Source organism: Robertmurraya siralis, assembly GCF_005502275.1.
Lineage (GTDB): Bacteria > Bacillota > Bacilli > Bacillales > Cytobacillaceae > Robertmurraya > Robertmurraya siralis.
Genome location: NZ_SWLZ01000021.1, coordinates 1 through 57,671, shown reverse-complemented (window position 1 = coordinate 57,671; position 57,671 = coordinate 1). Strand labels below are relative to the sequence as shown.

At 39.7% G+C, this 57,671-nt stretch carries 56 protein-coding genes, 11 tRNA genes, 1 pseudogene and 1 riboswitch (1 of these 69 running past the window's edge); of the genes and pseudogenes, 56 read left to right on the top strand and 12 right to left on the bottom strand.

The window, feature by feature from the left end; genetic code table 11:
• Window positions 1–345, top strand: the end of a protein-coding gene (locus tag FCJ93_RS19190; protein WP_095311675.1) for a dimethylarginine dimethylaminohydrolase family protein. 459 nt of this gene lie to the left of the window's left edge; 345 of the gene's 804 nt are visible here — the last part of the coding sequence; the start codon falls outside the window, past its left edge; it ends in the stop codon at window positions 343–345.
• A 40-nt stretch (window positions 346–385) separates the two neighbouring features.
• Window positions 386–871: a hypothetical protein gene (locus tag FCJ93_RS19185; RefSeq protein ID WP_095311707.1), complete on the top strand. Its 486-nt coding sequence runs from the start codon at window positions 386–388 to the stop codon at window positions 869–871.
• A 34-nt stretch (window positions 872–905) separates the two neighbouring features.
• Here the strand turns inward: FCJ93_RS19185 and FCJ93_RS19180 are convergent, their stop codons facing one another.
• Window positions 906–1,922: a DUF1646 family protein gene (locus FCJ93_RS19180; protein ID WP_137744416.1), complete on the bottom strand. Its 1,017-nt coding sequence runs from the start codon at window positions 1,920–1,922 to the stop codon at window positions 906–908.
• A gap of 317 nt (window positions 1,923–2,239) precedes the next feature.
• Between FCJ93_RS19180 and FCJ93_RS19175 the strand changes: the two genes are divergently transcribed.
• The gene (locus FCJ93_RS19175) at window positions 2,240–2,566 is read left to right on the top strand and encodes an antibiotic biosynthesis monooxygenase (protein ID WP_137744415.1); all 327 of its coding nucleotides are present in this window, start codon (window positions 2,240–2,242) and stop codon (window positions 2,564–2,566) included.
• 504 nt (window positions 2,567–3,070) lie between these two features.
• The gene (locus FCJ93_RS19170; RefSeq protein WP_137744414.1) at window positions 3,071–3,769 is read left to right on the top strand and encodes a CPBP family intramembrane glutamic endopeptidase; all 699 of its coding nucleotides are present in this window, start codon (window positions 3,071–3,073) and stop codon (window positions 3,767–3,769) included.
• Between the two features lie 196 nt (window positions 3,770–3,965).
• On the opposite strand, the gene FCJ93_RS19165 is transcribed toward FCJ93_RS19170, so the two are convergent.
• The 4 genes from FCJ93_RS19165 to FCJ93_RS19150 form a co-directional block, all read right to left on the bottom strand.
• The gene (locus FCJ93_RS19165) at window positions 3,966–4,526 is read right to left on the bottom strand and encodes an FAD-dependent oxidoreductase (protein ID WP_137744413.1); all 561 of its coding nucleotides are present in this window, start codon (window positions 4,524–4,526) and stop codon (window positions 3,966–3,968) included.
• A 227-nt stretch (window positions 4,527–4,753) separates the two neighbouring features.
• The gene (adhE, locus tag FCJ93_RS19160; RefSeq protein ID WP_137744412.1) at window positions 4,754–7,348 is read right to left on the bottom strand and encodes a bifunctional acetaldehyde-CoA/alcohol dehydrogenase; all 2,595 of its coding nucleotides are present in this window, start codon (window positions 7,346–7,348) and stop codon (window positions 4,754–4,756) included.
• A gap of 57 nt (window positions 7,349–7,405) precedes the next feature.
• Window positions 7,406–7,639, bottom strand: coding sequence for a hypothetical protein (locus tag FCJ93_RS19155; protein ID WP_137744411.1), 234 nt, complete (start codon window positions 7,637–7,639; stop codon window positions 7,406–7,408).
• A gap of 309 nt (window positions 7,640–7,948) precedes the next feature.
• A complete protein-coding gene (locus tag FCJ93_RS19150) occupies window positions 7,949–8,203 on the bottom strand; it encodes a hypothetical protein (protein WP_137744410.1) in 255 nt (84 codons plus the stop codon).
• A 98-nt stretch (window positions 8,204–8,301) separates the two neighbouring features.
• Between FCJ93_RS19150 and FCJ93_RS19145 the strand changes: the two genes are divergently transcribed.
• Window positions 8,302–9,159, top strand: coding sequence for a VOC family protein (locus FCJ93_RS19145; protein WP_137744409.1), 858 nt, complete (start codon window positions 8,302–8,304; stop codon window positions 9,157–9,159).
• 89 nt (window positions 9,160–9,248) lie between these two features.
• Complete coding sequence (locus FCJ93_RS19140) at window positions 9,249–10,094, top strand: hypothetical protein (RefSeq protein ID WP_137744408.1); 846 nt, start codon at window positions 9,249–9,251, stop codon at window positions 10,092–10,094.
• A 228-nt stretch (window positions 10,095–10,322) separates the two neighbouring features.
• Here the strand turns inward: FCJ93_RS19140 and FCJ93_RS19135 are convergent, their stop codons facing one another.
• The 3 genes from FCJ93_RS19135 to FCJ93_RS19125 form a co-directional block, all read right to left on the bottom strand.
• Window positions 10,323–10,757: a Dps family protein gene (locus tag FCJ93_RS19135; protein ID WP_095311694.1), complete on the bottom strand. Its 435-nt coding sequence runs from the start codon at window positions 10,755–10,757 to the stop codon at window positions 10,323–10,325.
• A gap of 117 nt (window positions 10,758–10,874) precedes the next feature.
• Window positions 10,875–11,465: a YqaA family protein gene (locus tag FCJ93_RS19130; RefSeq protein ID WP_095311696.1), complete on the bottom strand. Its 591-nt coding sequence runs from the start codon at window positions 11,463–11,465 to the stop codon at window positions 10,875–10,877.
• A gap of 87 nt (window positions 11,466–11,552) precedes the next feature.
• Window positions 11,553–12,719, bottom strand: a complete 1,167-nt coding sequence (locus FCJ93_RS19125) for an FtsW/RodA/SpoVE family cell cycle protein (protein WP_095311698.1) — start codon at window positions 12,717–12,719, stop codon at window positions 11,553–11,555.
• 249 nt (window positions 12,720–12,968) lie between these two features.
• On the opposite strand from FCJ93_RS19125, the pseudogene FCJ93_RS19120 reads away from it, so the two are divergent.
• Window positions 12,969–13,304 (top strand): annotated as a pseudogene (locus FCJ93_RS19120) (transposase); the annotation flags it as partial.
• Between the two features lie 379 nt (window positions 13,305–13,683).
• On the opposite strand, the gene mgtE reads toward FCJ93_RS19120, so the two are convergent.
• Window positions 13,684–15,042: a magnesium transporter gene (mgtE, locus tag FCJ93_RS19115; RefSeq protein WP_095311711.1), complete on the bottom strand. Its 1,359-nt coding sequence runs from the start codon at window positions 15,040–15,042 to the stop codon at window positions 13,684–13,686.
• A gap of 567 nt (window positions 15,043–15,609) precedes the next feature.
• Between mgtE and FCJ93_RS19110 the strand changes: the two genes are divergently transcribed.
• The 16 genes from FCJ93_RS19110 to FCJ93_RS19035 all read left to right on the top strand — a co-directional run bounded on the left by FCJ93_RS19110 (window position 15,610) and on the right by FCJ93_RS19035 (window position 29,271).
• Complete coding sequence (locus FCJ93_RS19110) at window positions 15,610–16,386, top strand: hypothetical protein (protein WP_095311713.1); 777 nt, start codon at window positions 15,610–15,612, stop codon at window positions 16,384–16,386.
• Window positions 16,387–16,399: 13 nt separating this feature from the next.
• Entirely contained in the window at window positions 16,400–17,131 is a 732-nt protein-coding gene (sfsA, locus tag FCJ93_RS19105) for a DNA/RNA nuclease SfsA (protein ID WP_095311715.1), read from the top strand.
• Between the two features lie 160 nt (window positions 17,132–17,291).
• A riboswitch (cobalamin riboswitch) is annotated at window positions 17,292–17,473 on the top strand.
• A gap of 145 nt (window positions 17,474–17,618) precedes the next feature.
• Window positions 17,619–18,596 (top strand): ABC transporter substrate-binding protein, encoded by a 978-nt coding sequence (locus FCJ93_RS19100; protein ID WP_137744407.1) that lies wholly within the window; start codon window positions 17,619–17,621, stop codon window positions 18,594–18,596.
• A 24-nt stretch (window positions 18,597–18,620) separates the two neighbouring features.
• Entirely contained in the window at window positions 18,621–19,673 is a 1,053-nt protein-coding gene (locus FCJ93_RS19095; RefSeq protein ID WP_095311720.1) for a FecCD family ABC transporter permease, read from the top strand.
• A complete protein-coding gene (locus tag FCJ93_RS19090) occupies window positions 19,666–21,135 on the top strand; it encodes an adenosylcobinamide amidohydrolase (RefSeq protein ID WP_137744445.1) in 1,470 nt (489 codons plus the stop codon). The genes FCJ93_RS19095 and FCJ93_RS19090 overlap by 8 nt, the downstream gene beginning before the upstream one ends.
• Complete coding sequence (gene cbiB, locus FCJ93_RS19085) at window positions 21,132–22,112, top strand: adenosylcobinamide-phosphate synthase CbiB (protein ID WP_095311724.1); 981 nt, start codon at window positions 21,132–21,134, stop codon at window positions 22,110–22,112. The genes FCJ93_RS19090 and cbiB overlap by 4 nt, the downstream gene beginning before the upstream one ends.
• Window positions 22,069–23,130: a threonine-phosphate decarboxylase CobD gene (gene cobD, locus FCJ93_RS19080; RefSeq protein ID WP_137744406.1), complete on the top strand. Its 1,062-nt coding sequence runs from the start codon at window positions 22,069–22,071 to the stop codon at window positions 23,128–23,130. The genes cbiB and cobD overlap by 44 nt, the downstream gene beginning before the upstream one ends.
• Window positions 23,127–23,672: a bifunctional adenosylcobinamide kinase/adenosylcobinamide-phosphate guanylyltransferase gene (locus FCJ93_RS19075; protein ID WP_235879542.1), complete on the top strand. Its 546-nt coding sequence runs from the start codon at window positions 23,127–23,129 to the stop codon at window positions 23,670–23,672. The genes cobD and FCJ93_RS19075 overlap by 4 nt, the downstream gene beginning before the upstream one ends.
• Window positions 23,669–25,171, top strand: a complete 1,503-nt coding sequence (locus FCJ93_RS19070; RefSeq protein WP_137744405.1) for a cobyric acid synthase — start codon at window positions 23,669–23,671, stop codon at window positions 25,169–25,171. Before FCJ93_RS19075 ends, FCJ93_RS19070 begins: the two co-directional genes overlap by 4 nt.
• Window positions 25,168–25,959 (top strand): adenosylcobinamide-GDP ribazoletransferase, encoded by a 792-nt coding sequence (gene cobS, locus FCJ93_RS19065; RefSeq protein ID WP_095311733.1) that lies wholly within the window; start codon window positions 25,168–25,170, stop codon window positions 25,957–25,959. The genes FCJ93_RS19070 and cobS overlap by 4 nt, the downstream gene beginning before the upstream one ends.
• Before the next feature lie 26 nt (window positions 25,960–25,985).
• Window positions 25,986–26,543, top strand: a complete 558-nt coding sequence (locus FCJ93_RS19060) for a histidine phosphatase family protein (protein ID WP_235879541.1) — start codon at window positions 25,986–25,988, stop codon at window positions 26,541–26,543.
• The gene (locus FCJ93_RS19055) at window positions 26,495–26,905 is read left to right on the top strand and encodes a bifunctional adenosylcobinamide kinase/adenosylcobinamide-phosphate guanylyltransferase (RefSeq protein ID WP_095311737.1); all 411 of its coding nucleotides are present in this window, start codon (window positions 26,495–26,497) and stop codon (window positions 26,903–26,905) included. Before FCJ93_RS19060 ends, FCJ93_RS19055 begins: the two co-directional genes overlap by 49 nt.
• The gene (locus FCJ93_RS19050; protein ID WP_137744404.1) at window positions 26,902–27,495 is read left to right on the top strand and encodes a cob(I)yrinic acid a,c-diamide adenosyltransferase; all 594 of its coding nucleotides are present in this window, start codon (window positions 26,902–26,904) and stop codon (window positions 27,493–27,495) included. The genes FCJ93_RS19055 and FCJ93_RS19050 overlap by 4 nt, the downstream gene beginning before the upstream one ends.
• Window positions 27,476–27,964: an ECF transporter S component gene (locus tag FCJ93_RS19045; RefSeq protein WP_095311741.1), complete on the top strand. Its 489-nt coding sequence runs from the start codon at window positions 27,476–27,478 to the stop codon at window positions 27,962–27,964. The genes FCJ93_RS19050 and FCJ93_RS19045 overlap by 20 nt, the downstream gene beginning before the upstream one ends.
• On the top strand, window positions 27,961–28,638 hold the full coding sequence (locus FCJ93_RS19040) for an AIR synthase related protein (RefSeq protein WP_095311743.1): 678 nt from the start codon (window positions 27,961–27,963) through the stop codon (window positions 28,636–28,638). Before FCJ93_RS19045 ends, FCJ93_RS19040 begins: the two co-directional genes overlap by 4 nt.
• Before the next feature lie 12 nt (window positions 28,639–28,650).
• Window positions 28,651–29,271: a histidine phosphatase family protein gene (locus tag FCJ93_RS19035; protein WP_137744403.1), complete on the top strand. Its 621-nt coding sequence runs from the start codon at window positions 28,651–28,653 to the stop codon at window positions 29,269–29,271.
• A gap of 478 nt (window positions 29,272–29,749) precedes the next feature.
• Here the strand turns inward: FCJ93_RS19035 and FCJ93_RS19030 are convergent, their stop codons facing one another.
• Complete coding sequence (locus FCJ93_RS19030) at window positions 29,750–30,940, bottom strand: dicarboxylate/amino acid:cation symporter (protein WP_095311748.1); 1,191 nt, start codon at window positions 30,938–30,940, stop codon at window positions 29,750–29,752.
• A 367-nt stretch (window positions 30,941–31,307) separates the two neighbouring features.
• Here FCJ93_RS19030 and FCJ93_RS19025 point away from each other — a divergent pair, with 367 nt between their 5' ends.
• The 7 genes from FCJ93_RS19025 to FCJ93_RS18995 all read left to right on the top strand — a co-directional run bounded on the left by FCJ93_RS19025 (window position 31,308) and on the right by FCJ93_RS18995 (window position 41,227).
• On the top strand, window positions 31,308–32,384 hold the full coding sequence (locus tag FCJ93_RS19025) for a D-alanine--D-alanine ligase (protein WP_095311750.1): 1,077 nt from the start codon (window positions 31,308–31,310) through the stop codon (window positions 32,382–32,384).
• 371 nt (window positions 32,385–32,755) lie between these two features.
• On the top strand, window positions 32,756–34,135 hold the full coding sequence (locus tag FCJ93_RS19020; RefSeq protein ID WP_095311752.1) for a UDP-N-acetylmuramoyl-tripeptide--D-alanyl-D-alanine ligase: 1,380 nt from the start codon (window positions 32,756–32,758) through the stop codon (window positions 34,133–34,135).
• 282 nt (window positions 34,136–34,417) lie between these two features.
• A complete protein-coding gene (locus FCJ93_RS19015) occupies window positions 34,418–35,782 on the top strand; it encodes a globin-coupled sensor protein (RefSeq protein ID WP_137744402.1) in 1,365 nt (454 codons plus the stop codon).
• Between the two features lie 98 nt (window positions 35,783–35,880).
• On the top strand, window positions 35,881–36,579 hold the full coding sequence (locus FCJ93_RS19010; protein ID WP_137744401.1) for an alpha/beta hydrolase: 699 nt from the start codon (window positions 35,881–35,883) through the stop codon (window positions 36,577–36,579).
• A gap of 884 nt (window positions 36,580–37,463) precedes the next feature.
• A complete protein-coding gene (locus FCJ93_RS19005; RefSeq protein WP_408014807.1) occupies window positions 37,464–38,903 on the top strand; it encodes a DEAD/DEAH box helicase in 1,440 nt (479 codons plus the stop codon).
• A gap of 397 nt (window positions 38,904–39,300) precedes the next feature.
• Window positions 39,301–39,780 (top strand): PH domain-containing protein, encoded by a 480-nt coding sequence (locus tag FCJ93_RS19000; protein WP_095311762.1) that lies wholly within the window; start codon window positions 39,301–39,303, stop codon window positions 39,778–39,780.
• Window positions 39,773–41,227 carry a PH domain-containing protein gene (locus FCJ93_RS18995; protein WP_137744399.1) on the top strand — a complete coding sequence of 485 codons (1,455 nt, stop codon included), beginning with the start codon at window positions 39,773–39,775 and terminating at the stop codon, window positions 41,225–41,227. The genes FCJ93_RS19000 and FCJ93_RS18995 overlap by 8 nt, the downstream gene beginning before the upstream one ends.
• A gap of 207 nt (window positions 41,228–41,434) precedes the next feature.
• On the opposite strand, the gene FCJ93_RS18990 is transcribed toward FCJ93_RS18995, so the two are convergent.
• Window positions 41,435–42,163 (bottom strand): rhomboid family intramembrane serine protease, encoded by a 729-nt coding sequence (locus tag FCJ93_RS18990; protein WP_095311768.1) that lies wholly within the window; start codon window positions 42,161–42,163, stop codon window positions 41,435–41,437.
• Window positions 42,164–42,333: 170 nt separating this feature from the next.
• Here FCJ93_RS18990 and acpS point away from each other — a divergent pair, with 170 nt between their 5' ends.
• The 14 genes from acpS to FCJ93_RS18920 all read left to right on the top strand — a co-directional run bounded on the left by acpS (window position 42,334) and on the right by FCJ93_RS18920 (window position 54,580).
• On the top strand, window positions 42,334–42,687 hold the full coding sequence (gene acpS, locus FCJ93_RS18985; protein ID WP_095311770.1) for a holo-ACP synthase: 354 nt from the start codon (window positions 42,334–42,336) through the stop codon (window positions 42,685–42,687).
• A 163-nt stretch (window positions 42,688–42,850) separates the two neighbouring features.
• A complete protein-coding gene (locus FCJ93_RS18980) occupies window positions 42,851–43,870 on the top strand; it encodes a LolA family protein (protein WP_095311771.1) in 1,020 nt (339 codons plus the stop codon).
• 290 nt (window positions 43,871–44,160) lie between these two features.
• The gene (gene alr / locus FCJ93_RS18975) at window positions 44,161–45,321 is read left to right on the top strand and encodes an alanine racemase (protein ID WP_137744398.1); all 1,161 of its coding nucleotides are present in this window, start codon (window positions 44,161–44,163) and stop codon (window positions 45,319–45,321) included.
• A 239-nt stretch (window positions 45,322–45,560) separates the two neighbouring features.
• On the top strand, window positions 45,561–45,842 hold the full coding sequence (locus FCJ93_RS18970) for a CopG family ribbon-helix-helix protein (RefSeq protein ID WP_095311795.1): 282 nt from the start codon (window positions 45,561–45,563) through the stop codon (window positions 45,840–45,842).
• 4 nt (window positions 45,843–45,846) lie between these two features.
• Window positions 45,847–46,197 (top strand): type II toxin-antitoxin system endoribonuclease NdoA, encoded by a 351-nt coding sequence (gene ndoA, locus FCJ93_RS18965; protein ID WP_019156408.1) that lies wholly within the window; start codon window positions 45,847–45,849, stop codon window positions 46,195–46,197.
• Window positions 46,198–47,153: 956 nt separating this feature from the next.
• Complete coding sequence (locus tag FCJ93_RS18960) at window positions 47,154–47,987, top strand: RsbT co-antagonist protein RsbRA (RefSeq protein WP_095311775.1); 834 nt, start codon at window positions 47,154–47,156, stop codon at window positions 47,985–47,987.
• A complete protein-coding gene (locus FCJ93_RS18955; protein ID WP_095311777.1) occupies window positions 47,984–48,340 on the top strand; it encodes an STAS domain-containing protein in 357 nt (118 codons plus the stop codon). The genes FCJ93_RS18960 and FCJ93_RS18955 overlap by 4 nt, the downstream gene beginning before the upstream one ends.
• Before the next feature lie 4 nt (window positions 48,341–48,344).
• A complete protein-coding gene (locus FCJ93_RS18950) occupies window positions 48,345–48,746 on the top strand; it encodes an anti-sigma regulatory factor (RefSeq protein WP_095311779.1) in 402 nt (133 codons plus the stop codon).
• 12 nt (window positions 48,747–48,758) lie between these two features.
• Window positions 48,759–49,769, top strand: coding sequence for a PP2C family protein-serine/threonine phosphatase (locus FCJ93_RS18945; protein ID WP_095311781.1), 1,011 nt, complete (start codon window positions 48,759–48,761; stop codon window positions 49,767–49,769).
• 57 nt (window positions 49,770–49,826) lie between these two features.
• Window positions 49,827–50,159, top strand: coding sequence for an anti-sigma factor antagonist (locus FCJ93_RS18940; protein ID WP_095311783.1), 333 nt, complete (start codon window positions 49,827–49,829; stop codon window positions 50,157–50,159).
• Window positions 50,156–50,632, top strand: coding sequence for an anti-sigma B factor RsbW (gene rsbW / locus FCJ93_RS18935; RefSeq protein WP_095311785.1), 477 nt, complete (start codon window positions 50,156–50,158; stop codon window positions 50,630–50,632). Before FCJ93_RS18940 ends, rsbW begins: the two co-directional genes overlap by 4 nt.
• Entirely contained in the window at window positions 50,610–51,404 is a 795-nt protein-coding gene (gene sigB, locus FCJ93_RS18930; RefSeq protein ID WP_095311787.1) for an RNA polymerase sigma factor SigB, read from the top strand. Before rsbW ends, sigB begins: the two co-directional genes overlap by 23 nt.
• Entirely contained in the window at window positions 51,401–51,997 is a 597-nt protein-coding gene (locus tag FCJ93_RS18925) for a PP2C family serine/threonine-protein phosphatase (RefSeq protein WP_095311789.1), read from the top strand. Before sigB ends, FCJ93_RS18925 begins: the two co-directional genes overlap by 4 nt.
• 405 nt (window positions 51,998–52,402) lie before the next feature.
• Window positions 52,403–54,580, top strand: coding sequence for a Tex family protein (locus tag FCJ93_RS18920; protein WP_095311791.1), 2,178 nt, complete (start codon window positions 52,403–52,405; stop codon window positions 54,578–54,580).
• 320 nt (window positions 54,581–54,900) lie between these two features.
• Here the strand turns inward: FCJ93_RS18920 and cmpA are convergent, their stop codons facing one another.
• The gene (gene cmpA, locus FCJ93_RS18915) at window positions 54,901–55,014 is read right to left on the bottom strand and encodes a cortex morphogenetic protein CmpA (RefSeq protein WP_087946650.1); all 114 of its coding nucleotides are present in this window, start codon (window positions 55,012–55,014) and stop codon (window positions 54,901–54,903) included.
• Window positions 55,015–55,108: 94 nt separating this feature from the next.
• Here cmpA and FCJ93_RS18910 point away from each other — a divergent pair, with 94 nt between their 5' ends.
• The 12 genes from FCJ93_RS18910 to FCJ93_RS18855 all read left to right on the top strand — a co-directional run bounded on the left by FCJ93_RS18910 (window position 55,109) and on the right by FCJ93_RS18855 (window position 57,535).
• On the top strand, window positions 55,109–55,570 hold the full coding sequence (locus tag FCJ93_RS18910; protein WP_095311793.1) for a SprT family protein: 462 nt from the start codon (window positions 55,109–55,111) through the stop codon (window positions 55,568–55,570).
• Between the two features lie 288 nt (window positions 55,571–55,858).
• Window positions 55,859–55,933, top strand: a tRNA-Asn gene (locus FCJ93_RS18905).
• A gap of 14 nt (window positions 55,934–55,947) precedes the next feature.
• Window positions 55,948–56,038: transfer RNA gene (locus tag FCJ93_RS18900), tRNA-Ser, on the top strand.
• A gap of 13 nt (window positions 56,039–56,051) precedes the next feature.
• Window positions 56,052–56,126 (top strand) — tRNA-Glu (locus FCJ93_RS18895).
• A 154-nt stretch (window positions 56,127–56,280) separates the two neighbouring features.
• Window positions 56,281–56,357, top strand: a tRNA-Asp gene (locus tag FCJ93_RS18890).
• 14 nt (window positions 56,358–56,371) lie between these two features.
• Window positions 56,372–56,446, top strand: a tRNA-Gln gene (locus tag FCJ93_RS18885).
• Window positions 56,447–56,605: 159 nt separating this feature from the next.
• Window positions 56,606–56,678: transfer RNA gene (locus FCJ93_RS18880), tRNA-Lys, on the top strand.
• Between the two features lie 91 nt (window positions 56,679–56,769).
• Window positions 56,770–56,851, top strand: a tRNA-Leu gene (locus tag FCJ93_RS18875).
• A 69-nt stretch (window positions 56,852–56,920) separates the two neighbouring features.
• A tRNA-Leu gene (locus FCJ93_RS18870) sits at window positions 56,921–57,006 on the top strand.
• 74 nt (window positions 57,007–57,080) lie between these two features.
• Window positions 57,081–57,157: transfer RNA gene (locus FCJ93_RS18865), tRNA-Arg, on the top strand.
• 5 nt (window positions 57,158–57,162) lie between these two features.
• Window positions 57,163–57,239: transfer RNA gene (locus tag FCJ93_RS18860), tRNA-Pro, on the top strand.
• A gap of 222 nt (window positions 57,240–57,461) precedes the next feature.
• A tRNA-Gly gene (locus FCJ93_RS18855) sits at window positions 57,462–57,535 on the top strand.
• Window positions 57,536–57,671 lie beyond the last annotated feature (136 nt).

Below are 57,671 nucleotides of genomic sequence, written 5' to 3'. Positions count from 1 at the left end.
ATCATTGAAGTGCCGTTTTCCGATGCTTATCTCCACTTAGACTGTGTTTTTAATATTCTCTCTTCTAACGAGGCAATCATTTATCCAGAGGAAATACATGGGGAGAAGATAAAAGATTTGAAAAAACGCTATGATTTAATTGCTGTTTCAGAGGAGGAGCAGGCGACGCTTGCAACAAATATTCTTTCATTAGGAAATAAGAAGATCATTAGCCTTCCGATAAATAAAAATATAAACAAAGAACTGAGGCTACGAGGTTATGAAGTTATTGAAGTGGATTTCATGGAAATGATTAAGTTTGGAGGCTCTTTTCGTTGCTGTACTTTGCCAATATTAAGACAGTAAGGATAAGAACTGTAAATAAAGAGTAAAGGTTTTGTTGACCGTGATCGGATTATTGATAGCAATTGTCATTTTTAATTATTTGGGATTTAAGTACAACCGTTTAACTCAAAATCAAACGCTGCATATTTGGAGTTTCACGATTGCCTTTCAAGGATTGTTTGATATGCTGATTGAGTATAAATATCATGGTTACTGGTATTTTTCAAAAGAGGTTGAATGGAGAGGGGTATTGGCGCATACAATCCTGATTCCCCCAGTAAATATGCTCTTTCTTAGCTTTTTTCCTTTTAGGAAGAAACGAGTGGAGCAAGTGCGTTATATCTTTTTATGGACAGTGGCCATTTTATGTTATGAAGCATTGACGCTATTACCTGAGCCATGGGGTTATTTTTACAATGGCTGGTGGACATTGTGGCATTCGGCAGCAGTGGACCCTATCCTTTTTTTCATTTTGTTGGCCTATTTTAAATGGGTATTAAGATTGGAATTACTGTCGGGGCCAGGGAGATTTCCGAACTTGAAATGAAAAATAGGGGGAGAACAACTCCCCCTATTAAGGTTTAAAAATGCTTGTCTCCGAGGAGGGCAAAAAAATAGATCGCCATCGTAATAAGCCCGAAAGGCAAGCCAAATTTTGCCCATTCTGAACTCGTAATCTTAAGCTTCCCAGATGAGATGATATTTGGGATATTACCCGGGATTAGCATCCCACCGCTAATAATGAGACCAAGAAGAATGGCTTTAATCGTTTGATGACTCATTGATGGACTGATTTCTGCTGCGGCTAATGTAGCGTTATCTAAAACAGATGAGATGATGTTGATCCAATACAGAACGTTTTCGTGAAGTCCTAGAATATAGGCATCAATTAAAGGTTGAAACCCTGCACCTAGCAAGGTCAAACCCATGACGAATACGTATATCTTTCCAGTTCGAATGAAAATTTCTCGATACGTTTCCGGATTGTCAGAGACGAGTCGAGTTTTTTTAAATTGTGGATGGACAAAAAGAGCGGCAATTATCCCCATCATGATAATACCGAGAATCACTTCTCTGCCGATTAATTTCGATAGAAAGAACATATCCTCATTTAATTTACTAACAATAATCGTGGATAATGGTTCTCCAATTGGCGTTAGGGCAGCTCCAAGGCCGATTGAAAAGCAGGTAATAATTACTAGTTTCACTTCAGATGTTCTCTGTAAACGGAGCACAGACACGATGATAACAAGTACGAGAGAAGCGATTATGGCTGTAATGATGCTAGAGAGAAGGCCGAGTACAATGACAACAAGAGCAAAAAATAACGGATAGGGCATCGATTCGCTTACTTTTTTAATCATTTTTTCTAATGGATTCTTTAGCCATTTGAACAGGAGTCCAGCAATAAAAACAGCGGTGGTAATTTTTACTGGATCCTTGATTGCTTTCATGATTAACGAAGGCTCCCATATTCCGCTTACCCACACGGCGCTGATTCCCATAAAAAATAAAAAAAACTCAAGATTTTTCTCAATCATTTTTACCGAAAAAGGAAGAAAAAGCACTAATAGTAAAATGAAAATTAACCCTGTCATGGTGACTCCCTTTCCAATTTTTTTGTCCTAAAATGATACATATGCTTGTCTAGCCGAAATATGCCATTGTATTTTTTCTTAAATATATCCAATAAAAATAAGTTAAGAAGAACGCTATTATTGCTTAGCATACAGAATAAAGGCTTTTTTGACTAAAAGAAGGATATAGCTGAAAGCATGGTTTAAAATTTTGATGTTTTCTGTGTCAGGTCTCAATCAATTTTGTAGCTAGTGTTATTAGTTGTAGTTGAAAATGATTATCATTTATAATGGAATTATAGTTTCTAATGTTGGATCGTAGAAAGGAGAGCTTAAATATGTTTGTGCAAATGAGGAAAACAATCGTTACTGAAGGCAATGCGGATAAAGTAGTGGAACGTTTCAGTAAGGAAGGAATTATTGAAAAACAACCAGGTTTTATAGATTTAACGGTAATGGTTAAAAAAGTACGTCGGGGTGATGAAGAGGTCCTTGTGCAAGTTCGCTGGGAGTCAGAAGAAGATTGGAAGAATTGGGAGAAGAGTGACGCTCACATTGCTGGTCATAAAGCAAACCTCGGACAACCGAAACCTGACTATATTGTCGGTACAGAAGGCGGGAAATATGAAGTTGTAACAGTTAAGCAAGCAGTTAGTAGCACGTGATCATAAAGTAGCTAGAAGCTAGCTAACAGAATGATAGCAACGGTTAGCAATAATCTAGCATTTTTCTTGAGAATCTCGAATAATGAGGAGATACAATTTTAATAGTATAGAAAATCGAGTGTGAAATCGCAAAGGTTCCGTACTCGATTTTTTTTATTATGGTTCTGTTATATGTCGGTGTTGATTTTGGCTCATTTTCTCTCTGACCTTTCAGTTATACTGAAAGGCATATTAAACTTTGGTTTCACATGAAATGAGCCCAAAATTATTTTAACAACAATTCTATTAACAAAGCCTATTTTATATAAGGTTAAGTGGGTTTTGGGAGGTTTAAATCGCCCTCCAAATAGCGTGGCACTCAGCAGAGTGATTGTGGGCAAGGTGCAAGTTCATTTTGTGATTTAAGCCTGATAAAAGCAAGCTTAAGAATAAATAGGAAATTTATGCTAAGATATAAAGACATAGAAGGGAGAGCATAAATTAAAGGTCAACAAAAGAGTTTTATTGAAAATAGTTGGTTTAGAATTGCTACTAATCTTGTTTTTCACAGTAAACGGAGCGTTTGTAACCATAACAATGCCCACTAGTCCAGCATTACAGTTTATTGGACTTTTACCTTTGGCGGTAGGTACTTACATTTATTTAGTCATAAAGGGAAAGTGGAATAATTATTTTTCAGTAAAGAAACTAAAACCAATAAAAAAGACGTTTCTTTTCGGTGTTCCATTGCTATTGGTTTTACTGCTTGTTTTTATCGGAAATAAAGGAATAAATACTTCCTCTCTATTGGATGTATTCCTAATATTTATGATACAACTTTTTGTTGTTGCTTTTATCGAAGAAATTTTTTTTAGAGGCTTTATGCTAAACACTCTATTATCGAAAGGGTATAAAAAAGCTGTTATGATTTCAAGTTCCCTGTTCGCTATTACCCATTCTTTACAGCTTCTCGGAGGGCAATCATTAGAAGACACCTTGTTACAAATTATATATGCATTTGTTGTAGGGATGGTCTTATCGTTACTCATTATTAATAATCAATCCATTATCATGGCTATAGCTTTCCACGGCTTAAATAACTCTTTACAATTAATGGGTCAAGACCAAGGTTCTTCAATCTTTAGTTATGTCATCATTGCTATTTTAATTACGTATTCCATTTTCTTATGGATGCGAGCCTCGAACGCTACTATTTTAAAATGAAATGAAATTTGATAAGAGGTTTATTCAACAATAGTAGCTTTAATAGAGTAAAATGACATGTTTAAAAAGCTTAGAGCAAACGTTCTAAGCTTTTTAAACATTTGATATGGTCATTACGAAACTGTAATTTATCCTGCTATTTTTAGCTCCATAGTAACGGAACTACTTCTCTTTTCTGATGTTCTTTTTTATAGATTTACTTCATAATATCGTGGTCTACGTAGCGTTCGCCATTTAATTCACTAACAATATTAATCGCTACTTTAGCTCCGTCACCAGCAGTGATAATCGTATGCATGCTTACCCCTGCGCATGTTCCAGCAGCCCAAATCCCTTCAACGTTTGTTTTTCCCGATGGGTCAACATCAAAGATTGCTTTAATTCTCGGTTCTGTACCAGGTTTTGTTGAAACACCTGATTTTTCGCCAAGATCAACTGCCATGCCTGTAGCTAAAATTACATGCTGTGCTTCGTATTCACCACTTTCTGTAACGACAGTTAGTTGTGAACCATTCTTTTTAATTTCAGTTGCTTCAACCTCGACAAGTTCAGCACCGTGTTTTTTTGCCTGTTCTTTACCCGTTTCGACTAAATCAGGACCAGAAATGGCAGGAGCACCATAGTGATTTTCTAACCACGCACGCTTTGTCACGCTTTTTTCATTATCCAAAATAATTGTTTTCTTGCCGGCTTTTGCTGTGAAAATTCCTGCACTTGCTCCAGCAGGGCCTGCTCCGATAATTACTACATCATACATCTGCGAATTCCTCCTCAGTTTTAGTTAAGCCGAATAACATGCTCTAGCGTTTGCTATCCTCATTTTTGTAATCTTCTTCATCGATCATTTTAACAAATTTTTTGAAAAATAACCCAATATTTGCTTGAAGCAAATAGCATCAAAGAATTAGAAAAAAGAGAGGACTCTTTCCCATGTAATGGGCGTCCTCTCTCAGTCAGTAGAAATCTTGTATGCCTTATTTCGAATTACCAAGCTTTCCTATATATTTCAGCTAATTCAGAGACTAATGGCAGCTTAGGATTAGCAGTTGTACATTGATCCTCGAAAGCTTTTTCTGCAAGAAATTCGACTTTGCTCTCGAACTCCTTCTTATTGACGCCGTTATCTCTTATTTTTAGTGGAATGTACAATTCTTCAGCGAGCTTAATAATTGCTTGAATTAAGCTTTCCACTCCTTCTTCAGTAGTGCGGGCCGGAAGTCCCAGTGCCATCGCAATTTCTGCATAGCGTTTGTCGGCGATAAACTTTTCATATTTAGGGAACGATGCAAATTTCTTCGGCTTTGTCGCATTATAACGAATGACATGCGGCAATAAAATGGCATTAGCTCGACCGTGAGCAATGTGGAATTCACCGCCTAGCTTATGCGCAAGACTGTGATTAATTCCTAGGAAGGCGTTGGCAAATGCCATTCCTGCTATCGTTGACGCATTATGCATTTTTTCACGGGCAAGGGCATCATTGCCATTGCGATATGCTCTCGGTAAATATTCAAAAACTAGTTGAATGGCTTTAATGGCGAGACCGTCAGTGTAATCATTTGCCATAACGGATACGTATGCCTCAATCGCATGGGTTAACACATCCATTCCAGTATCAGCTGTAACATGCTTTGGAACAGTCATGACAAACTGTGGATCGACAATAGCCACATCCGGTGTCAATTCATAATCGGCAAGTGGGTATTTAATATTTGCTCTTTTATCCGTAATAACGGAGAAAGATGTTACTTCAGACCCGGTCCCAGATGTAGTTGGAATGGCAACAAATTGTGCTTTTTCACCGAGCTTTGGATATTTAACAATCCGCTTGCGAATATCAAGAAACTTTTGTTTTAGTCCAAAAAAGTCTGTTTCAGGGTGCTCGTAAAATAGCCACATTCCTTTTGCAGCGTCCATTGCAGATCCACCGCCAAGGGCAATGATGACATCTGGTTGGAAGGAAGCCATCAATTCTGCTCCTTTCATAACCGTTTCAATGGATGGGTCTGGCTCGACATCGGAGAAAATCTCGCAATGAACATAGTCAGGTCGTTTTCTTAAATAATAGAGAATTTTATCCACATATCCCAGTTTCACCATTCCTGGATCTGTAACGATTAAAGCCTTTGAAATATTGGGCATTTTTGCTAAATATTGAATGGAGTTTTTCTCGAAATAAATTTTTGGTGGAACTTTAAACCATTGCATATTGACATTCCTTCTCGCTACTTTTTTAATGTTGATTAAATGCATCGTTCCGACGTTAGTTGATACTGAATTTCCTCCATAAGTACCGCATCCAAGCGTAAGGGAAGGAATGTATGCATTATAAATATCTCCGATTGCTCCCTGTGAAGATGGGGCATTAACGATAATTCGTCCAGCCTTCATTCTTAAACCAAATTTTTTCATGACTTCTTCATTTGTTGAATGGAGAACGGCGGAGTGTCCCAGCCCTCCAAATTCTAGCATTTGTTCGCATCTAGTTAAGCCCTCTTCAAGATTTTGCACTTTATAGCAGGCGAGAATTGGACTTAATTTCTCTCTTGAAAGTGGGTATTGTGGACCGACACCTTCTAACTCGGCAATTAGAATTTTTGTATCGAGCGGAACATTTACCCCAGCCATTTTGGCAATTTTAGCTGCAGGTCTTCCGACAATATCGGGGTTAATCGTTCCGTGTGGCTCGCGAATAACTAATTTTTCAATTTTATTTTTTTCGGCTTCGTTTAAAAAGTAGCAGCCGTGTGCGCGTAGTTCTTCTTTCGCAGCATCGTATATTTCTTGATCAAGAATAACGGCTTGTTCTGAGGCACAAATCATGCCGTTGTCAAATGTCTTCGACAAAATGAGGTCGTTAACAGCTCGATAGACATCGGCCGATTTTTCAATATAGCAAGGAACGTTTCCTGGGCCGACACCAAGGGCTGGCTTTCCGGAACTGTAAGCTGATTTCACCATCCCTGATCCGCCAGTGGCCAAGATCAGCGACACTTCTGAGTGGTTCATTAATAGCTGTGTTGCATCTAAAGATGGCTTCTCAATCCATTGAATACAATGCTCCGGCGCACCGGCAAGAACAGCGGCGTCACGCAAAGCTCTTGCGGCTTCACTGCTGCACTTTTGAGCTGAAGGGTGGAAGGCGAAAATAATTGGATTTCGCGTTTTAATCGCAATAAGCGCTTTGAACATCGTAGTGGATGTCGGGTTTGTAACAGGCGTCACGCCAGCGATGACTCCTACAGGTTCAGCAATCTCCACGATCCCTTCATGGTCGTTTTCATTTATAATTCCAACGGTTTTATCGTATTTAATATTGTGGTAAATGTATTCTGTGGAAAATATATTTTTGATAATTTTGTCCTCATACACGCCACGTCCTGTTTCTTCTACGGCAAGCTTTGCCAGCGGCATATGATGATCTAAACCTGCCAGTGCCATTTGCTTCACAATTTCATCAATCATTTCTTGATCGAAATTTCGAAATTCTTGTAAAGCACGGCGCCCGTTTTGAACTAATTGATCAACCATTTCAGCGACAGTTTGCACTTTTGGTAACTCCTTTTCTTTAACAGCCATTTAAATCTCCTCCTGATATATTGTGAAGTATTTCACAAAGATTTATTAAAAAAAAGATTATGATTTTACACAATCTGGATTTCTTGGAATTTTCTCAAAAGAAATATCAGTTAAAATTTTAGAGTTTTTTCTGATATGAAAGACGTAATTTTTTGTCCAAATATAGGAAGGAATGGGATCGTCATCTTTAAACATCATTGCTTCAAAATCATCACCAACCAGCTTTTCAAAATCTGCTTGAGTATAGGTTTCAGTATCTGTAGAAAAAGCTCTCCACTCACAAATGATCATTGTCTTCACTCCTTATTTGTTTATCTACATGTAGAATACCATACTATTTAAATAATAGTTTGTGAAATATTGAACAAACTTTGAATTTTTATTATGAAAGCGGATACAAATGGTGATATGGGTTTTGGCGATATTTAATCGATTCATTTCCCTCAAGTAGGATGAATAAAACGAGTAAATAATTATTTTGATATAATATTTATTCGGAAGTTAAACTAAGGAAATAAGGGAGATAATCATATTTTGTTTTATTTGTGCGCTGAAATTTATTATGTAGTACAAAAAAGGAATAATAGAGCTTGTTCTATGTTAGTGTTGATTTTTGCTTTCATACGAAATGAGCCAAATACAATTTCTTTTAAAAAGCGAATAATAAAAAGAACCATCATTTTTATCTATAAATGATTGGTTCTTGTGCTTAGTCTTATACAAATGATCCTTCTTTGTTTTTGTTTTTCGTGTACGCATATCGGCAAAGGCAAAAGGGTTCCTATTCCATTCCGGGTTTCTTTGTCCCTCGCGAGCGATTTTATCACGGTATTTGCGGGCTTTTGATTTTGTCAAAGCAGATCACTCCTTACTTTTGTTAGTACCTAGTATACTAAATTTATAAGAACTACAGCAATGGAAGTTAGAGAAAAATGTTAAAGGGGCAAATTAAAATGAATTTTCATCAATCTCCAAATGTGTATGTGGAACAGGTGCATTTAAAGGTAACAAATAAAGATAGGGCTTTATCATTTTATCAGGAAATTTTAGGTTTACAGGTTTTAAAAGAATCTCGAACAATGGTTGTTTTTACTGTAGATGGAAAGACGCCAATATTGACGATTTTGGAACCTGAGCAGGTTACAGCAAAAGAGGCACGGAGAACAGGTCTATACCATTTTGCTCTGTTACTTCCAACGCGAGCAGATTTGGCGGCTTGCTTAAAGCATTTAATGGAAAGTGGTTATCCTCTACAAGGGGCTTCTGACCATTTGGTAAGTGAAGCGATTTATCTTGCAGATCCAGATGGAAATGGAATTGAAGTTTATGCAGACAGACCATCGGAAAAATGGGAATGGTCGGAGGGAATGGTACAGATGGACACTGCTCCTTTAGATGTGGAGGAGTTATTCCAACAGTGGAATGGAGAAGTTTGGCGGGGACTTCCAAAAGAGACGATAATTGGCCACATTCATTTGCATGTAGCAGATTTGCACGCTGCCCAACAGTTTTATTGTGATGGACTAGGGTTTGATATCGTTACTCGCTATGGTGAACAAGCACTGTTTATTTCTAGCGGAAACTATCATCATCATATCGGCTTAAATACATGGAATGGGAGAGGAGCGCAACCACCTTCAGAAAAGAGTGCAGGTCTCGAGTATTTTACATTGATCTATCCAAATAAGGAAGAGATGATGCAAACAATAAAGCGTCTGAACAATCGTCATGATTCAATTCAGGTTGAAGGGGAGGAAATCAAGTTAATTGATCCGTCAGGAACTAGGCTTGTCCTCACAACAAAGGCTTGATCAAAGAAAGCTCGCATAATCTGACATGAATGTTGTATAATGTCCCGTCTTCTTCGAAAAATAAGGAGTACTAAAGAGGAGGGATACGAATGAAACGAAAAAGCAGAAATAAATATCCATTTATTTTTTTATTTGTCATCCATTCATCTCTCCTGCTATATTCGTTTATAAAAAAGAAAGATCGTAAGACGATAAGTGTATTGCTTATGGCGAATATGGGGATGGCCTATATTTTTGAGTATTTTGTGCTTCACCTATTTCGCGCTTATTGCTACAAGCCGAAAATCTTAAAAAATCACTATTTCGATAATTTTCTCGGAGCCATTTTATCACAAGCCATCTATATTCCGTTTACAGGTGTATTTTTAACGGCATTTAAGCTGAATTGGAAAATAAAGTCGGCATTTATTTTCTATTTTCATCTCGTTGAGCGGCTGTTTTTGAAGCTGAAAATTTATAAGACGAGATGGTGGAATCCGTTTCATACGTCTTCTATGCTACCGATCTTTTTTTTTCTAAGCGATAAATGGTATGAACAATTGCAGCGACGAAATCCGCTTATTCTTTTTATATCTTTATTTTTTGCCATTATGGGGACAGGTACAAATATTATTTACCTTGCCGCATTGACGGGGAATTTCCGCTTTGGAAAGGGAAGAGTACATCGGTTGGAGGAGCATTTTATTTATGCCCCATTATACAGTTTCGTACTTTCTATATTTTCAGCCTGGTCGATTCGCAAAGGTGGATGGATGGGAAAATGGAGAATTTTGATGTTTTCACTAACTGTTGATTCCATTCTTTTTCGTTCAGGGGTGGTCAAGAAGAATTTCTCTATTCCATATTTGAATGTCATTATTCATGTCTTTATGGTTCTTATGTCTACAGTTTACGAACGACTGATTTACAATGGGGTGGAAAAGGAAAATCACTAAACATGAAGGCGTGCTAGTTTGTCTTGATGCTTTGGCGCATTTTCTACTTCATGAAGCGATAGAAAAAGTCCATTCATGGAAACAGAGGACCTTTCAGCATAAGTGAAAGGCTTTGGAAATCTTGGCTTTACACGAGATGTGTCCCAAATTTTATCAACAATGTGATTTAACAGAGACAAAAATAAAAGAGTCGGTGATTTAACTCACTGACTCTTTTTCTGTTTTGCGTTATTCTCCTAAGTAAGCGTTTAGCATCCAAATATGTGTGTCAATTTTTTCAATTAATCCAATAGCTAAGTCGTTAGTATTGACGTCATTTTGCGCTTCAGCTAAGGATGCTAATTCGACTAATTGCTCTTTAATTGCTTTGTAATCAGAAACTAGGGCAGCAACCATTTCGCTTGCCTTTTCTTCATTTCCTGTTTCTGATAATGTTGCGGTTTCTAAGTATTCTTTCATTGTTGCAACAGGTCGTCCACCGATAGCAAGTAAGCGCTCAGCAATTTCATCAACAGTTAAGGCAGCTTCGTTGTATAGCTCTTCAAATTTTTCATGTAGTGTAAAGAATAGGGGCCCTTTTACATACCAGTGGTAGCGGTGAAGCTTTGTGTATAAGATGCTCCAGTTAGAGATTTGTACATTTAAAGCGGTTTGTAAATTCATTTTAACATTCCTCCTATTTCTTTTATATACTAATTATAACAAATACTAAATTAAAATCAATACTTAATTATAATAATTTTTTATTTATAATAATTATAAATAAAAACCCTTAAATGTTTACTTAAGGGTTTTTTTATGGTTGTGTTTTTGGAGATAAAGAAAAATGAAATACATGGCTACAATCGCAATCGCTCCTACGATCGTGATCATGGCAAAATTCTCATCGATGAAGGTTTTTGCTTGCGCACCAAGGAACAGGATGAGTAACGCTTCAGCAAAGAAACGGGCGCCTCTCCCAATAATTGACCATACGACGAGTGTGCGGAGACGAATACGAGAGACACCAGCAAAAATGGTAAAGATTTTATAAGGGACAGGCGTTAATGCCGCCATTAGTATTGCCATCGGGCCATACTTTGTAAAGTAATGTTCAACCTTTTGAACTTTATCCTCTTTGAATAGATAAGTTAACACGGGTCTCCCGAGTTTTTTTCCAATATACCATCCTAATAAGGCCCCTATTACAGAAGTAAGTGTGGTAATAAAGGCGTAAAATAGAACGCTGTCTGGTTTTGCAATCCCCATGGGAATGAGCAAGACGTCAGGTGGAATGGGAAAAAAAGAAGAGTCTGCAAATGAAACGAGTGCGAGCCCCCAGATCCCATATTCCATAAGCCATTCTTCAATTGTATGAATCAATTCTGACATTATTAGGCCCCTTAAGAGTGTTGTATGTTGTAATTGCTAATTAAATAACGGTTTAAATTTCCGCTTCTACTTCTGTCATAACGATGTTTATTTTGCTGAGCCAAACATATATGATTTATGATGATACCGTATACTGAAAATGAGTCCCATCGCAAACATGTTTGCCATAAGGGAGCTACCCCCAGAACTTATGAATGGAAGTGGTATCCCGGTAATTGGTAACACTTGAATGGTCATTCCGATGTTTTGGAAAACATGGAAGGCAATCATACTGATCACACCGACACAAATATACGTATTAAATGGATCGTTCGTGTCAAGTGCTGTCTTAGTCAGGTGATAGATGAGAATGAAAAACAATCCGATCACAAGGCTTGCCCCTGCAAAGCCGTATTCTTCACCAATAACGCTAAAAATGAAATCGGTATGACTCTCTGGAATATAAACAACTCTTTCACCAAAGCCCTTCCCGGTAATTAGCCCTGAGCCAATCGCTTGCAGTGATTTATACAAATGGTAGCCTGCTCCACTTTGGTAACTCTCTGGGTCAAGCCAGGAATAAATCCGATTGTATTGATAGGTATCAATATGTTTTTCCAATAGCTCTGGATAATGGATGACAATATAAAAAACTGCTGCCACGAGAGCGGCTCCTGCTGAAAAAACAGGTAAGAGAATTTTCCATGTCATTCCGGAAATAAGAATCATTCCTACGAAAATTGCAATGATTACTAATGCAGTTCCTAAATCTTGTTCTGCAATAAGAGCGAGTGGTGGCAATGTCGCCAACCCAAGTTTAATAAACAGAATAAAATCGGTTTTAGACGTTTTAAGTGGATTTTTTTCATGATGATCAGCAATCAACTTACTTAATGTAAGAATTAAAAAGATTTTCATGAATTCCGAAGGCTGGATTGAGCCCAATCCAGGTATAACAAACCAGCTTTTTGCCCCGTTTCTAATCGGTGTAAAATCTGAAGGGGGTAACAGGTATAGTACAACTAAAAGTAAAATTCCAAATCCGTATAAATACCAGCTTAGCTTGCGATATTGATAACTATCAAAAAACATCACGATTGCGATAATGATGGCCCCGATAACATAATAAGCAATTTGTCGTAAAAAATAATTTTCAATGTATTGTTCCGTTGTTTGAGCGCTATATATGGCTGCGCAGCTAGTAAGAAAGAACAATAGCAAAATAAAGCTTAATGTCCAGTCAAACTTTTCAGCAACCTTATTCTTTTTATCCATTGTTCCAACACCTAGTCTCTTTTATTCTCCTATACTTCTATGTCTATTCTTTAATATTAACAGAGATAACCTCGAAATAGCCACACGTAATAAGACGTATTTACAGGATGAATGGTTTCTAATTTTTCATAAAAAAACACGAAGAACGGGATCTTCGTGATTTTCCCGCAGGAGTCGCCACCCTCCGCTCCAATCCACTTTCTCTTTTTGAATATATGAAGAAAGAAATTTTTGAGGTGACTTACGATATATAAATCAAATACATCGATTTGTGCAGAATGTCCGTTTCTATCCCCGTGTACGGAAAGGAAATACCCTTCAAAGCTTATACAACGTCCTATTGGGGGAGCTTACATAGAAGAGGCAGAACATCTACGTCACAACGATGAAATCAAATAGATCTACGCGAAACGCAAAGAGACGATTGAACGTGTCTTTGCGGATGCGAAGGAAAAGCAGGGGATGTGATGGACAACCTTACGAGGTCTTAATATGCAGGCGATGCTTACGTTTGCTGCCATGAACGTAGAGAACATGGCCCTTTGGACTTGGCCACCTGCTTTTAGGGGGTGCCAAACGAGTTGATGGGAGCGGAAGGCGCTTGACTCCTGGGGGAATAGCGTGACAGCCGAGACCCCGCACGAGCATCCGCGAGGAGGAGGCTCGGCGCACGCCCCCTGGAAAGCAAGCGTCTGGAGAGGAAATCAACGTTTTTAGCGAATTCCAGTCCAAAAATGATAAAATCCATCGATATGGAGCTCTTTCGATGGATTTTGTCGACAGTTTGTCATGAAGAACGGGATCTTCGTGATTTTTATTGGTCATATGTTAGAGCCGTTGTCGACATTTTATAAGCTAACGCTCGTAAGCAGGGAAATAAATATGCACACTAAAAAGGACTTATAGAGTTAAAGCAGTCTTCATAAGCGTTCAATATGAATTTCAGTACCGCTTTAATAAGGATTTATAATAAATAATTGAGAAACATGGTGGCAATGCCAAAATAAGTGATCAAGGAAAAAATATCATTTAAGGTTGTAATAAGTGGACCTGATGCGATTGCAGGGTCAACCTTTAAACGATAAAGAATTAACGGAATAACTGTACCCGCTAATGTTCCAATAATAAGGGTAAGCAACAGTGAACTGCCGACAACGAGACCGAGTATAAAGTTCCCTTGCCATATGAGGGCGATAACTGAAATGAGAATACCACATGTAATTCCGATAATGACTCCAACACTTAATTCCCTTAAAATAAGCTTTATAATGACTCTTTTATCAATATCATTTGATACGAGCCCTCTGACAACAACGGCCAATGACTGCGTTCCTGTATTTCCGGTCATACCTGAAATCATCGGCATAAAAAAGGCGAGGGCAACCACCTTTTCAAGAGTTTCCTCATAGGAACTGATAATGCTTCCTGAAATGAGACCGATAAATAAAAGAAGAATAAGCCATGGCAGACGCCGATAAGCAGCAACAAACGATTTTGTATCAAAATCAATGGATTTACCGGAAGCAGAAAGCTTTTCGATATCTTCATTTGCTTCGCGGATGACGACGTCAATAATATCATCAACTGTAATAATCCCGATAAGGACATGATCCTTGTCAACGACGGGAATGGCGAGGAAATCGTAGCGTTCAATCAGGCGCGCCACTTCTTCCTGATCGGTATCCTCTAATGCATATATAACGCGCTCATACATGATATCGCGGATTTTTTCCTGCATTTCAGCAATTAATAAATCGCGATAAGACACAACCCCGACAAGCTTCCGGTTTTGGTCGATGACATATAAATAGTTAATCGTCTCGGCAAGCTCTGCAAAAGACTTTAGTTTATCTACCGCTTCCCTGACGGTATAGTAATCGCGAATCCAAACAAAGCGATTGGTCATTAATCGGCCGGCTGTTTCCGGCGGGTAATTCATAATATCCTGAACAATTTGCGATTCTTCTTTTTTCATTCCCGATAGCAGTGATGCGATTTTTTCAGGAGATAAATCTTCAAGAAGAGAGGCGAGGTCGTCATTATCCATCATGTCGAGAACCTTACCAGACTTCTCAATCCCAAGACGATTCAGGATGTCAAGCTGTTCTTCGCTGTTTAGTTCTTGGATTAAATCGGCAAGTACATTAATATTTAAGAAAAATAAAAAGCGTGTTCGATGCTTTTCCGGTAAATCCTCATAAATTTGAGCAATATCGTAAGGTTGAAGTTCATCAATGATTGCTTCGAATTCTTTGCGTTTATTCTCTTTTAATGCCTTGATTACATATAGGGTGATTTGATCTTCTGTCATATTTTGAATCATGAGATCACGCTCCTTTACCGGAAAATGCTGTGTGAAGATAGTACAGGCTCCATCTTTTGATGGGAATTTTGTTTGTTATAGATGCTATCAATACAGAGTGTGCCATCAACTCTCGTGATTATTATAGAAAAAGATAAGTATAATTGATACGATAATTATTTTTTTATTGTCAAGTATTGATGTGGAAATTTATATAGAAGGTAATGCTTTGCTTTTATGATTTAACAAAAGGGGTCTCTCTCCTACTTTCGTGCAAACTTACAGGGTATCTGTCAAGTCGAGTTCAATTAAAAGCACATATATCCATTAAAAACAAACATGTAAAGCGGCTGTGTTATTAGTTGTACCACTAATTAAACACTTAAAACCTTCATTCGGACAATTTTTTAATGATAAGAATGAAAAGGGAATATTTTCACTAAATGAGAATTATGTGGATAAAATAAGATTTTATCCGAAAAGTTTGTTAAAATCTAGTTATATAATTCTAAACCATATAAACAGGACTTCATTGTCTGTTTCGTGCATCAATCATCAGTCTTATCAAAAGGTTCGGAGGTTATTCTTTTGAAAAAACATAACGGCAATCAACGGGAACTTGTATATGTTCATTTGAATGAAACAAAGCATTACGTCCTATCGTATGGGATAGAATTTGAAGAGTTTGCCCGCTCGCTTAAAGACTTCATGAACAATGTCCTCCTTTTAAAGCATCATTTTGATGACGGAGAATTCAATCTACATACGTTATTAGAATACGTTCCTCTTGAGCAAATGGAGAAGCTTATAAAGGATGACGTCTACGGGTATGGAGACTTCTGTTGGGTTGATTTTGAGGAAGAAGATGCACTGAACGAATTGTCGGGTCAGGAATTGGCGGAGCTTCTGTTCCTTGGTCATATGAAGGATGCTTTGCGAACTCCTTTTTATCAGCAATTGCGCAATCGCTTTGTTTATTTAGCTCACGATGATGGTTGGTGGAATAAAGTCTATTATCGAAATATGAAAGATTTCTACCACATGCTTGGAGAAGTGTTAGCAGCGAAAATGACCGATAGTAAACTTGCCAAAAACCTCCTTGGCATTAAAAAGAAAAGGCCATTTCCCCCGATTCATATGGAGTTAATCCTGAATATGAAGATTATGATGAAAGAAGGGATTCTGATCTCTATTCACGATAATGTACAAACAAGAACGGTGATAGAGATTCCTATCTGGGTGCTCGGTGATTTTGATAACATGGATGATATGTACGAGGAGTACGAGAAAATGGCAAAAGGAAAGCCGGATGCAAAGCTTGTATTTGATAAAAAAACACGTGAGTGGAAAATGTACGCAAGCTAGGAGGCGCTGAGGAATGAATGAGGAAAAAGAGAGGTTATGGCTGCCATTCCCTAGAGCGCTGACAAAAGCAACGTTTATTGAAAGAGCGAATCGGTTTATTCTCCACTGTCAATTGCCTGAAAAAGGCGAACTGGCCGTGGTTCACTTGGCTGACCCTGGAAGGTTAAAGGAACTTTTGCTGCCGGGGAAAACGGTGTGGCTTATGGATCATGATAACCCCGCGAGAAAAACGAAGTGGACAGCTATGCTATGTGAAAATGAAACGAATACAAGTTTTGTTTCCATTCATACCGCTCTCCCGAACAAGCTTGTTGAGAATGCGCTTAAAGCGGGAGTATTAAATGAGTTTGCCGGCTGGTTTTATAAAAAATCGGAGTATAAGCTGGGTAATTCTCGCTGGGATTTCTTGCTAGAAAATAAAGAAGGACAAGAGCTTCTTTTAGAGGTTAAAAGTGTAACATTAGCAGAAGGGGAGAAAGGAATGTTTCCAGATGCCGTCACTGCAAGAGGGACGAAGCATGTGCGCGAGCTTGCACAGCTTTCTAAATATTATGAAACGGCAATCCTCTTTATCGTTCAGCGCGACGATCTTTCTTATGTGACTGCTGCGAAACATATCGATCCTAAATTTGCTCAAGCTTTGAACGAAGCGAAGTCTGCTGGAGTGAAGCTTTATGCACGCTGCTGTCACATTACTGTTACTGGGATTGGATTAGGGAGTGCTATTCCGGTTAAGTTGGAATAGTTCGCAATTTGTTAACTTTTCTTGAAGCAAAATAGTGTATAATTTAAGCAACGGAAAATTTCATACTCTCTGAGTGTATTTTCATAGAACAAGATTGAAAATACCTCGTTTACAGTAATAGGTGTCTTTAAGGGAAATAAAGCTTACTCAGATGTCAATTTTGACTCCAGATGTGAAAAGTGCATTTTTCTCTTAGACTTAAAAGGGAAGTTGGTGAAAATCCAACGCGGTCCCGCCACTGTTAATGGGAGCATGCTGCAAATACCACTGTACATCGGTATGGGAAGGAGCAGACTTGCTATGACCATGAGCCAGGAGACCTGCCTATTTCGACTGCACCATAAACCTACGAGGATAGGGAGGTGTTTGGAAGCTATTTGTCACCAATGCTGCAAATCCAACATCTCCATTTCTTTATAATGGAGATGTTTTTTTATGCGATCCATTGGCACGCACAACAGACTACTTAATTTTGGAGGAAAAACAGATGAAGAAATGGTACTCAATTTTATTGCTACTCATGTTATCAATAGGAATTTTAGCAGGTTGCGGACAGTCCGAAAAACCCGCCGAAGAAAACAATGCGGTCGAGGAAACTGAGGGAAGTACGGAAAACGCCAGTGAAGAAGCGTTTCCTGTAACGATTACCGATGCGATTGGTGAAGAGGTTGTAATTGAGTCGAAGCCGGAAAAAATCGTATCGTTAATTCCAAGCAATACGGAAATTGCCTTTGCTCTTGGTCTTGGAAACGAAATTGTCGGGGTTTCTGAGCATGATAATTTTCCTGAAGAAGTATTTGAAAAGGAAATAATCGGCGGTATGGAAATGAATGTTGAGAAGATTATTTCTCTTGCCCCGAATTTAGTCTTGGCCCACGCATCAAATGCTCATAATTCGACGGAAGGTTTGCAGCAATTACGAGATGCAGGCATTACAGTGCTTGTTGTAAATGATGCAGCGACGATTAATGAAATATATGAGTCGATTGAAATGATTGGAACTGCTACAGGTGAACAAGAGAAAGCGGAAGAGATTGTCAATAACATGAAAACGAAGATTGCAGAAATAGAGGAAAAAGCTGCTGAGATCTCCGAACCAAAATCAGTTATTGTTGAAGTTAGCCCTGCTCCAGACATTTTTGTTGTCGGTAAGAATACTTTTATGGATGAGATGCTCACCCTTATTCATGCTGAGAACGGTGCTGGGGATTTAGAAGGCTGGGTGAATTTGGACGAAGAAGCTGTCATTGAACGCAATCCGGACGTTATCATTACAACTTATGGATATTATACAGAAAATGCCGTTGACTTATTGCTTTCAAGAGAGGGTTGGCAGGATGTAGCTGCGGTGAAAAATAAGCAGGTGTATGATGTGCATTCAGATCTTGTAACTCGTTCTGGTCCAAGGCTTGCAGAAGGCCTTGAGGAGCTGGCAAAAGCGATTTACCCAGAAGTATTTGAGTGATCTGCTTAGTTTGGAGAGAAAACCATGAAAAGAATGGGTCAAAGAGCTTTTGCTTATATAATTGCGCTCGCTTTCTTGCTTATTGCCATATTATTAGGTATTTCAATCGGGACAGTTTCTGTTCCGATTGGAAATATCGTACAGATCATCGGTGCTGAAATTTTCCGTTTTATTTCTATTGATCATATTGATCCGATGCAAACGAATATCGTATTAAGTATTCGTTTACCAAGAGTTATTTTGGCAGGACTTGTGGGGGCGGCACTCGCAATTGCGGGGGCGGCCTTTCAAGGTCTTTTGCGGAATCCACTGGCCGATCCCTATACATTAGGAGTCTCTTCGGGTGCTTCGGTAGGTGCTGTTCTCACTTTGTTTTTTCAATTTTCGCTCCCGTTTGTAGGAGCTTTTACTTTACCTTTACTCAGTATCCTTTTTGCTTTTTTAACGATATTTGTAGTATTGGGATTTGCTCGGAAAATTGATAGAGCGATGAAGGTTGAGACGATTATTTTAACGGGAATTATATTCAGTTCTTTTTTAGGGGCATTTATCTCCTTATTAATTGCTTTGACAGGAGATGAACTGCGACAAATCATTGGTTGGCTTCTTGGAAGTGTGTCGATGAGAGGCTGGAGTTATATACAGATTATTCTCCCATTCTTTATTTTAGGCACCATTATTCTTATTGCCAACAGCAAAGAACTCAATGCGATGTCTTTTGGAGAAGAGCGCGCTCAGCATTTAGGTGTGAATGTGCAGAGAAGGAAGATGGTCATTTTAATTGCTGGTTCTATTTTAACTGGTGCAGCGGTAGCAGTTTCGGGGACGATTGGTTTTGTTGGTCTTGTGATTCCTCATTTAACAAGAATGCTGTGGGGACCGGACCACACCCATTTACTCCCGCTATCAATCTTGACAGGGAGCAGTTTTCTCATATTGGCTGATTTGGTCTCACGAACGATCATTTCTCCAATCGAACTCCCGATCGGAGTAATTACCGCGTTAATAGGCGCTCCAGCTTTCGGAATTATTTTGATGAAAAGACGAAGTGGAGAAAGAAGTGGATCAGATGCTTAAGGTTGAACAGCTTTCAGGTGGATATGCAAGAGAACTGATAGTGAAGAATGTCTCATTTCAAGTTGGAGAAGGGGAACTATTTGGAGTGTTAGGGCCAAATGGCAGCGGTAAAACGACTTTGCTGAAAATGATTTCGGGGATATTGCCTTTCCGGCAAGGAAGGATCACGATAAAAGGTCAGTCTATTAAAAGCTATACGATGAAGGAACTAGCAAAGATGATTGCGGTTTTATCCCAGCATTCTTCACAGGCCTTTTCCTATACGGTGAAAGAGACTGTTTCTCTCGGCCGCTACGCCCATCAAGATGGGTGGTTTCGCTCTTGGAGTGTTGAGGATGAACGAATTGTCCAAGAAGCAATGGGACAAACGGGGATTGCCTCTTTCCAGCATAAAAGCATTCAAGACCTTTCCGGGGGTGAGAGACAACGGGTTTTTTTAGCACAAGCCCTCGTTCAGGAGCCTGAAATTCTCCTATTAGATGAACCGACGAATCATCTTGATCTGTCCTACCAAAAGGAACTGCTGGATTTATTAAAAAAATGGACGGGAGAAAAAGGACTGACCGTTGTTTCGATCTTCCATGACCTGAATTTAGCAAGTCTTTATTGTGATCGCCTTTTGCTTCTTGAAAATGGTGGTGTGCATTCAAATGATATTCCGAATGAAGTAGTGAAGGTGGAAAAAATAAAAGAGGTCTACCATACCGATGTTGAAAAGCATCCCCATCCAAGCATTCCAGTACCACAAATGGTATTGTTGCCAAAGTATGGAGCGAATGAAGCAAATGTTGTCATTGAGCCAAGTTATATGCAAATCAATAAGGAGTACATTTCTCTTCAATCTCCGATTCCGTTGCGAACCATGTCATCGGGAGTGGTAGGTTCAGGGTTGGGCTGGCAACATACCTTTGTTAATCGTCATGTTGATAAAAGCTATGATTGCTCCGATCATCGCCAAGAAATGAGGCAATTTTTAAGAGAACGGGGCTTTGAACCGTCGGAGACAATCGGAATGATGACGGCAGTTCATGTTGAGGATGTTGCCTACAAATTGTTAAAGGCAGATGGTTTTTCTGTTCTCGTGATTGTGACGGCAGGAGTTGGCAATGCAGTCGATGCTTCGAAAAGTGTTGAGCACTCTTTTGAACTCATACCTGGAACGATTAATACCTGGATATTCATTAATGGAAAGCTGACGGAGGAGGCTTTTATCCAAAGCGTCATGACGGCTACGGAGGCAAAAGTAAAGGCAATGGAGAATCTGAAGGTAGTGGATATTGTTACGGGCACGATCGCCACTGGAACATCAACGGATAGTATTCTTATAGCAGCAACGCAAACAGGGAAAGAACTAGAGTTCGCCGGAACGATCACTCCACTCGGAAAGCTCATTAGTCAAGGCGTGTTTCAATGTACAACAGAGGCTATTGAAAACAGTCGCAAAAGGAAGCAACAGCTATGATCAATCATTTGATCGCGTTAACAATTGCCGTGGTGATTGACGCAATTGTCGGAGATCCGCCAAAATGGCCCCACCCTGTAAAGTGGATGGGCACTTTTATCTCCTTATTAGAAAAGCGTTTGAATAAAAAGAATTCACTGCGGATAAAAGGTGCCGCAATGGTGCTGTTGATTGTACTCACTGTACTGACGGCAACAGCTAGTATTGTGTGGCTGAGTTATCAAATACATGTGGCCGCAGGGATTTTAGTGGAAAGTCTATTAATTGCGACAACAATTGCTCGAAAGAGCCTGCAGGAAGCTGCTCTTGAAGTATACAAACCGCTGCAAAAAGGTGATTTGCAAGAAGCGCGTTTAAAATTGTCCTATATTGTGGGCAGGGACACAGAGCGGCTTGGTGAAAGCGAATTAGTCAGAGGAACGGTAGAGACCGTGGCGGAAAATACGAGTGATGGGGTTACTGCTCCTTTGTTTTGGGCTCTTATTGGTGGTGCCCCGCTTGCCATGGTGTATCGTGCGATTAACACATGTGATTCCATGGTCGGCTACAAAAATGAACGCTTTCTCCAATTTGGCTGGGCCTCTGCGAAGCTTGATGATCTCGTTAATTGGCTGCCTAGTCGTCTTTCTGGTTGTATGATGTTAATGGCCCACAAACCGTTATTGCTAAAAAGAACGGATGCATGGCGAATATTTCTGCGGGATGCAAGAAAACATCCCAGTCCGAACAGCGGGTGGCTTGAGGCAGCGGTGGCAGTTCTTCTGGGAGTTCAACTAGGTGGAGTGAATTATTATAAGGGACTGGTTTCCAACCGGGCTCGAATGGGTGAGGCTTACACACCGTTGGAAAAGTCTCATATCCTGCTGACAAATCGCATTTTAACAAGTACAACTATATTATTTATCCTTCTGCTCTGGATTGGAGGAATTGCAATTGAATTGGCCAGCACATGGAGCAAATCCGCGTTATATTTATAAAGCTATGAATCTGCCCCTTCCGGAGAAAATCGTTGATTTGAGCGCGAATATTAATCCGTTAGGACCACCGCAAATTTTAAAAGAAATTTGGTCTGATTTGTTTTCGGACATTGCTGAGTACCCCGATCCGGAAGCAGCTTCTTTGAGGGGGATGATTGCCTCTAAGGAAGGGCTAGAGGAAGAAATGGTTATGGTTGCAAACGGTGGGGCAGAGCTTATTGCATTGTTAGGGAGATTATTTGCGCGCAAAAAGATCCTCATTATCCAGCCAACCTTTTCTGAATATGAACAGGCCTGCCGGGCTAATCATTGCGACATTGTCTACCACTTTTTAGACGAGAACTGGCAGTATTCATTGAACGAGCTGCCATTAAATGAAGTTGAGGCTGTCTTTTTATGTAATCCTAATAATCCTACAGGCGTTTGTTTTTCGTTTGAGCAAATGCTGTCATTAGCCAAACGATGTAAAGAGCATGAAGCTTATTTAGTAATAGATGAAGCGTTTTATGATTTTTGCAAAAGCTACCGCTCCCTTGTTCCAATCTTGCAGCACTATGCCAATGTCATTCTTCTTCGTTCAATGACGAAAATGTTTGCGATTCCCAGTTTGAGGCTGGGATACATATTGGCAGATGAGCGTGTAATCGCTAGTCTTAAAAACTATAAATCCCATTGGAGTGTTAATGGCATTGCCATTCGTGCGGGGGAGGCATGCCTCAAAGAAGAAGTGTTTATTGAGGAGACACGCGATTATATCGAGAATGAAAGAGAGAGACTTTTTGCTTTTTTCCACAAGGAAGGATATGAGTTCTCTCCGTCGCAAACGAATTTTTACCTTTTGAGATGGCCTGATATCGAATCGCAGCTGCCACTGTTTGTGTATTTATTGCGACAGGGGATCGTTCTTCGGCATACGATGAATTTTCCTGGAATAGAGGATCATTGGCTCCGGGTTGCCATTAAGAGCAAAGCGGAAAACAACCAGTTACTTGCGGCATTAAAGGGATGGAGAAAATGATATTTATTACAGGTGGAGTTAGAAGTGGAAAAAGTTCTTTTGCAGAGCAGCTCGCAAAGGAAAAGGCACAGAAACTAGGTGGAGCACTTCATTATCTTGCGACTGGAGTAGCAAGTGATCAGGAAATGGCAAAGAGAATAGCAAGGCATCAGCGGGAAAGAGAAGAGAGTGAATGGTCGTGGAGAACATGGGAACAGTCGACAGGGATTGAAGCGGTGGCCGAGTCTTTCACTAGTAAAGATATTGTTCTTCTTGATTGTGTTACGACGCTGTTAAACAATGAATTGTTTTCTCAACAAAATTGGAATCCGCAAGTATTGACGAAATTGCTGCATGGAATAGAAAGTGTCCAAGCCTGCTGTGCTGAGCTGATTTTAGTGAGCAATGAAGTATTGTGGGAAGGAATTAACCATGAGAATAAGCTTGTTTTGGAATATAGTAGAATAATAGGGAATTTACATCAAGTCCTTGTTGCCCGGTCTGAAAAGGCTTATTTAGTGGAAGCTGGAATTCCTATTGTAATGAAGGAGGAAATGGCATGAAAGGTGTGATGATTCAAGGTACGGCTTCAGATGTAGGAAAGAGTCTCGTTGTGACGGCTCTCTGCCGTCTCTTTGCCCTCGAAGGAGTAAAGGTTGCTCCTTTTAAGTCTCAAAATATGTCCAATAATTCATATGTGACAGTGGATGGCAAAGAAATTGGACGGGCGCAGGGAATTCAAGCAGAGGCGGCAAAAACGGAAGCGACCGTATGGATGAATCCCATCTTGCTTAAGCCAAGATCGGATATGCAGTCAGAGGTTGTCTTGCTAGGAAAAGCGGTACAAACTTTATCGGGAAAAGGGTATCGTTCTCATTTTTACGATGAAGGGATAAAAGTTATTAAAAAGTCTCTCGGGCATTTAGCAGAAGGCTTTGATGTAGTGGTCATTGAAGGAGCGGGGAGTCCGGCTGAAATCAATTTAAAGGATCGGGAAATTGTCAATATGAAAGTGGCTGAGCTTGCTGATGTCCCGGTTATCCTCGTTGCAGACATTGATCGAGGTGGAGTATTTGCGAATGTGGTTGGAACGTTGGAACTGCTTGATCCAGACGAGCGAAAGAGAGTAAGAGGGGTTTTTATCAATAAATTCCGTGGAGATATGAGCCTTTTTGAGGATGGAGTAAAGTGGTTAGAAGACAGAACAGGAGTGCCGGTTTTAGGGGTATTGCCATATGTTCACAATCACATGATTGACGGGGAGGATTCTTTGTCGATTCAAACCAATCGAAATGGGAATGGCGATATCGATATTGCTGTTATCCACTTGCCTTTCATCTCTAACTACAGTGATATTGAGCCGTTTTATGATGAAGAGGACGTGAGTGTGCGCTTTATTAAGAATCTATCCCATTTTGGTCAGCCTGATGCGGTTATCATTCCAGGAACGAAAAGCACAATCAACGATTTAACGTATTTGCTGGAGTCAGGACTAGCTGGGCGTTTGAATGAATATGTAGAAAATGGCGGTCGCATTGTTGGCTTATGCGGCGGATATCAAATGCTAGGTCAAGAAATTGTTGATGTGGCAGGTTCTGATACAGGTGTTATTGGCAATCGTTTAAAGGGGCTTCAGATGATTCCGAGTACAACGGTGTTTACAGCTGACAAAAAAACAGTGCGCTTCAAAGGGAAGTACGCCCCAACTATAAAAGTGAAAGGCAGTCGGCCGATTGAAGGCTATGAAATTCATCTTGGCGTAACTGAATCGCTCGAGAAGGGGAGACCCTTTTTAATTTTAGAGGATGGAAAAGAAGAGGGCTACTACAGTGAAGATGGAAAAACAATCGGAACGTATGTCCATCATCTCTTTCACAATGATGAGTTTAGAAATTTTTGGTTAAATGAAATTCGGCGAAGTAAGCAGCTTCCAACAAGGAATATACTATATCGCCAGGACTTAAAAGAATCGAAATATGATGAACTAGCTCTCACGCTAAAAAAATATATGGATTGGGATAAAATTAAAAGAATCGTAAGCGGTTGGGGGACAGAAGGGTGAAATTTGTAAGAGGCTTTTTATTGAATCTGCAATTTTTCACTGCGATACCGATTCGCACCGCCCTTCCCCTCGATCATCAGCATTTGCAAAGTAGTATTAAAACATTTCCGCTTGTCGGTTTACTGCAGGGGATTGTTTATAGTGCGTTATTATATTTTTTAACCAATTATTCACCGCTTTCGCTTTTAGCGAGCGCATTTCTGCTCTGGCTTGCGGTCATAGTGATGACTGGTGGCATCCATCTAGATGGGTGGATGGATGCCAGTGATGCGTTCTTTTCCTATCAGGATCAGGCCAAGCGATTAGAGATTATGAAGGACCCGAGAACAGGTGCTTTTGGCGTTTTATCGGTTTTCGTTTTATTAAGCAGTCGATTTTTATTTATTTATGAGATTCTAGCTTCAATGACGTATGCCAGTTATTTTTTGCTCATGCTGATCCCGTTTCTTGGGAAAAGTGTAATGGGCATTGTGCTGGTGACGATCCCTTCAGCTAAAAAGGATGGTTTGGCTGCTCTTTTTCAGGAAGCGGGAAATAGTCGATCATTAGCTGGATATCCGTTGTATCTTATCGTAATTGCCACCATTTTTATTAGTGGTTGGAGCGGGATTATGCTTCCGCTCATAATCCTCGTTAGCGTTGCCATTCTTTGCTATTATTTGATTCGTGTCAAAGTGGTGAAATGGTTCGGAGGCATTACGGGGGACGTGCTTGGGGCCTCAGTGGAAGGGACTGAAATCATGTTATGGATGGCACTGTGGTTATTACATTATTTCGTCATGGTTTAACGGAGGGAAATAGAAGGAAGCAATATATGGGCTGGAATGATTCACCTCTAAGCATGGAGGCAATTGCACAGCTTTCTTCCTATCAACTAGATGTGCAAGCCTATGATTTGTATGTGAGCAGCGACTTAAATCGTTGTTTACACACAATGAAGCTTTTATTTTCTACAGTTGAGCCGAAAACAGTTATGGAATTCAGAGAAATGCATTTTGGCGATTTTCAAGGAAAGACCTATGAACAATTAAAGGATGACATAAGCTATCAAAAATGGCTTGAGAACCCGGTTATCCATGCCCCGCCAAATGGAGAATCTTTTGAGCAATTTGCCAATCGAGTTGACGCAGGCTGGGAGCGAATCTGCCGATATTTGCATGAGGAAAATGGAGCGCGTCCCTTTATCGTTACCCATGGTGGAGTAATCAAATATTTATTAAATCGATTGGCACCGGTGCACAAGCCATTTTGGGATTGGAGCATTGTCCATGGCACTGGCTATGAGCTGTTATTTGATGTGGAGCAGTTAAGGAGGGGAAACCGATGCATTTCGTTACGGGAGGTGCCTTTAATGGAAAAGCAAAATGGGTAAAAGCTCGATTCCCGGAGGCAAAATGGATTTCTGCTTATAAGGGTGAACCGTTTATTCAAAATGTTCATGTTGCCCATGTTGTTTTAGAGGGATTGGAGCAGTGGGTGAAGGAAAGCTCGGACACGCGTGAAGAGTGGTTGAGTCAATTTGCAATATGGCATAGGTGGGAGCAAGAAGATGCATCCCGTAGAGTAATTTTCATTGGAACAGATATTTCAAAAGGAATTGTTCCAATGGAAAGGGCGGAGCGCGATTGGCGTGATCGAACAGGCTGGATTTATCAAGATTTAGTTGGTCTTTGTGAGCAGGTCGATGTGATTTGGTATGGCATAAACCAAACGATTAAGGAGGATTCAAAATGAGACTGTACACTAAAACGGGTGACAAAGGACAAACAAGCATTATTGGCGGCAGAGTTGATAAAGATGATATTCGTGTTGAAGCGTATGGAACAGTAGATGAGGTGAATTGCTTTGTCGGTCAGGCTGTAACCGAATTGGATGCAACCTTGTTTAAGGATGTTCTTTTGGATCTTGAAAAGATTCAGCATGAGTTGTTTGATTGTGGCGGCGACTTAGCAAATATTACGAAAAAACGCGAACCAAAACTAACGGAAGAAGCAATTGCTTATTTAGAAGAAAAAATTGATGAACTTATTGCTGAAGCACCTGAATTAGAGCGCTTTATCCTGCCAGGTGGAGCTAAGGCATCTGCGACCATTCATATTGCCAGAACGGTTACAAGAAGAGCTGAGCGATTAGTGGTTAGTTTAATAAAAGCGGATGATACTGCGCCTACAGTCTGTCTCCAATATTTAAATCGGCTCTCCGACTACTTCTTTGCCTTAGCACGTGTCATTAATTTCCGTTTGAATGTCAAGGACGTTGAATATGTAAGAAGTGCGAATGTGTTTAGAGGAGGGAAGCGCAAAGATGAACGGAAGGAAAATTAGTCTCCTTGCTGTTTTTATTGGCCTTTCTGTTGTTGGTGCGAGTATAAAAATTCCAGCGATCATTGGAAGTGTAGCGTTAGATGCATTTCCGGCTTTACTTGCAGCTGTCTTTTTTGGCGGTGCTCCAGGAGCAATTGTGGCTGCCTTTGGTCATTTTGTTTCTGCACTTTTAGGCGGAATGCCTATGGGTCCCCTGCACTTCATTGTAGCAGTAGAAATGGGAGTTCTGGCATTTAGTTTTGCGTATTTGTGGAAAAGAAAGTGGCTGGCAAGCGTTTTCTTTGTTTTCGGAAACGCGGTTCTTGCCCCACTTCCGTTTATTTATTTCTATGGCTTGGCCTTCTATAGTGCCCTGTTACCTTCTTTATTGATTGGTTCGTTAGTGAATACTGTTGTTGCTCTTCTTTTAATTCCAAGATTACATTCTTTTTTTAAGGGTGTGTATGATAAAGGGGCGGTAAAGGGATGAGAAATGCCCTTGTCATTCCCATCGGTGAACAAGATTCCCTCGTAATCACAACAGATAATAGTGGTGGAATTGGCATGAAGGGACATGATCTTGTAAAGGTAGCCTACGACATAGTTGGCTATTTTTCTTTTCGAGTAGCAGTAATGGAGTGTTTAGCGGCGGGAGCCAAACCTTTTGCTGTGGCCATTCACAATTTTTGCGGTGAAGACGAGTGGGAGGAATTAGTTGTTGGGGTGGAAAAAGGTTTGTCAGAGTTAGGGATAAGGGACATACAAATTACAGGGAGCACGGAAAGCAATTTTCCACTTATGCAGTCAGCCGTTGGATTGAATGTTATTGGCATGGCAACAGAAATAAATAGATTACCAGAGTCGTCTGAAGTTGCTCTTATTGGTTTGCCGTTAGTAGGAAATGAAGTAATGGAATTTGCCGATCAAGTGGCACCACTATCGCTTTTTTATCAGCTTAGTTTAAGAGAGGACGTTACTGTATGGCCAATTGGTTCGAAAGGGATAGCCTATGAACTGGAGAAGCTAAATTTCGTCAAAACATCTGATGGGATTGACTTTTTTAAATCAGGAGGTCCGGCGACTAGCTTTTTATTAATGTATCCGAAAGAAAAAGAGAGTGAGCTTGTTAGTATTGCAGGGCAGTATTTTCATTTTTTAAAGTAAGGAGGGAGACAGTTGCTGCAGCTATTTGTAACAAGGCATGGGGAGACGGAATGGAATGTGGAAAAAAGACTGCAGGGACGACTGAATTCCAATTTAACAGCAAACGGTGTCAGAGATGCAAAACTGTTAGGAGAAAGGCTGAAGAACACAGACTTTGACATGGTCTATGCAAGCCCAAGCAAGCGTGCTGTCGAAACAGCAAAGCTCATTATGGGCAATCGGGCAATGCCCTTGAAAACAGATGAAAGATTAATGGAAATTCATTTAGGTGAATGGGAAGGACGGACGACTGAAGAAATTAAGCAAACTGAACCGGATTTGCACCATCTATATGAAGAAAAGCCCCACCTTTTTAAAGGAACAGGAGAAAGCTTTGTCGATGTAAAACAAAGAGTGGATTCTATTCTCCAGGATCTTGAAAAAGCGCATCAGAATGGAAATGTCCTAGTTGTTACCCACGGGGTCGTTATTAAGGTTCTCCAGACGATTTTGAAGGGGCGTTCTTTGGAATTTGTGTGGGATCCGCCTATTATTGAAGGAACCAGCTTAACAATTATCACGATAAAAGATGGAAATCGAACGCTGCTCCTTGAAGGAGATCTTGCCCATAAAGAGGAGAAGCATTTGTTTTAGGGATGCTATGGAAATTTTCAATATTAATCCCACAACCAGAATGAAAAATCGCATTTGGGTGTGGGATTTTTTCTGCCTTTAGTGCAAGAGCCATTTTAAAAAAATTGTGAAGTCCTTCTTTGTCTGTGCTCAGATGAGATGAAGGAAAGCTATTTGAACTTTCATTGTCTTTAAAGCAGTGATCCGCGGGCTATTTAAATAAAGGGCCCCCTTGTTTTGCTGCAGCTATAGTATTATTTTTTTCTAATCTTACATAACCAATTTTTATAAGAGCTTTTATATAAACTTGTTATATGTCGGTGTTGGTTCATTTTTCTCTGATTCCATAATGGGATACCGAAAACCAATTTTGTTTAACAAAGCCCTTATATAAAAAACGCAGGCTATGAAACGAGGATGATGGCCAGTGTATGTCAATCAATATCGTCTAATGCCTGCGTTCTTGAGCAAATTATTTAGAGTTTGTTTCTACATTATTTTAACTAGCTATTTCAGCGTTTTGTTCTGACGGATCGTCCTGTCCAGAAATTTTATCAGCAATGACTGTGAGAGCTCCATCACCAGTGACGTTACAAGCAGTTCCAAAGCTGTCTTGTGCTAAGTATAAGGCGATCATCAGCGATAGCATCGTGGAATCGAAGCCTAGCATCGTTTCTAATAATCCAAGCGCTGCCATCACTGCCCCCCCTGGTACACCAGGTGCAGCAATCATGGTTACACCAAGCATAAAAATAAATGGGAGGATCCCTGTGAATGTTATCTCTTGCCCCTGCAGCATCAACACAGCAATCGCACAACTGACAAGGGTTATTGTACTGCCAGATAGATGAATCGTTGCCAGTAATGGTACAGAAAAATCCGCCGTTTTTGTCCGTGCCCCTAATTTTTTCGTGTGGATCAAAGTTACGGGAATCGTGGAAGCGGAAGATTGTGTTCCAAGTGCAGTAAAATAGGCTGGTGCCATTTCTTTTAACAGGCGAAAAGGGTTTCTTTTTGAGACTGAGCCCGCTACGAAATATTGCAGCACTAAATAGAGAACATGGAGTGCAATGATCATGACGAATACTTTAGCAAATACACTCATGATGTCGCCAACCTGACCGCCGTAAGTCATATTGGAAAATATCCCGAAAATATGAATAGGTAACAGTGGAATAATCACTTTTTCAATTAATTTTTCAACAATTGAACGGAAATCATTCATGACGTGTAACAAAGCATTATTCTTTAATGCTGCCATTCCAAGTCCTAAAGTAAAGGCTAGTAATAATGCTGTCATTACTCCCATTATTGGCGGCATATCAACTTGAAAATAACCTGATAGTAAAGCTTCTTCTGGATTCTCGAAGGATGTAAGGCTTTGATTCCTTAGAATAGTAGGGTAGAGTGTGTTGGCTGCAAAAAATGCTATTAGTCCGGCAATAATTGTTGAACCATAGGCCAGTCCTGTTGTAACCCCAAGAAGTTTACCAGCTCCACGTCCCATTGTTCCGATTCCTGGAGCGATGAAACCTATTATGATTAATGGAATAGCAAAACCGAGAAAATTTCCAAATAATCCGTTAAAGGTTGCCAATATTTTAATAAGCCATTCAGGTGAGATTAAACCAATGATAATTCCGAGCCCAATCGCAAGAATGATGCGAGGCAGTAGTCCGAGCTTTTTCATAATGTCCTCCTAAGAAAAACAGATGTTTTTTCAAGATGGATTGATTATACATTCTTTTTTTTCATCTGTTAAGTAGTAAAAATTATTTCAGTAAAATTAAATTATTCAATTAATTCGAAAAATATTCCGAACCAAAAGTCTTTTTTCCGCTGTTATTCGCTTCCTTCACCAAGTAGGTTGTATAATAGGTGTAAAGCAAGCATTGCTTTCATACATATAAGAATGAAGATAAAAAATACTTAAAAATATTGCTTCTTACCCTCGTCCTTTTTTGATTAAGTGATAAAATAGAGAAAGGTTTGAAAGAAGGTAAAAGTTAAGAATGGCTAGAGTTGTATTGCTCGGCTGAAAAATGGAGGAACGTCTGATGAAAAAAAAATTAGGGTTATTGTATGGCGGGAAATCAGCGGAGCATCATGTTTCCTTGCAAACAGCACTTGCAGTTATAAATGCATTAGAGCATGATAAATTTGATATTCATCCCATTTATATTGCTGAGAATGGAGAGTGGATAAAGGGGCCATTATTAAATGGAAAAGTTGAGAGTGTGACATCACTTCAATTTTCCCACGGAGAAGCTCTACCTCCAACGGCATTGGCACCAACGCTTTTTCAAGCTGAGCAAAGTGAGGGGTCATTTGATGTTATTTTTCCACTGCTGCACGGACCCAATGGAGAAGACGGAACGGTTCAAGGTTTGTTGGAGCTCTTAAATCTCCCGTATGTAGGAAATGGTGTTTTAGCTTCCTCAGCAGGAATGGATAAAGTTATCATGAAAAACATCTTTGCACAAGCAGGACTCCCGCAAGTTAATTATGTGTGGTTTATCCGCAGTGAATGGGAGCATAATCGGGAAAAAGCATATGGGGTGGTGGAGGAAGAACTCGGCTATCCTTGTTTTGTGAAGCCAGCCAATCTAGGTTCAAGTGTCGGGATTAGTAAGTGTTCAAATCGTGAAGAACTGGAAGGGGCATTCAAGGAAGCTTTCCAGTTCGATCGAAAGATCATTATTGAACAAGGTATTGAAGCGAGAGAAATAGAGCTTGGCGTTTTAGGGAATGATAAACCACAATGTTCGGTTGCAGGCGAAATTATTCCTAAGGTTGAATTTTATGACTATAAGGCAAAGTATGAGGATGGCAATACCGCTTTAATTATTCCGGCAGAAATTGCGGAAGACGAATATGCGATGCTTCAGGAACTGGCTTTGCGCGCGTTTAAAGCTCTTGATTGTTCTGGTTTGGTAAGGGCGGATTTTTTCCTTACGAAAGATGGTCAGGCGTACATTAACGAAGTAAATACAATGCCTGGATTCACTCCTTTTAGTATGTTTCCGTTACTATGGAAACATACAGGTGTAGACTATCCACAGCTTATCGAACGACTCGTTGAACTCGGGCTTGAAAGGCATGAGGAAAAACAAAAAATTAAATATTCCTTCTAAGTTTTAAGGTAATATTTTTTATGTTTTATAAGTGAGTCAATTTCATAATTGCGCACTTCAAGTTAAAAAACGAACATAAATCGAATATTACAGATATTTAATTTGTAATAACTCAGATATAAATGACTTTAAACTTAATAGTTCGTTTTTTAAAAAGCGGCTGTACATTATGAAATCGATTCAATTCTGTACAACATATAAATATGAGAATTTGAGAATGGTCTAGCGCAGGCTGCTATCCGCGAAACAAACTTTTTGCCCCACTAGTATCGCATCTGTAGATCGCGGTTAATCGGGAAATTTGAAAGGCCGAGCCCTTTCATGTTTGTATGGCGATGCGCTTGCGCTTTTCTTAATTGGAGGTTTCTTCAGTGATCAAGAAAACGATGAAACAATTAGCTAAAATGATACAGGTAGATCACGACCTTGAACAATTTGCAAATATTGAAATTAGCGGAGTTACAATTGATTCAAGAAAAATCGAAAAGGGAAATTTATTCGTCCCCTTTAAAGGTGAACAGGTTGATGGGCACCTTTATGTAGAAGAGGCGTTGGAAAAAGGAGCTGCGGCCGCGTTATGGCAAAAGGATGTACCGAATCCGCCTGTTCATTTGCCGGTAATAGTTGTCGAGAACACTCTTGAGGCTTTGCAAGAGTTGGCTCGCCAGTACCGTTCAGAGCTTGATGTAAAAGTGGTAGGGATTACCGGCAGTAATGGCAAAACAACGACGAAAGATATTACAGCGTCCCTTTTAGGATTGCAGTACAAAGTGCAAAAAACAGAAGGAAATTTTAATAATCATATTGGATTGCCGTTAACGATCCTTGGCTTGGAAGAAGACACGGAAATTGCCGTTCTCGAAATGGGAATGAGCAGTGTTGGTGAAATTGAGTTTTTAACGAAATTAGCACGACCTTCCGCCGTGATCATTACAAATATCGGTGAAGCGCATCTTCAGGATTTAGGTTCGCGAGAAAGAATTGCTGATGCAAAGCTAGAAATTGTCAAAGGGTTAATGGAAAACGGTTTGATCGTCTATCATGGTGATGAGCCCCTATTGTTTGAAAGACTGAAGAACTTTGATGGGGATGCGAAGCAGAGTACATTTGGGCGCTTTGATTACAACACTTTGTATCCATTGGATATTAGGCAGACAGATACGGGGAGTCATTTCAAGGTCAATAGTCTGCCATATGAATTTGAACTTCCGGTTTTAGGTACACATAATATTCTTAATGCATTAGCTGCTATGCTTGTAGCCCATTACTTCGGTATTCCATATGAAAAGATGAACGATGCTTTTTCAACATTGAAGGTAACGAATATGCGAATGGAGCTTGTAGAAGGCGGCTGCGGGGAAAAAATAATTAATGATGCTTACAATGCAAGTCCGACTTCTATGAAAGCGGCGATCGAATTGGTGACAAGCTTATCAGGATATGAACAAAAAATTCTTGTTCTGGGTGACATGCTTGAATTAGGACCGGAAGAAACATCATTTCATTATAGTGTTGGACAAGAAATTGATTCTAGCCACATTGATTATCTGTTTACCTACGGAAAGTTGGGTGAGTATATTGCAAAGGGAGCAAGAGAACACTTTCCTGCAAATCGCGTACGCTCTTTCTTAGATAAGGAGCTTTTACTGCAAGAGTTAAAAAAAGTAATAAATGCTCAAACGTTAATTTTAGTAAAAGGGTCCCGTGGGATGAAGCTGGAAGAGATCGTACAGAAACTACAAAAACAATAATTTTTGGAGAGAGCTAGTGTGGAAAAGGCTGGCACAGATAATCCAAAGCAGAAGAAGCAAGTGAAGACAAAACCTCGGTTTTCGGCACTTGCTTTTTTGTGTTTTTATTATTGAACAAAAGCCCTGTAAGCAAATCTTTAAATTCATGCAATGTCCCTTTTTATTTAGATTCCCTAAATAATATTCATAATATTGTAAGATGTAATCGTGAACTGGCGAGTTTGTTCCTATATACTGGCTTCATGTAGGTCTAAAGTTCTATGAATGGTAAGGAGGAAAAACATGGGTGGATGTCCATTCAAGCGTATATTAGGAGGGCAGGAGGGAGCAATTCGACTATTTGGTAAAGGAAAGCCTCATGAAGAGGATACGACGGAGCCGCTATTGTCGGGGGGTTCTCAGGGTTTGAACAAGTTAAAAGGGCAATCTGTCGGCAGGCAAATAGAATTCGTTGGTCTTAGTGATGATGACGTTAAAAATCTTGCCGAGTTAAAGCCAATTTTAGAAAAGTATGCGCCATTAATCGTTGAAGCATTTTACGGAAAGCTTCAGGAAATGCCAAATTTAATGGAGATTATTAATAAACATTCAACGATAGAAAAATTGAAAAAAACCTTAGCGCAATACTTGCTGGATATGGTCTCCGGTCAAATTGGAGAGGATTATGTCCGCCGCCGCAAAATAATAGGACAGGTTCATAATCATATTGGGCTATTTCCAGAGTGGTATATTGGCGCCTATACCCTTATCCAAAATGAAATGCTTCTGTTGTTAACAAAAGAATGCTCTTCATGGGAAGATGTGATGAAATATTATCTCTCTTTTCAAAGGCTATGTTCCTTTGATATGCAAATAGGGATTCAGACATATATTGAAGCGTATACGTCATCGATGATGAAATTGAATGAAATAAAGGAGCTTCAAAACCGATTGAACGACTCGTCGATAACTTTGGCGGCCGCGGTGGAGGAGACGACATCAGCAATAGCTAACAAAGAAGAAGTGGTGAATGAAATGCTCCTGGAGATCGAAAGCATTAATGCATCATCTAAGGTGACCATTTCCACTGTGGACAAAGGGAGAGAAGACATTTCAGAAGCACTAATGAAGATGGATAAAGTTGTTGAATTGATTGAAAAGACAAAAATACTGACCGACGAAATGAGTAACAGTCAGAAAAATATTGGACAAATTGTGAAAACGATTCGGGGAATATCTAATCAAACTAATATTTTATCTTTAAATGCAGCGATTGAGGCAGCGAGAGCAGGAGAGCATGGGAAGGGTTTTTCGATCGTTGCTCAAGAGGTAAGGAAACTGGCAAGCGAGACGGAGCAAGCGCTTGATCATATCCAAGGGCAAATCGGTACCGTTCAAGAAACGATTGTTAAGTTTGACACCGGCTTTCTGCAAATGATCGAAGAAGCCAGTCACTTTCGGGAGACAAATCGAAGCCTTGTGCAATTGCTAGAAGATTCAGTGAAAAATGTTACTGCGAATGATGGAAGGCTTCATCATTTCAGTGGATTTATTCGTGAATTTAAGAAGACGTTTGATGAAATAGCGGTGTCATCTCATCAAATTGCTGCCATGGCTGAACAATTAAGTCACTTGAATATGGAGTTGACCGACAAGATTCAAAGTTAAAATCCATTTAAAAGTGTATCACTAGTATCAATCGTTGAATAAGGTGTAGAATATAGGTAGATCCCCATTGATACTCTAATCATGAGGTGGTGTTTTACTTGATCGGCTGCTTATGTATACATGGATTCACGGGCAATCCTACTGAGGTAGAGCCTCTCGTCACACATATTAGAAGAAATACGGATTGGCATATCGTCGTCCCGACTTTACCGGGACATGGTGAGCATCTAGCTCTGAAAGGGATAAGTTATAATCAATGGATCGAGCATGCGGAGCGAGAGCTGCAAAATCTCTTGAAAATCTGTGATAAGGTATATGTAATAGGCTTTTCAATGGGTGGTTTAATTGCCAGTTATTTAGCGGTTCACTATCCTATTGAAAAATTAATTCTACTTAGCGCGGCTGCATATTATGTAAATCCAAAGCAACTGCTTGTGGATGTATCTGAAATGGTAAAGGATACATTAAAGGGTCGCTTAAAGGAGAACGAGTTATTCATTAGGTATTCCAGAAAATTAAAGGAAACGCCAATTGCTGCTACCCTCCAATTCAGAAAGCTTGTCGCCACGATCAAACCGTTGATCAATCGGGTGACCATCCCGACTTTGATTGCTCAAGGGGAGAGTGATGGTGTCGTTCCGCCTAGAAGTGCACATTATTTATATGAAAACATTGCAACTCCTGAAAAGAAGCTGATTTTCCTAAAAGAATCAAAGCATCTTATTTGTCATTGTAACGAACGGGATAAGCTCTTTTGTGAAATTCTTGATTTTCTTCAAGATGCTAAGAATTCATAATAGTTCCTACTATTTACAAGGGAAATATAAAATATTAGTGTCCTATTTCCTCTCCTTTCATTGCATTCAATTCTTTAAAGTGTTAAAATTGATTCAAAGTGTCATCGAGAATTTCATTTCGGACATACTCCACTTGGAGAATGTCTTTTTTTCACTTTAGCTTTGTTAAACAATATTGTTGAATAAACGAGTTATGGCTCATTTCTTGTGAAACCTTGGTTTCGCACGCCTTTCAGTTATGTTAAAGAGGTGGAGAAAATGAGCCAAAATCAACACCAACATATAGCAAAGCCTCCACTTTACAGATGGTTATGTTGAATAAACCCCGCAATGGAAGATCTGCTAGTTCAATTTTTATAAGGGGATTATGAACAAATTTGATGGAGAATACTGAAATAAGTTTTTTTCTATTGGTGAAAGATAAGAGCGGGATGTAATTTTTAAAGAGGATCAATTTTTAAAGGCGGCGAATGAAAAAATTTGGTGGATTATCGATTGGTGCCACTGGATATAATCATATAAGGTTCGCTTTTTCATTTGCTTACAGGATGAAATTGATTCGAAAATTTAAATTTTAAATAAAGAAAACTGTTAGCTCCATTTTGGTTTCTAAATGAATTTAGATAACAGGTTGGAATCTCGGATAGATATTTAGGAGAGATATGGGGAAATGTATGTGAAATGTAGATTCTCCACAGGAGGGAAGGCATGTCATCCCATCGTAAGTCCCTAGCTTCTCTCGCTTAGTTGGATGACTGGTTGATTTTTTCTAATTATCGTGAAGGATGTTAGAATAGTTTGAAGGCGCTAAGCAGTTTTCTAAAGAAGAAGGAGAATGAAAAACATTGACGAAGTTTGAAGATTTAGGTATTAGCCCGGCAACAATGAGATCATTAAAAAGAATGGGATTTGAGGAGGCAACTCCAGTACAGGCAGAAACAATTCCATTAAGTTTAGAAAATAAAGATTTGATCGGGCAAGCGCAAACTGGTACAGGAAAAACAGCTGCATTTGGAATTCCTTTGATTGATAAGATTGATAAGGATTCTAACGTGATTCAAGGAATTGTTATTGCTCCGACCCGTGAATTGGCTGTTCAAGTATCTGAAGAGCTTTATAAAATTGGCTATGGAAAAAGAGCACGGGTTCTTGCGATTTATGGGGGCCAAGATATTAATCGCCAAATTAGAGCGTTGAAAAACCATCCACATATCATTGTAGGAACACCAGGACGTATTCTTGACCATATTAATCGCAAAACCATTCGCTTAGAAAACATTCATACCGTTGTTCTCGATGAAGCTGATGAGATGTTAAATATGGGCTTCATTGAAGATATTGAAGCGATCCTTTCAAAAACACCTGAAGAGCGCCAAACGCTTTTGTTCTCAGCAACGATGCCTGCACCAATTCAAAGAATGGCTGAGAAGTTCATGAAGAATCCTCAAGTCGTTCGCGTAAAAACGAAAGAGGTAACAGTGCCATTAATTGAGCAATATTATTTAGAAGTACAAGAAAAGAGCAAATTTGATATTTTAACAAGACTTTTAGATATTCAAACACCAGAGCTTGCAATTGTATTTGGTCGGACAAAAAGACGTGTTGATGAATTATCAGAGGCTCTTAACTTACGTGGGTATATGGCAGAAGGAATCCATGGAGACTTGAGTCAGGCGAAGCGTTTATCTGTTTTGCGAAAGTTTAAGGAAGGTTCAATTGATGTGCTCGTTGCGACTGATGTGGCAGCACGTGGATTGGATATTTCCGGTGTCACTCACGTTTATAATTTTGATATTCCACAGGATCCTGAAAGCTATGTTCACCGTATTGGACGTACAGGACGTGCTGGTAAAGAAGGCGTGGCGATGACATTTATCACTCCGCGTGAAAAGTCTTATCTTGCCGTTGTGGAAAGAACGACGAAGAGAAAAATGGATAAGATGAAGCCGCCGACATTGGATGAGGCTTTAGAAGGACAGCAAAAAGCCGTATTGGAGAAAATTTTGCAATCGATTGATTCTAATAATCTTCAATTTTACAAACATGCTGCTGAGGAATTGTTAGAGCAGCAGGATGCAACCACTGTAGTAGCGGCTGTATTAAAAATGTTAACAAAAGAGCCGGATACAACACCTGTTAAGCTAACGGAAGAAAAACCGCTTCCATCAAGAAGAGATAAGCGTCCGAACAATGATAGAAGAGGAAAATTTGACTCGCGTGACCGTAAGCGTGGTAACTACAAGCCAAGACAAGGGCAAGGTCAGGGGCAAGGTGGAAGACGGCAAAGCAGCAATAATAAATCAAGAACAAACAGCTATAAGTAAGTCGGGAGAAGCTGTGGCAATTTTTAATAGCGATCCAAATTGATATGCTCCCCCTTAGGTTGACAGATTCAAAATAAAAATCTGTTTTGCCTTAGGGGGAGCTTTTTATGTCCAGTCAATTTGATTCCTCTTCGTTTAAGAGCGATAGTGAAAAGGGTCTGAGGACGAGAGGCTATTTTCCTTAGGTTAAAATGAAGCAATCCTCACGGATAAAAGCCTATGGTACAATGATTTCTGGACAGGTGGAACAACACTGAATTTGCAAAATTGAAACTAAATCCCTCTCCCTTCGTATAAAGATTATATTCATATTTTTGTGTTACATTAAAAATGCCCTCTTTTTAAGTACACGAGTTAAATTAAGTATGGGCATTTATAGCTTTAGGAGGATATTTTTATGTTATTAGAACCACAAAAACGAATTTCCGAACGGGCGTTACCTGTTTGGCGGATAACAGGGGCGATCTACAGCATCTTTATGCTTTTGCTATGTGGTGGCACGACGGGGTTAACCCTTATTTTTGATTGGCCAATATGGATTATCGCAATTGCTGCACTTGTACTCATTGTTTTTGTATATTTAATGATCTTCCTATTGCCAACTATAAGATGGCGCCGTTGGCGTTATGAAGTAAGAGAACAGGAAATTGAGCTGCAACAGGGAATTTTCATTACTCGAAGAACATTGGTACCAATGATTCGTGTTCAGCACGTAGATACTGTACAAGGACCGCTCTTGAGAAAATATAAGTTAGCGACTGTTACGGTTTCAACCGCTGCGACCGTCCATGAAATACCGGCTTTAGAGCTTGATGAAGCAGAGGAATTAAGGGTGTTTATTTCTAAGCTGGCAAGGGTGGCTGATGAGGATGTTTGAGCCGAAACGACTGCACCCGATAACGGCAATGTTGAATGCCCTTAAAATGTTCAAAGAATTAATTATTCCTTTTCTACTCATTGTTGTCTTTGGAAGCAGAGGCTCAGGTATGGGGTTGCTTCCACTCATTGGAGTGGGAGTTGTCTTATTGATCATTATTGCTTCAGGAATCATTAGCTGGCTTCGTTATACATATAGAATTGAAGAAAATGAGCTTCGCATCGAGTATGGTCTATTTGTGCGCAAAAAAAGATACATTCCTTTCGAGCGTATTCAGAGTTTGGATTTTTCAGAAGGGCTCCTTCATCGTCCGCTCGGTCTCGTAAAAGTTAAAGTGGAAACAGCCGGATCAAACGGTTTAGAGGCTGAGGCGGTATTAACGGCGATTACAAAGAACGAAGCAAATGAAATTCATGATATTCTTCAAAAAAGTCGAGCTAATGGACGAATAGATCCAAGCTTAGAAGCAGAAGATGTCCCTGAGCTAGAGGAGGAAGTCTTATATAAAATTACGATGAAAGAATTGTTGTTACTAGCTTCTACGTCAGGTGGAGTAGGGGTAGTGATTTCTGCCGTCTTTGCTTTTATCTTCCAGTTCGAGGAGATTATCCCGTATGAAACGGTTTTTCATGAGATAAAAGAGATCATTTCAAGCGGGGTTGTTTTTGTAAGTATTCTTGTTTTTCTTGGTTTTGCTCTGGCATGGATTGTGGCTGTTGTTGGAATGATCCTGAAATACGGAAATTTCATATTGAAAAAAGTGGATGATGATTTAATTATAACAAGAGGTCTGTTAGAAAAACGACAGTTAACCATTCCTCTTAACCGCATCCAGGGGATCAGGATTAGTGAAAATTTGCTAAGACAGCCATTGGGCTATGCAAGTGTTTATATTGAAAGTGCTGGCGGTTCAGTAGGTGATACGGAAGGTTCTTCAGCTAATATTCTTCCTTTTATTAAAAAAACACGCATCCGTGACATTATTGAAGAGAATATTCCAGGCTATATTGTCTCCAATGAAGTAACACCAGCACCAAAAAGGGCGCTAAAACGATATATCATTCGAGGAACGCTTATATTGATTCCAGTTGTCCCTATTTGTCTTTACTTCTTTCAATTATGGGGATTATTAACACTTGTGTTTCTACCGTTTTTGGCATTATGGGGGTACTTATGTTATCGAGATGCCGGCTGGCACTTGGAAGGAAATCAGTTAAAGCTGTCCTATCGCTCCATCGTTAAGAATACAGTTCTTATGCAAAAAAATAAAATACAGTCATTATCGATGAAGGAAAGCCATTTTCAGCGAAAAAGAGACTTGGCAACGATCGGTGCCACAGTTATGTCCGGACTTTCCGGAGCTGGGGGCAGTGTCGTTGACTTAGAGGAAGAAGATGTTTTAACGATTTATCATTGGTATTCAAGAGATGAAAAAAGCGCCGGATAAACAGGCGCTCCAGGCTATTGACAAACGCTCACTTTCTTCGTTGCTTCGCCTTTTCAGGTGCTCATTACCTACTATGGTAACTCCGCTCCTCCAAGGCTTTGCGCCTCGAAAGACAAACGTTTTCAATTAGCCTGAAGGTAACTGCTATCTAATATTTTGGGGTTTTTGTTTACACTCTGAAGCGCCGGATAAACAGGCGCTTTTTTTCTAGAATCCACCTAATAAACCGAGCAGTGCAAGTAAAGCGATAGCTATCCAAATTAGATGCTTTGCATGGAACTGTCGTTTGCCTGCGGAGTAACTGGAACGCCGCAATGAAATATTTCGAATCGATTCTGTCAATGCTCTACCTCTGCCAATTTGAATGGCACCTAAAATAAAGCCTGTTATCAAGCCGAAAATATGGGCAGTAATATTGATATTCGGCTGGAGAAAGGTCATAATGACTCCAATGACCGCAATGGTTAAAATCACTTGAGAATTCTGGCGTGACATTAATTCCTTCCTTAAAAACACGATGGCAAGGTAGATGCCGAATAAGCCGAAGATGGAGCCGCTTGAACCAACATGGGTATAGGTAAGGGGCTTCAAAATGAGCGTGGCAACATTGGCTAATACTCCTGTTGCTAAATACAGAAGGATAAAACGAGATTTTCCGAGGATTCTTTCTAAGCCAGGGCCGAACAAAACAAGTGAAAAACTGTTAAAAAGCATATGAGCAATGCCGCTGTGGACAAAAATAGGTGTTACGAGACGCCAATATTCTCCTTGAACAATATAAAGATTAACGCCCATTAAGCTCTCGAAGATCGAAGCCGAAGGGAAGATAGCTGGTATTGAAGTGAGCATGTAAATCATGATGTGTAAGAAAATAATAACAGAAACGACAGGATAGTAGCGGATAAACTCCTTGAAGCTTTCCGTTCGGACAAACAAAATAAAACCTCCTTAGTTTAGGAAATATAGTTCGATTATTCCCATTTGCATACATGTACATTATATACGTTATTTGAGAAGGAAGCTCGCCGTAGACCTATTTTCATTTAAAGGTTTATATATAAACATAATATGTTTGTCTGGTTATAAAAATGAGAAGGAAGATGTTGATGATTGCTGGAATTGGAATTGACATTGTGGAATTAGACAGAATAGGAAAAATAATTGAGAAACAGCCGCGGTTTTCCGAGCGGATTTTGACACCATTCGAAAAAGAACGATTTGAGGCTCTTAAAGGGAAACGGAAAATTGAATTTTTAGCAGGGAGATTTGCTGCAAAAGAGGCTTTTGCTAAAGCAGTTGGTACAGGAATCGGTAAAAATTTATCATTTCTTGATATTGAGGTTGCTGCTGACAGAAATGGCAAGCCGGTAATACGAAAACCTTTTAATGAAGGGGTTCATTTATCTATTTCACACAGTGAAGAATACGCGGTTGCACAGGTTGTTATCGAAAAAATTTAATAAGCATCGCATAAGGCCCGTCATATTCCTGAAGGTTGTCTCATATATTCATAGTGCGATAGGGGAGACAAGTAGGCGAGAACATTACAATGTCTAATGCCTGTCTTTTTCTCTCCAAACACTGAAGCTAACTACGCTTAAATGAGACAAAGGGGTTGAAAGGATGAAGAAATGGGTTGTATTGCTTCTCGCTGGGCTGATGGCGATGCTAGTATTGTCTGCCTGTGGGACAAAATCACAGGAGGATGTTGTGAAGGACTTGAATGGAAAGCTTCAACAACTAAAAGGGTACAAAGTTAAGGCGAAAATGACTTTGCAGATGGGAGCTGAGCCTCAAAGTTATGATGTGGAAATTTGGCATAAGGAACCTACCTACTATCGCGTGGATTTGAAAAATGCCCAAAAGGATCAAAGCCAAATGATTCTTCGCAATGATGATGGAGTCTTTGTGTTGACGCCAGCATTAAATAAGAGCTTCCGTTTCCAAAGTGATTGGCCAGAAAACAGCAGTCAAGCCTATTTATACGAATCATTGGTTGAAGATATTATCGAGGACAAGGAAGCGAAGTTTACTTCGACCAAAGAGCATTATGTGTTTGAAACCAAAACACGCTATCAAAATAATAAGATGCTCCCATTACAGGAAATTACACTTAATAAAAAGGATTTAACGCCAGTATCCGTAAAAGTGATGGACTCTGATCGAAATGCACTTGTCACAGTTGAATTTTCCAATGCCGATTTCAATGCAGCCTTTGAGAAAAAGGACTTTGACATGGCGAAAAACATGACAGGTGCTCAATTAGAAGTACCAGTAATGGCAGACCTTGGCGATAAGGAATTTACTGTTAAATACCCTACTGCTGAAATTCCAGATGTATCGCTTATTGAAGAAAAGCCGATAGAGACGGAGAATGGAAAAAGAGTAATTTTAACATATGATGGGGAAAAATCCTTTACGCTCATTCAAGAAAAAGCAACGGTGGTCCCAACTACAATGGCTGCTACAACTGTAAGTGGGGAACCGGTCGATCTCGGTTTCACGATCGGGGCACTGTCCTCAAACTCATTAACTTGGACTTATCAGGGTGTGGATTATACATTAGCATCTAAAGATTTATCGGAAGAAGAAATGTTAATGCTTGCCCGTTCTGTTGAAGTTCAGGGAGACATGGTGAAATAATCGAATCTTCTCAAGAAAAGGCTCTTCTGTGATGAAGGGCTTTTTCGTTTTCATTATAAAAAGCTGTTGATGTGAAAAATGACGGGACAAGAACCCCTTGCCAAGTTTGAAAATAAGCAGCGATTTTTTCCTTAAACGAACTACTACGGCAATAAAAAGGGTAGTTCTGCAAGAGCGGTCCTTCTTTGCTTACTCTTTTAAGGTCCAATGCTTTTCTTATTTGACATTCTGCACTTTCAGTTTGATAATTTGTCTTATAGCATGTACGGAGAATCGAAGGAAGTGGAACAGTGGAAGAGCAGAATCAATTTTATCGGGATACATGGGCAGAAATCGATTTAGATTGCGTAAAAGAAAACGTGCAACAAATGAAATCCTTGCTTCCGCAGGATGTTGCGTTAATGGCGGTTGTTAAAGCAAATGGCTATGGACATGGGGATATACAAATTGCAAAGGCGGCAATTGAGGGCGGTGCATCTTATTTAGCGGTAGCCTTTCTTGATGAAGCATTAGCACTAAGAAAAAAAGGAATCAATGATCCGATTTTAGTATTAGGAGCTACGAGGGCTGAATATATTAATATCGCTGGAAAAAACAATATAACGTTGACATTTTTTCAAGAAGAGTGGGTCAGAGAGGCACAAGCTCAATTGGCTGAAGATGTGACTATTAAGCTGCATCTTAAATTGGATACAGGAATGGGACGAATCGGTGTTCGAGAGTGTCCAACTGTACAGTCGATTGAGGCTCTTATTATGGACGATAAGAGAATGGAGCTAGAGGGCGTATTCACCCACTTTTCGACGGCCGACAGCCCTGAATTACATTATTTCAAGCTGCAGCTGCAACGGTTTGAGGAGCTGGTAAATGCGTTTCAAACAAGACCGAAGATGCTCCATGTTAGCAACAGTGCAGCAGCGCTGCGAAACATCGCTCCGTATTTGAATGGTATTCGCTATGGAATTGCAATGTACGGTTTAACTCCTTCTCCAGCAATTAAAGAAGAGCTACCTTTTCAGCTTAAGCCTGCTTTTTCATTACGGACAAAGCTTATTCATGTGAAGAAGCTTCTGCCTGGTGAGAAGGTTAGCTACGGTGCTACGTATGAAGCGAAGGAGGAAGAATGGATTGGCACTGTTCCGATTGGATACGCAGATGGGTGGTTGCGAAAACTTCAAGGACAGGAAGTGCTCATTGAGGGTATGAGAGTACCCATAGTGGGTAGAATATGCATGGATCAATGTATGATAAAGCTTCCCTTTGAGTTACCAGTTGGAACCATTGTTACATTGATTGGGGTAAACCAAGGGGAGATGATATCCATCGATGAGATTGCAGATAAACTGGAAACGATTAATTATGAAATTCCTTGCATGATCTCTAATCGGGTGCCTAGGGTGTATATACAGGCGGGCAAACAGGTTGATATGAAGAATGCTATTCTTCATTAACATGCCTTTAGTCAGTGAATTATCATGATTTATGCATAAAAATTGCTTTTTTTGGTCGATAATACAGAAGAATTCATGAATTGCCTTTGCATCTAGGTGGATTGATGGTATTATAAAATATGGTATAGATAGAATGAAACGACTTTCTCATTTAGAGCTTTAGAGAAAAACTGGAAACCCCACGGACAAGGTAGTACAGTACAAAAAATGGTGTGTAGTGATGGTGGAGGTGTATGTTTGTGTCTGAGTCCAGCGCAACAACAGAAATCTTGGTAAAGTTACCGCAGCATCTTTTAACTGAATTGGATGGTTATGTGAAACAAGAAAATGTTAACAGAAGTGAGTTTATTTATCAGGCGACAAAAATGTATTTGCGCGAACGGAAAAAGAGACAAATTCGTGAGTCCATGAGACGTGGTTACATGGAAATGGCGAAAATCAATTTATCTATTGCTTCGGAAAGCTTTCAAGCAGAATATGAGGCAGAACACACAGTTGAACGTTTAGTAAGCGGGGGATAATCCTTTGATTGTTAAACGTGGAGACGTTTATTTTGCAGACCTTTCCCCAGTTGTTGGCTCAGAGCAAGGTGGTGTCCGTCCAGTCCTTGTCATTCAGAACGACATCGGGAATCGTTTTAGTCCCACAGTCATTATTGCAGCAATTACCGCACAAATTCAAAAAGCAAAGCTGCCTACACATGTTGAGATTGATGCGAAGCGATATGGGTTTGAGAGAGATTCTGTAATCCTGTTGGAACAAATTCGAACGATTGACAAACAACGATTAACCGATAAGATTACCCATCTTGATGACGAGATGATGGAAAAAGTGGACGAAGCATTACAAATAAGCTTAGGTCTCATAGAATTTTAACCTTCTTCAATAAAAAGAAATAGACTAAATGGGAAGTTTTTAACCCGGGTATTACACGATCTGTGGAGGATGTTTCAGGTTTTGAATAAATAATAAAATAACACTATAATGAAATCTGATCTGAATTCACCGAGATGAATTTTGATATACAACGCTCTTTGCAAAAAAGAGCGTTTTTTTACACCATTTAGCTCTTCTTAAAGGAAGGGGTCTTATAAGTTTGAGCCATTTTACGTAAATTATGAGTCATTTTGTTCCTTTTTTGAGGGGGCAATTCCGTGCTACAATGAAATCTTTCATCATACTGTGTGCTGCAAGGACAAGTGAAAAACTTGTCCTTTTTTATAGGTTAGAAAGTATAAATTTAGTTACAGCCACCGTCTTTAATAAGTGGTTCTACTTCTGCAGTGGTATATGGAGTATATCTTGTTATTATTCCCGTCAGAAATCTTTACTTGTAAAAGTAAATTTCATCAGACAATGCAGCTAATTACAAAGAAAACCTCATTAACTAGCCCAAATTTTTAATCATCATCATATAAAAATACATCTATTTATATAAGTTGTAATGCTAAGTGTTGAAAGGTATCTTTCAAAGTATTGCTGAACTTCGTCTTTATATTTAATGTCATTGTATGCCAACAGCTAAAAATTCCTCACTTTGTCCTACTCCCATACTAGAAACACCATATTTTTTATTAGCTTCATCATAAGTATTAGTGTCAAAAAATTTTTCTATAAATGGACTTTCAATAGTCAGTTTTGCTTTTATAATAGTCCTTTTGAAGGAGTTTATTTAATGAGAAAATGGGTAAATAAAACAGTCTTAGTGTAGAAGCGGGCAGGTCGTAAGGACAATAAATGTCCATCTTTAGTGGGACCAATATCAAATTGTTTCAAGTTCTGACAATTGATATCATAAAAATAAAAGAAGAAGTCGGATGGGAGATGAGAACATGAACAGGATTATTAATAAATACATACAGGAGCAAAAGGAATATATTTTAAAAGAATGGGTTGAACGGATGAAGGAGAAATCAGATGAACGTGTGCTAAAGGTTGTCTCCAACCAAGTGTTCGTCAGCACAAGCCGTGAATTTGTGGAAATGGTTAGCTCGAATTTAAATGATACAAATGACGAATATAGTGAGCGCTTGCATGATTTTGCTGAAAAAGTCGTGAAGCTTGGCTGGCCCCTAAGCTTTGTAACCGAAGGTATTCAGGTATTTGCTTCGCTTGTTTTTGAAGGAATTAAAGAGGAAAAGCTTGTTAGCAAAGAGGATGAAATGAAGCTTTTTTATGGTATCGATCGCTGGACAAATCCAATGACGAATGAAGTGGTAAATATTTATTCGACTACGTGGGAGCGAACCGTGTCATTGCAAAAAATTGCTCTGCAAGAATTATCAGCACCGCTAATCCCTGTATTTGATGGAATTTCGGTGATGCCCTTGATTGGAGCAATCGATACCGAAAGGGCAAAGCAGATTATGGAGAATCTTCTGAATGGAGTCGTCAAACATCGTTCCGAAGTGGTATTGATTGATATCACGGGGGTTCCTGTTGTGGACACGATGGTAGCTCATCATATCATCCAGGCAGCGGATGCTGTAAGGTTGGTAGGAGCAAGATGCATGCTTGTGGGCATACGTCCTGAAATCGCCCAAACGATTGTCAATTTGGGTATCGACCTCAATCAAATTATTACGAAAAATACATTGAAAAAAGGGATGGAGGCGGCGTTAGAGTTAATGAATAAGAAAATCATACAAGTAGGTGAAAAATCGTGAGAATTCCCATTTTGAAATTATATGATTGTTTGCTTGTATCGATCCAATGGGAGTTAGACGATCAGACAGCTCTGCAGTTCCAAGAGGATCTTTTACATAAAATTCATGAAATAGGGGCAAGTGGAGTTGTTATAGATATTACCTCCATCGATTTTATTGATTCGTTCATTGCCAAAGTATTAGGAGATGTCATTAGTATGTCAAAGCTAATGGGAGCTAAAGTGGTTATTACCGGTATCCAGCCAGCCGTAGCCATTACATTAATCGAGCTAGGAATTAGTTTGAATGATGTTATGACATCTTTAGACTTAGAAAAGGGCCTGGAGAAATTACAACAGGAATTGGGGGAATAATTGAATGGAAAACCAATCCTGCGTAAATATCCAGACTGAATGGGACATCGTTGCGGCAAGGCAATTAGGCCGAAATGTTGCTAAGGAGCTTGGGTTTGGCATTGTCGACCAAGCGCGTATAACTACAGCTATTAGTGAATTAGCAAGAAATATTTTTATCTATGCAAACAAGGGCCGGGTATGTATCGAAAAGATCTACGATAAGGGACATGCGGGATTGCGAATTGTAGCCATAGATAATGGACCTGGGATTAATGACATTCGATTGGCGATGGAAGATGGATATTCAACTTCCGGTGGACTTGGAGCCGGATTACCTGGAGTTAAAAGACTAATGGATGAATTCGATATTGTATCATCCAAAGGAAAAGGAACAGAAATAGTTGCAACTAAATGGATCCGCTAGGGGGAACGTTGTATGCCTTTTCGTGAAGTGATGGAAGCGAAATATCGAGACATTCTAACGAAATATATAAAAGAACAATCAGAATCAACATTATACATAGGACAAAAATTCAGTAGAAAATCGATCGAAAATCAGGTTACTCCTGAAGAGATCATTAGCTTACATAAAATGATTTTACAAGAAATATATCCGGATATGCCTGAATATGTTGTGCATTCCTTTGATATTTTACTAGAGATTATGCTTGGATACGGCTTTGCTTATCGAGAGCACCAAAGTCTGCGCGATCAGCAAAAAGAACTTAGATCAGAAATTGAAATTGCAGCAAATGTTCAACAGACCCTATTAGAGACCAAGATTCCTTCAGTTGAAGGGCTCGACATCGGAGCGATAAGTGTACCGGCAAGATTGATGAACGGAGACTATTATAATTTTGTAGAGGACGAGAATGACTGCATCAGTATAGCCATTGCCGATGTCATTGGAAAGGGGATACCTGCCGCTTTATGCATGTCGATGATTAAGTACGCAATGGACAGCATCCCCGCTAATCGGAATGAGCCGAGCATGCTATTGGAAAATTTAAATCGGGTGGTCGAACAGAATGTCGATCGGAGCATGTTTATAACGATGTTTTATGGGATGTACGATTATGCACGGCACGTCTTTTCATATGCTTCCGCAGGTCATGAGCCTGGTTTTTATTACGATGGGAAAAATGAGGAGTTTTCCGAGATTTATGCCAAAGGGCTTATGCTTGGGATTGATAAGAAGACAAAGTACAGACAGTATGAAAAGAATATTCATCCTGGCGATATGATTATTTTGTTGTCGGATGGTGTAACAGAGTGTCGCACGGATGAGGGGTTTGTAGAAAAAGAAACCTTGCTTAACTACATTCGAAAATATATTCATTGTTCCGCTCAAGAAATTGTCAACAACATCTTTAAAGATCTGGAGAAATTGCAAGATTTTCAATTAAGAGATGATTTTACCCTCATTATTATTAAAAGACGTGTTTAATATTTACGGTAAAGGGTAATTGAGAATAAGACTGATAAGGGGAGAGGTAGGTCGGTTATGAACATCAAAATAGAGGTAATGGAACATGACAACTTGCTAGAGGTGACATTAGCTGGTGAAATAGACGCTTATACAGCCCCGAAACTTCGAGAAACCCTCTTTCCACTTTCTGAACAAGAGCAGGTGAATATGGTAGTGGACTTGACTGATGTTGGGTACATGGATAGTACAGGATTAGGAGTATTTGTCGGGGTCTTTAAAAGCATTCGTTCCAAAGATGGTGATTTGAAACTTATTGGCTTATCAAGGCGTCTTATAAGATTATTTGAGATCACTGGTTTAGCAGAAATCATGGATATTAACAGTCAGAATGAAGGTGAAAAAGAATGAGCCAACCTTATGATTATATCGAGATGAAAATTCCTGCTAAGCCTGAATATGTGGGAGTCATCCGGCTTACAGCTTCTGGTATTGCTGGAAGAATGGGTTTTTCATACGATGAAATTGAAGATTTAAAGATTGCGGTTAGTGAAGCTTGTACGAATGCCGCTCAGCATGCCTATAAATCTCAAGAAAAAGGGGAAGTATCGATAGGCTATAGTCTTTATAAGGATCGGTTGGAAATTATTGTTGCTGATCGCGGGACCAGCTTTGATTTGCAAGAATTAAGAAAAAAAATTGGTCCGTATGATCAGGAGAAAGAATCAATTGAGTATATGCGTGAGGGAGGATTAGGCCTCTACCTGATTGAAACATTGATGGATGAGGTGGAATTTCACCACAACGAAGGTGTAACCGTCTTAATGACGAAATACCTGGAGGGAGAGAAGGTGGAGAGTGGTGCAAAAACAATCTCACCCTAATCAGCTAACAAAAGAGGAGATAGATGAGTATATTCAATCCTTTCAGCTTTATGAAGACGAGGAAGCGCAGGCGAAACTCGTTCTGCATTATAAACCTTTAATAGAACATATTGCTCGAAAGTATTCAAAGGGACGCTCCTATCATGAGGATATGGTTCAAGTCGGTGTTATTGGATTGCTAGGAGCGATTAGACGTTATGATGCTAAAGTGGGTAAAAGCTTTGAAGCGTTTGCTGTTCCAACTATCATTGGAGAAATTAAACGGTTTTTGCGGGATAAAACGTGGAGTGTTCATGTACCCAGAAGAATTAAAGAAATTGGACCAAAAATTAAGAAGACAGTTGAGTCGTTGACAACAACGCTTCACCGCTCACCAAAAATTTATGAGATTGCACAAGCGTTAGATGTCTCGGAAGAAGATGTGTTAGAAGCAATGGAAATGGGGAAAAGCTATCAAGCTTTGTCGATTAATCACACTTTTGAAGCCGATTCAGACGGCGGTACGGTCACCCTGTTAGACATTGTAGGAAAAGAAGATTCAGGGTATGAAAAAGTCAATCAAAGATTGGTGCTGGAAAAGGTTCTCTACGTGTTGACAGATCGGGAAAGGGAAATTGTTCAGTACACCTATTTAGATAATTTAAGCCAAAAGGAGACGGGCGAGAAATTGGGTATTTCACAAATGCATGTGTCAAGGTTGCAGCGCAGAGCAATAAAAAAATTAAAAGAAGCGATATTAGCAGATGATACTAACACGGAGTGTCATTCATGAAACATTACGTTACAGGTGATGTTGAAGTATTCGCTTATCAACGAACAAAAGAAGGCAATGTGCAGTGCGGGGATGATTATTTTTATTTATGTACAGAAGATTATTTTGTCTGTGTATTAGCAGATGGACTCGGAAGTGGAGAAAGTGCCTATGAATCAGCTACCGCTGTCGTAGCAATCGTCAAGCAATACCACAATGAAGATGTAGAGACGATGATGGAGAGGTGTAATGCAGAATTAGCAGAAAAAAGGGGAGCTGCAGTAGCTATTTTTAAAGTATATTTCTCAAAGAGGGAGTTTGTTTATAGCTGTGTAGGGAATATCCGCTTTTTCCTCTACTCTTCATCCGGGAAATTAACATATCCGCTGCCAGTAACGGGTTATTTATCTGGTAGGCCGCAAAGTTTTCGAACACAGAATTATGCTTATGAGCAATATTCAACTTTTTTAATTTATTCGGATGGCTTTCATTTCAATGGGTTAAAAAATTTGCTGAATCCAATCAGATCATTGAGCAGCATTGCGGAAGATATTAAAAATAGGCCATTTCCTTTCGCTGATGATGCGACTTTTATCATTGGGAAATTATATTAAATGAGTACCTGTTATTCCTCACGCTTCAACATAAGAAGAGGTCCCAGGTGCTTTTTTATACGCCGGTTTTGATTTTTGGCTTATTTTCTCTCATTGCTTCATGGAATCAGAGGACCATTTAGCATCACTAATAAGACGTGTGAAACTTTGGCATCACACAAAATGAACCAAAAATGAAAAGGTAAAAGTGAATGGCACTCGACCGCCTCCACGCTAGGGATAATAGGTTATTTGCTTAATTTGAAAAGCGGTTGTTTTCCGTCTGCAAATTCCTTATTTCTGTGTTCTCGCAGTTTGCGACCGGCTGTGGCAAAAACACTTTGACCTTCAGATGTGCAATCGGTTTCTTACTTTTGTTAGAATAAGTAGAAGGCGACAATATCATAAATGTTGGAGGAACGTTTCGTGGAGCAAACAATGGATATGCAAGAACCTATTTTAAAAATGATCGCTGCAGAGCAAGCAATATCATTTATATCAGTAAAAAATGTTATATCTTTGCTGAATGATGGCAATACGGTCCCGTTTATTGCCCGTTATCGTAAAGAGCAAACAGGCGCTCTTGATGAAGTTCAAATACGAAATATCATGGAAAGATGGAATTACATACAAAACTTAGAGCAGAGAAAAGAAGAAGTTATTCGTTTGATTGAAGAACAGGGCAAGCTAACTCCGGAACTCAAACGACAAATCGATGCTTCGCTAAAATTGCAGGAGGTCGAGGATTTATATCGTCCTTATAAGCAAAAAAGAAGAACAAAGGCAACTGTTGCAAAGGAAAAAGGGTTGGAGCCACTTGCGGACTGGATATTAACTTTTCCGACTGCTGGGTCAATAGAGGAAAAAGCAAGAGAATTTTTATCAGAGGAAAAGGAAGTTATCACAGTAGATGAGGCATTGTCTGGTGCGAAGGATATTATTGCAGAAACGGTTTCGGATGATGCTGAGGGGCGAAAATGGATTCGAAGGGAAACCTTCAAGTCGAGCATTATTGAATCTTCCATTAAAGATGCAGAAAAAGATGAAAAGAATGTTTATGAAATGTACTATGATTATTCTGAACCAGTCCATAAAATTGTCCCTCACCGTATTTTAGCGTTAAATCGTGGGGAAAAGGAAGAAATTTTAAGGACTTCTCTTAAGCCGAATGTGGAGCGTATTTTAACTTACTTGAATAAAAAATGGATTAAAAATACAACTGCCATTACGGCTCAGCTCGTAGCAGAGGCGATTGAAGATGGCTATAAACGTTTGATTCAACCTTCAATTGAGCGGGAAATTCGCAGTGAATTAACGGAAAAAGCGGAAGAACAGGCCATCCATATCTTTTCAGAGAATTTGCGGAAGCTATTGCTGCAACCACCGTTAAAAGGAAAAGTCGTGCTTGGAGTGGATCCGGCCTATCGCACAGGCTGCAAGCTCGCTGTCGTGGATGAAACAGGAAAGGTTTTAAAAATAGATGTTGTTTACCCGCACCCTCCAAGTGCCAAACCGAAGGAAGCGAAAGAAAAGGTTGAAGCGATCCTGAATCAATATGACGTTGAGGTTGTGGCCATTGGAAATGGTACAGCATCAAGGGAAACAGAACAATTTATCGCAGATATACTAAAGGAACAAAAAAAGGCGATTTTTTATTTAATTGTAAATGAAGCCGGTGCTAGTGTCTATTCAGCATCCGATATCGCTCGTGAAGAATTTCCTGACTTTCAGGTTGAAGAAAGAAGTGCGGTATCAATTGCTCGACGACTTCAAGACCCGCTTGCGGAATTGGTGAAGATCGATCCTAAGTCTGTTGGAGTTGGGCAATATCAGCATGATGTTTCGCAAAAAAGATTGAATGAATCACTCACTTTCGTGGTGGAGACGACTGTTAACCAGGTTGGAGTAAATGTGAATACAGCATCTGCTTCATTGCTGCAATATGTAGCTGGGCTGTCTAAAGCAGTTGCTAATAATATTGTTAAAAAGCGTGATGAAGAAGGCAAGTTTAGTAAAAGGGAGCAGTTAAAGAAAATTCCGAGATTGGGTGCGAAGACTTATGAGCAGGCAATTGGCTTTTTAAGAGTGATCGATGGAACTGAACCGCTTGATCGTACAAGCATTCATCCGGAAAGTTATCCTGAAGTAAAGCGACTTTTGAGCAATCTTGGATTTACAACGAATGATCTTGGTTCAGAAGCGTTAAAAACCGTTTTGTCAAAGGTTAATATAAAGGATATCTCTGTAGAGCTTGAAATAGGGGAGCTTACGTTAAAGGATATTATTGATGCGTTAATGAGTCCTGAACGCGATCCGCGAGATGATCTTCCAAAACCTTTGTTAAAAAAAGATGTATTAAAACTTGAAGATCTTAAAGCAGGTATGGAGCTCCAGGGAACAGTGAGAAATGTCGTCGATTTTGGGGCATTTGTGGATATTGGTGTGAAACAAGACGGCCTTGTCCATATTTCTAAATTAAAACAAGGATTTGTCAAGCATCCGCTCGATGTTGTCTCAGTTGGTGACGTCGTAACTGTATGGGTGGAATCTGTTGATGTGAAAAAAGGAAGAGTTGCCTTGACAATGCTGTCACCACAGGAATAGTGGCGCAAAATGACAAGCTGCACGATTCGGATGAGAGTTGTGTAGCTTGTTTATTGACGGCCTTGGTTTTTTGAATGATTAGAATCTTGGTCGGTCAAAAAGAATTCATTTATTAGGCTTATAAATGTCGATGTTGCTTTCTGACTCCATAAAACGATGGGAGAAAACGAGATTTCTCCTATCGCTTTATGGAACCCTTTCAGTTATGCTGAAAGGTATGTGAAACTAGGTTTCACACGAAATGAGCCAAAAAAGTGTTTTATCAATGGCTCAAGCATTAGGGGATGTATCGTAATTTATTGCTTGTAAACAGTACATGTTCAGGAGCAGTGTTTTTTTCTGTAAAAGAACCAGCATTGATTCAGCAATTTAATTTGATGACGGTTTTTCTCAAGAAAGGCTCTTTGCATTTGATTTTGGAACCAAGTTGGCATGGTGAGACCTCCCAGTTTTAAAATTCAAAGGGTATATACAATGTATGCTATAATGGGTTGTCATGTTTACTTATAATGGAGAGGAATACGTTTTATGGAGGAATTTCAACTACAAGGGCTTGTTGAAAAGTTGTCACTGGAGTTTTTCCAGAGGCCATTCAAACATAAAGCGATTTTTAATAATCGTTTGCGTACAACAGGTGGCCGCTATTTATTGAAATCTCATAACATTGAAATAAACCGAAGGTATTTGGAACAATTGGGTGAGGAAGAATTAATCGGCATTATTAAGCACGAGCTTTGCCACTACCATCTTCATTTGGAGGGAAAGGGCTATCGGCATCGCGATGCTGACTTTAAAAAGCTTTTAAAAAAGGTTGGAGCTCCCCGTTTTTGTAACGTATTGCCCGATGGTCCGGAGAGAAAACGCAGTTATAAGCTACATGTTTATAAATGCTCCAATTGTGGTCAGGTTTTTAAAAGAAAGAGAGCTGTAGATGTATTACGATATGTATGCGGAAAGTGCCGAGGTAAACTTATCCAAATGAATGGTTGACATTTCGAAAAAAGGATGTTAATTTATATTTCCGCGCACAAAGGTGTAAGTCGAAATTACTTATATTTTTGTTCTTGACTTGGATATAACATCTCATTATAATATGAAGAGTCGACAAAAGAGAGACGGTATAAAACACATTATTCCGCGGTAGCTCAATGGTAGAGCAACGAGCAAAGCATCATGAAAGTGCTGCGAGTTGTACTCATCGAGTTGCTGCTTGGTTTGTCTTTCTGAGATGAGGACAATCGGTAAGGGATAGTGGGCTTAGGAACGAATATTTTTTATTCCGCGGTAGCTCAGTGGTAGAGCAATCGGCTGTTAACCGATCGGTCGTAGGTTCGAATCCTACCCGCGGAGCCACCATTTTGGATTGTGGGGAAGTACTCAAGAGGCTGAAGAGGCGCCCCTGCTAAGGGTGTAGGTCGCGCGAGCGGCGCGAGGGTTCAAATCCCTCCTTCTCCGCCATTATATTTTTAATGGCCCGTTGGTCAAGCGGTTAAGACACCGCCCTTTCACGGCGGTAACACGGGTTCGAATCCCGTACGGGTCACCAATTCTTCTCAACCTGTTTCCTTTATTTCATTGAAAAGATTTTGCTCACGCGGAAAATTGTCATTTTCACTAGTGTGAAAAAAGGAAGGAAAGCTATTTTCTCCTACGTCGAAAAAGACAAAGGAAAGTTATTTTCACGATAGTGAAAAAACATTGGTCCGGTAGTTCAGTTGGTTAGAATGCCTGCCTGTCACGCAGGAGGTCGCGGGTTCGAGTCCCGTCCGGACCGCCATTGCTTTTTAATATTGGGCTATAGCCAAGTGGTAAGGCAACGGACTTTGACTCCGTCATTCGTAGGTTCGAATCCTGCTAGCCCAGCCAATTTTTTAGAAGTGATTGCTTAGAACGGTACAGCAGCCAGGTAAATTCATTTTTGAATTTGTTATCTTATTCCAGTCGATCCGTTATTTGAATGCTCCTTCTGAGATGGTGACATCACAGATGCCTTAAAGAATTTGGCAGTTGCACTTATTTAGTTTAGAGCCATTAGCTCAGTCGGTAGAGCATCTGACTTTTAATCAGAGGGTCGAAGGTTCGAGTCCTTCATGGCTCATCAAAGTTTTTTCGACGGAGGAGAAATAACTTTCCTTAATATACGTCAGTAAAAACTTTTTATTATTTTGCAAGTGCAAAAATAATAGTCTGCGGGTGTGGCGGAATTGGCAGACGCACTAGACTTAGGATCTAGCGCCGCATGGCGTGGGGGTTCGACTCCCTTCACCCGCATCATTAATTACCACTTGAAAATAATATTCTTTTTGCGTATAATATTATTTATCGCTTCTTTAGAATAATGCGGTCGTGGCGGAATGGCAGACGCGCTAGGTTGAGGGCCTAGTGGGGGCAACCCCGTGGAGGTTCAAGTCCTCTCGGCCGCACCAAAAAGTTTTGAAAGAATTGTTGACAATCAGATTGTTATTGTGATATAATGATTAAGTTGTCTTTCGGATAGGATGCGCCCGTAGCTCAATTGGATAGAGCGTTTGACTACGGATCAAAAGGTTAGGGGTTCGACTCCTCTCGGGCGCGCCATACATCGGGAAGTAGCTCAGCTTGGTAGAGCACTTGGTTTGGGACCAAGGGGTCGCAGGTTCGAATCCTGTCTTCCCGACCATGAGTTGTTACGCACGACCAAGATAGAGCAGGGAAGATTAAGTAAAATTACAATAATAAATGCGGGTGTAGTTTAATGGTAAAACCACAGCCACGAGCCTTGCTCCTATGAATTATCAACGAGTTGCCTCGACGATTAATCATCTATGAATAATCAAGAAGAGTTAGAGGCATGTAAGGCCAAGATAGGGCAGGAAAGTTAAGTAAAATTACAATAATAAATGCGGGTGTAGTTTAATGGTAAAACCACAGCCTTCCAAGCTGTTGTCGTGGGTTCGATTCCCATCACCCGCTCCAATAAAATTTTACACAATTGCACTTTGAAAACTAAACAAATCATACGTCAACAAATAATTATAGTGGAGGCTATCTTTCTTTAAGAAGCTGAAACTAGCCAACGTTTATTTTAAACCTAAGAGCTAATCTTACTCTT

What these genes read in the sequence shown, in the direction of transcription:
- FCJ93_RS19180 (WP_137744416.1), bottom strand. Translation starts at nt 1,922, where the DNA reads ATGACAGGGTTAATTTTCATTTTACTATTAGTGCTTTTTCTTCCTTTT.
- FCJ93_RS19175 (WP_137744415.1), top strand. Translation starts at nt 2,240, where the DNA reads ATGTTTGTGCAAATGAGGAAAACAATCGTTACTGAAGGCAATGCGGAT.
- FCJ93_RS19165 (WP_137744413.1), bottom strand. Translation starts at nt 4,526, where the DNA reads ATGTATGATGTAGTAATTATCGGAGCAGGCCCTGCTGGAGCAAGTGCA.
- adhE (WP_137744412.1), bottom strand. Translation starts at nt 7,348, where the DNA reads ATGGCTGTTAAAGAAAAGGAGTTACCAAAAGTGCAAACTGTCGCTGAA.
- FCJ93_RS19155 (WP_137744411.1), bottom strand. Translation starts at nt 7,639, where the DNA reads ATGATCATTTGTGAGTGGAGAGCTTTTTCTACAGATACTGAAACCTAT.
- FCJ93_RS19145 (WP_137744409.1), top strand. Translation starts at nt 8,302, where the DNA reads ATGAATTTTCATCAATCTCCAAATGTGTATGTGGAACAGGTGCATTTA.
- FCJ93_RS19140 (WP_137744408.1), top strand. Translation starts at nt 9,249, where the DNA reads ATGAAACGAAAAAGCAGAAATAAATATCCATTTATTTTTTTATTTGTC.
- FCJ93_RS19135 (WP_095311694.1), bottom strand. Translation starts at nt 10,757, where the DNA reads ATGAATTTACAAACCGCTTTAAATGTACAAATCTCTAACTGGAGCATC.
- FCJ93_RS19130 (WP_095311696.1), bottom strand. Translation starts at nt 11,465, where the DNA reads ATGTCAGAATTGATTCATACAATTGAAGAATGGCTTATGGAATATGGG.
- FCJ93_RS19125 (WP_095311698.1), bottom strand. Translation starts at nt 12,719, where the DNA reads ATGGATAAAAAGAATAAGGTTGCTGAAAAGTTTGACTGGACATTAAGC.
- mgtE (WP_095311711.1), bottom strand. Translation starts at nt 15,042, where the DNA reads ATGATTCAAAATATGACAGAAGATCAAATCACCCTATATGTAATCAAG.
- sfsA (WP_095311715.1), top strand. Translation starts at nt 16,400, where the DNA reads ATGAATGAGGAAAAAGAGAGGTTATGGCTGCCATTCCCTAGAGCGCTG.
- FCJ93_RS19100 (WP_137744407.1), top strand. Translation starts at nt 17,619, where the DNA reads ATGAAGAAATGGTACTCAATTTTATTGCTACTCATGTTATCAATAGGA.
- FCJ93_RS19095 (WP_095311720.1), top strand. Translation starts at nt 18,621, where the DNA reads ATGAAAAGAATGGGTCAAAGAGCTTTTGCTTATATAATTGCGCTCGCT.
- FCJ93_RS19090 (WP_137744445.1), top strand. Translation starts at nt 19,666, where the DNA reads ATGCTTAAGGTTGAACAGCTTTCAGGTGGATATGCAAGAGAACTGATA.
- cbiB (WP_095311724.1), top strand. Translation starts at nt 21,132, where the DNA reads ATGATCAATCATTTGATCGCGTTAACAATTGCCGTGGTGATTGACGCA.
- FCJ93_RS19075 (WP_235879542.1), top strand. Translation starts at nt 23,127, where the DNA reads ATGATATTTATTACAGGTGGAGTTAGAAGTGGAAAAAGTTCTTTTGCA.
- FCJ93_RS19070 (WP_137744405.1), top strand. Translation starts at nt 23,669, where the DNA reads ATGAAAGGTGTGATGATTCAAGGTACGGCTTCAGATGTAGGAAAGAGT.
- FCJ93_RS19060 (WP_235879541.1), top strand. Translation starts at nt 25,986, where the DNA reads ATGGGCTGGAATGATTCACCTCTAAGCATGGAGGCAATTGCACAGCTT.
- FCJ93_RS19055 (WP_095311737.1), top strand. Translation starts at nt 26,495, where the DNA reads ATGCATTTCGTTACGGGAGGTGCCTTTAATGGAAAAGCAAAATGGGTA.
- FCJ93_RS19050 (WP_137744404.1), top strand. Translation starts at nt 26,902, where the DNA reads ATGAGACTGTACACTAAAACGGGTGACAAAGGACAAACAAGCATTATT.
- FCJ93_RS19045 (WP_095311741.1), top strand. Translation starts at nt 27,476, where the DNA reads ATGAACGGAAGGAAAATTAGTCTCCTTGCTGTTTTTATTGGCCTTTCT.
- FCJ93_RS19040 (WP_095311743.1), top strand. Translation starts at nt 27,961, where the DNA reads ATGAGAAATGCCCTTGTCATTCCCATCGGTGAACAAGATTCCCTCGTA.
- FCJ93_RS19030 (WP_095311748.1), bottom strand. Translation starts at nt 30,940, where the DNA reads ATGAAAAAGCTCGGACTACTGCCTCGCATCATTCTTGCGATTGGGCTC.
- FCJ93_RS19025 (WP_095311750.1), top strand. Translation starts at nt 31,308, where the DNA reads ATGAAAAAAAAATTAGGGTTATTGTATGGCGGGAAATCAGCGGAGCAT.
- FCJ93_RS19015 (WP_137744402.1), top strand. Translation starts at nt 34,418, where the DNA reads ATGGGTGGATGTCCATTCAAGCGTATATTAGGAGGGCAGGAGGGAGCA.
- FCJ93_RS19005 (WP_408014807.1), top strand. Translation starts at nt 37,464, where the DNA reads ATGAGATCATTAAAAAGAATGGGATTTGAGGAGGCAACTCCAGTACAG.
- FCJ93_RS19000 (WP_095311762.1), top strand. Translation starts at nt 39,301, where the DNA reads ATGTTATTAGAACCACAAAAACGAATTTCCGAACGGGCGTTACCTGTT.
- FCJ93_RS18995 (WP_137744399.1), top strand. Translation starts at nt 39,773, where the DNA reads ATGTTTGAGCCGAAACGACTGCACCCGATAACGGCAATGTTGAATGCC.
- acpS (WP_095311770.1), top strand. Translation starts at nt 42,334, where the DNA reads ATGATTGCTGGAATTGGAATTGACATTGTGGAATTAGACAGAATAGGA.
- FCJ93_RS18980 (WP_095311771.1), top strand. Translation starts at nt 42,851, where the DNA reads ATGAAGAAATGGGTTGTATTGCTTCTCGCTGGGCTGATGGCGATGCTA.
- FCJ93_RS18960 (WP_095311775.1), top strand. Translation starts at nt 47,154, where the DNA reads ATGAACAGGATTATTAATAAATACATACAGGAGCAAAAGGAATATATT.
- FCJ93_RS18950 (WP_095311779.1), top strand. Translation starts at nt 48,345, where the DNA reads ATGGAAAACCAATCCTGCGTAAATATCCAGACTGAATGGGACATCGTT.
- FCJ93_RS18945 (WP_095311781.1), top strand. Translation starts at nt 48,759, where the DNA reads ATGCCTTTTCGTGAAGTGATGGAAGCGAAATATCGAGACATTCTAACG.
- FCJ93_RS18940 (WP_095311783.1), top strand. Translation starts at nt 49,827, where the DNA reads ATGAACATCAAAATAGAGGTAATGGAACATGACAACTTGCTAGAGGTG.
- rsbW (WP_095311785.1), top strand. Translation starts at nt 50,156, where the DNA reads ATGAGCCAACCTTATGATTATATCGAGATGAAAATTCCTGCTAAGCCT.
- FCJ93_RS18925 (WP_095311789.1), top strand. Translation starts at nt 51,401, where the DNA reads ATGAAACATTACGTTACAGGTGATGTTGAAGTATTCGCTTATCAACGA.
- cmpA (WP_087946650.1), bottom strand. Translation starts at nt 55,014, where the DNA reads ATGCCAACTTGGTTCCAAAATCAAATGCAAAGAGCCTTTCTTGAGAAA.
- FCJ93_RS18910 (WP_095311793.1), top strand. Translation starts at nt 55,109, where the DNA reads ATGGAGGAATTTCAACTACAAGGGCTTGTTGAAAAGTTGTCACTGGAG.